Genomic DNA, 57,671 nt, shown 5'->3' with positions numbered 1-57,671 from the left:
CTCCCATATCGCCTAGTCTTGCTCGAGATTCCGCGCGTAATAAATAGATATCTGCCAACCGCCAAAATACACGATTTTGAAAACACCCCTGCACCAACCCTAATTTTGTCCCTGAAGTATAGTATTTGAATCGTCTATATTTATTAGAGAAGGCTAGTCCTTTCATTGAAGGAACATTTGAAAGAGAATCAAACTTATAAAACCAACTTTTCAATCTTAAATCCTCTGAAGAAAATAGTCGTTTCACCGAATCAGCTAAAAGTTTCAGATCTAAGTACTCAGGCGGAACCATATTCTTAAAATTAATTGGACAATCATTTTGACTATAAACATTCAAGCCGTGATATTCTCTCTGATTGTACTTTAAACTATAAATGTTCAACTCATCCCAATATTGCCTTAGTTCTGCTTCATAAATGCTTTCTGAGCTATTTCCAACTAATACTGATTCACACACCTGTTCAGGATTTGGGGCCAAATTATATTGCCCAGATTCAATAATTTGAGAACAAGCATCAGCCGATTTTTTCCATAAACTAAGCTCGTCGTAATTAGCGTCTTTTACCTGAGCTAAATATTTTGCGCCAGCTTTCCATGCAGTCAAATTTGCTAATAGTGCATTTGCAGCCCCTTTTGATGGTGTAAATTTATTCGCAGGAGGGTTTCCTTGTGCATCTTTTATATCACTATATTCAGGCAAAAGCTTTACTGCCTGCTCTGCCAGATCTATTGCATAGTCAGCCACTTCTGGCCACGGACTTTTGGCAACGGGCTCTAAAATCACATCATCTTTAATCAATATCACATCACCATAACGTCTAATTAGCCATAGATAAGCAAAGGCTTTATAAAAATTAGCGCGGCCACGATAGTAATCCTTTCTGGGTTCTGGCATATCAGTTTGATCCAAATAACGTAGAGGAATGTTGCTTTTATGAATAATCTGGTAAAATCCGAGCGAAGCCTTATCATTAGGGTAATGTGAACCTTTTAAAAAATCAAAAAGATTGATATAATTAGTACTATACCTATTATAAAAAGATTGAAAAAATGAATCATAATTGGTTAATAATAAATTCTCCACAAGTCTGACATTTAATTCTGCAGAATTCATTAAACTCTCAATATCTTTTTCAGTTCTTATCCCGTTTGAATAGGTAATTGAATTCTTAGGGTTTAAATCCAATGCTTTTTTACAAGAAATGGATGAAAAGACTATTATTAGTATTATAAAGTAAATAAGTTTCATGTTAAAAAATTAGATGGTTAAAACTTTAAGGTAACTCCAAATGTGAGCTTGCGAGCAAGAGGGTATGCAGTTCCATCATCTATCCCATTAGCTAAATCCACAACTTCTGGATCCATACCATTATAATTGGTTAAGGTGAATAGGTTTTCAGCGCTACCAAAGAAACGCAATTGCTGAATTCCTGCTTTCTTTAGCCATTCGTTCTTCCAATTATAACCAAATACCAATGACTTCAATTTTGTCCAGCTTACATTTTGTACATAATAATCTGAACCCAATGTAAATGACGGAAATTTCGCCCCATCGTAGAATTTATTTTCAGGATAACTAGCTTGGTCACCTGGGCCCTTCCACATCGAAACATTGCTTAGATCGATTAAAAGTGGATGAATAAATATTTTTTTTGACCCCGTAACCAAGGTGTTTCCTGGTTGTAGATTTAAAATATGTCGACCTATTTGAAAAGAAAAAAGAAAGTTAAGATCAAAATTTTTATACTTAAACTCACTACCAACACCCCCACTCATAATCGGCAAAGCAGATCCCGCATATGTATAATCTCCAGAACCTAAAAGACCATCTCCGTCTACATCTTTAACCTTCCAGTCTCCAGGTCTAGCATAATCTTTCAACCCACCTAAATAGTATTTTACTCCTTCAGAATTATAATAGTAGTCCAATTCATTTTGCGCTTGCACAATACCATTGGTTTGAACAGCTAAAATACCATTAAGGGGTTTACCCAGAATACGAGAAATTTTTCCAATGTTATAATTGGCTTCTGCATAATTACCGTAAGATTTAGCAAAACGATTCCAATTTCGAGCTGCATTTAAACTTATTTTCCAGTATAAATCATTTTTACGAAAGACTTCATATTTAACTAATAATTCCAGACCTTCATTGCTAATTGCTGCAGCATTTCTCCATTGAGAACCATATACATTATAGTAAGGGAGCGGTACTACATCCAATAACCGATCTGTAAACCGCGAGTAATAATCCGCTACAACACTTAAACGGGAATCAAAAAAATCGAGATCCAAACCAATGTCGTATTGGTCTGTTTGCTCCCACGTTAATTTCTCATTATACAATCCATCATGCCATTGTGGTTCTAAAGTCCCTTCGCCTTGAAAAGGATCTGATGGTTGTAAAATGCCCAATGCCAAATATGGTGAATAGAACTGAAGACCAGAACGTCCCCAGGAAAACCTAATCTTTCCAAAGTTCATGGGTTTCCAATTGATATCTTCCGAAAAATTATATCCCGCTCCTATAGAAGGAAATGTTCCCCATTTATTGTTATCACCAAAAACGGAACTACCATCTTTTCGGAAAGCCATTGAAAGTAAATAACGTTTTTTGTAATTATATTCCACACGTCCAAACCAGGATAATAAGGTTTTTTGAGACATATCCGACATATAGCGTTGCAAAGGGACTATGGTTTCTGAAGTTCCTAAAATATCTTTTGTGTATTGAGGTAAAAGCGTAGAAGCATACCAGATTAAATCGGAAGGTGTATTCATAGCAAATCCACCATTATAGTCATTTTGATCAAATTGAAAGGACTGGCCTGCTAGAATGGTAAAATTATGATCATCCCAATTTTTTCGATAAGTCAATAAGTTTTCATTCAAAATCATCAAATTAATTCCCTGTTCACCCATGGAGTTATTTCTACCCTTACCAGAAACATCCAAATAAGATGGCGTGAAAAAATTACGCCTTTCCAACGAATAATCTAATGCTCCTGATGAAGAGATTTCAAAATCTTTAAAGAATTTATAACTTAACTTCAAATTTGATCGGATGCGAAAGGACCTGTTTGTTTCCTCCGTACCTTCCAGTTTCTTTCTCACTTCTTCCCATACGGGAGAGTCTCCACTTGGATACAAGGAGCTTAACTGGAGTGGGTCTCCAGGTATGGTTTCAATTAACGGAGCAGATCTTAAACTACTAACCTGTGAAGGAGTACCTCTTTTTCGCGCACCAGTAGTAAAATTAATCCGTGCATCAACCAATGTATTTTTCACTGGTTTAACCTGCATATTAGTATTAAAGTCAATTCTATTATATCCAGTTCCCTTTAAAATACCATCTTCTTTGTAATAACCTAAACCAATGCCATAATTCATAGTTTCAGAACCTCCATAGGTTTGAAAATTTGCATTAGTTACTTTTGCTGTTTCAAAAAATAAAGGAAAAAAATTGGTGGAATTATTATAAAAATTGTTTAGACTATCCTGATAGATATTACCTTGATTAGCTGTGCTATTTGCACGAGGTACAAAATACCCATCCAAACTTCCACCTTTTTCATAAACTTCTTTCAAAGATTGAGGAATTTTATAGGAGTAAGAATCAAAATCAAAATAAGGCTCATAAGTATGCCTAATAGCTTGCATCCTATGCCATCTTTCTCCTCTTCCTGTTGTTATTGTTGGCAGCCTTGGTAATATACTAAGGCTTTGTGATGCATTGAACGCGAAAGTAGCTTTTTGCCCACTTTTACCTTTCTTTGTGGTAACCAGAATTACACCATTAGCGGCTCTAGAACCATAAATGGCCGCAGAAGAAGCATCTTTTAATACCTGAATACTTTCAATCATATCGGGATTTAAGTCAGATAGTAAATTGGTACCTGTAATGGGGGAAGTAAAGGTGTTCATAGGTACCCCATCAATTACCCAAAGTGGCGCAGAATAGCGACGTTCCTGTTCCACATCTAAAGAGTTATAGCCCCGAATGACAATGGCTGTCCCTCCGCTACCGGGTGAGCCCGACATATTGGTCACATCCATACCAGCAATCCTACCTTGCAAAAGGTTGGCTACACTAGACGAAGGAACATCTGCTATCTCTTTTGCGGTAACTACGGAGATCGAACCCGTTTGTTCACGTTTGGTTGTTGTACCATAAGCAACTACCACAACATCATCCAAATTATTTGTTCCATCTTTCAAAATAATATTGACCTTTGGCTTACCCTCTATATTAACTAATTGGGTTTGAAAACCAACAGAAGAAACCTGAATTTGCTTTTCATCCTCATTCACCGAAATGTTGAATAAGCCATTATTGTCAGTCATCGTAAAAGCAGTTGATCCCGGCACTTTAACAGTTGCCCTGGCTAAAGAATTGCCCTTTACATCAACAACTGCTCCTTTAACCAGTAATTTACTATCTTTATGAGTCTGATTATCTATGGCTTTAGCTTCTTCTTTAGAAACAATCAATACTGCTTTATTTTTTAGTGTATAAGTATATTTGGAGTTATTAAGTAGCTTTTTTAAAATATTTTCTAAACTTTCATTTTTAGCAACCAAAGTAATTGGCTGCAAATCTTTAGCCTGGAGTTCGCTATACACGAATTCTACACCCGTCTTTTTTCTCAATTCCTGGAAGAATACATCCAGGCTTACCTTATTAACATTTATTGTGATGCGCTTTTGAGCAAACATATTAATGGAGAAAGCCATTAATAGGAGGAGGCAAAAGCATGTTCTTAATTTTTGTTTCATGCATTCAATTTTTTGATTTGTTTACAAGTATTTTATTGATTAATCTCAATTTAAATGGAAGCAGAATTGCCAGGTCAATCTTTTGATACAGCTTATTTAAAGATTATTTAGTATGTAATTATACCCTAGGGAATGAACCACTCCATTATTAGGTTGTATATTTGGCGATGCCAATGGAATGAAGGTATTACCAGTCATAGAATAAAGGAACATCGAAACAGGACCTGCATCTGGGACCCCTGCAAAATCGCTATGTTCCAAATATGCGCGTATCTCAGCACCACCTTCTGTATGCATTGTCAGGTATTTGTTAGCCGGTTGCTCTGCGGCATAAATTAAATACTGCCGAGCCCGAAAGGGAACATCCTCTTTTAATATCTTTCTTTTCACTATGTGTTTAAGCAGAGTTTCTTTACAAAAGGTCACAGAAAGTTGATTTACGGAATCCATTTTATTAGCATATAAATATTGTAGAACGGTGTAACTGGTAAAACCTAAAAAAGTAATGTTCTTATGATCGCTTAATTTCCCCTCAAATAAATCAGTCAGGCCTGCTCGCTCAATCATTTGAACGGTAAGTTTCCAGTTATAATCATCCTGGCGAAGATATTGCATGATTGTTCCATCAAAGTGCGCCTTAGAAACACCTGTATCTATCACATTTTGTTTGGTACAAGCCACTAGCAAACTGACTAATAAAACACTAGTCAGTACAAATTTTATTAGTGATTTCATAAATTAGTTATTTTATAATTATTGTAAAGACATCCTGAATTTCCTTTTTCCAACCTTCGTTTGAGAAACCTAATGAAACGATATAATGACCAGTGGGAAGGCCGTGATCTGGAGGGACTTGTATGATTCCGCTACTTCCCCTTATAGAGATGAGGCTTTTTAATTTTTCAGCTTCGGGGGATTCCGGTTTGATATTTAAGACCTCAATTTTAATAGGTGCTGTACCTTTTAAACCTTGGATAGAAGTACCTACCCAGGGAATTTTATTTTTATTTCGCAAATAGTTTTCCTCGAATTGGAGACTAAATTCAGGAACTATTTGCTTTAAGGGATTGTTTGTACTTGCCAATTGTGCTGGAGTATAGCCGAGTCTTAAAAGTAAAGCATACGTTGGATTGGGTATTTTAACAGCTCCTGTATCCTTTAATACTGCAGGGATAATTAAGCTATCTGGAGTATAGCCTGCATATTCCGTCTGCAAAAAACCTACAGGTATCTTCCTACAGGACTGAAAGATCAGAAAGCCCAATACAAGTACTGGTAACAGTTTTTTCATGTTATTAATGTTTGGTTTAGAATTTGGTTAGTTGGTAGAGGATATTGTATTTGGTTATTTGTGTTCTTTGATATAGATTATTCCATTGTTATTTTCAATATTAAGTCCGGTGGTGGCTTCAAACCATTCCAACACTTCAGCTAGACTCCTTTCTGTAGTGATATAAGCGGAGAGTTTTTGCGATCTTAAGCTTTCCCGTTCATATTGGATCTGTCCTACACCGTAGTGGTTGGCCACGCTTTCCATAATCTCATCAAGTCGTACGGTTTTGAATGAAAAGTACCCGGTTTTCCAGGCCAAAGTTCCCAAGGAAGCCACTTCTTTAACTATACATTGGCCGGTATTCAGGTTTAACACAGCCAATTCCTGTGGTTTTATCATGGTTTCTTGAGCATGGTCGCTAGCTTTTATACCTATGCTCCCCTCCACCAGCATAGCTTTAACAATCCCAGAATGATAAGTATTCACATTAAATTCAGTTCCGTAGGCCTTTATCTGTACCTTATCGGAATGTACAATGAACGGATTGCGTCCTTTTGACACCTCAAAGTAAGCCTCACCTTTAAGATATACATCTCTTTTACCCCCTACAAATGGAACATGATACTTTAATTCTGACCCTCCGTTCATCGATACCCTGGTACTATCGTGCAATACAATTACATAATGTTTGTTCTCAGGGGTAATCAGTGTATGCAACTCAGAGGTAACCGCTTTTTCTTCTTCATGGTAAGTTAGTGTATTATCCGCTACTGTATTTTTTCCCAATAACAGATTTTTGCGCATCAGTTCTGGATCCTCCAAGTCAACAGCTGGACCATGTTCGGTAATCAACTGTACTGTTTCAACTTTTGGAACAGCAGAACCTGATTGATAGTTCAAAGCCATATACCCTAATCCGCCAATCACAATCAAAGCGCCAATAAAAGCAGCGGCCATTCCAACAAAAGAGAAGCGTTTTTTCGAAACAGATTCTAACACAGCCAATTTTGGGGAAGCCATTTGCACTGGAGCAGCATTTTTTGAAGCGTTGTAATCCTCTATATTATTAAGAAAACGACTCAATGCAGCATCCATATCTACCGGAACATGCTCATCTTCTTTATAAGGAAAGTTTTGCATCCGCTCATAATAATCTATATGATTTTGTGAATCCTGCAGCCAAATAGATAGCTGTAGTAATTCCTCCTGCGACAGTTCATCTCCCGTGCATCGTTTGAGTAATATTAATTCTATATGTATGTCTTCCTTTTTATCCATTTCTTTCAAGGCGTTTTTTCGCTTTGTTACAGGGAAGACACGCAACTTCTAAAATGGTTACAGTTTTTACGCTAAAGAATCTTCTTTAGTGCCGTTTCACGTACACAAGATGTCTATTTTCACAATATTATGTAAATCAATATGTTATAATAAATTAAGGGAGTTTGATATTATAAAGAATGACGCACTTTTAATATGCGATTTCTTGTGTTATTTTGGTAAACCTCCAAAAGCTAAACCCCTGCAATCTTGTGATTTGCAGGGGTTTAGTTCCTTTTGTTACTATTCTCTGTGATCCCGCTGGGATTCGAACCCAGGACCACTACATTAAAAGTGTAATGCTCTACCAGCTGAGCTACGGAATCATTTTCCTAAAAGTTTTTTTAAGAGCGGCAAATATAGTTTTCACAATACGATACCGCAAATTATAAAATCAATTGCCGTGTAGCCCACTGATTCTTAGCCTGAAAAAATTTATGACAGCACTTTCCAGTACAAGAAAAACCACTGATAAGAGAAATAGTGGTTGATTAAAGGCGATTTGTGTTGTACATTAGTAGAAACAAAGCGCAAAAATTTCTTCCAGGTTTTCTCAATCAAGCGCTGCAACAATCAAAAATTTAAGTGAGATTAATATAGATCAAGTTAGGGTCTGTTAGTACACTAATCCGCATATACTCCACATATAGTCCGCATATAATCCGCCTTTTGACATAAATATGCGGATTACATACGGACTATTGGCATCATAATTGTGCATTTATTAGCAAGTAGGTATAGGTAGCACCTATTTATTAACCAAATATTTACAAATCAGTATGGCCAGTTTAGATGGGAAATTTATCAAGGGCACCGCGGGCTCTGTTGTTTACAAAAAATACCGCAACAAACAAATTGTAACCTCAAAGCCAGAGTTTTCACCTGGCAGTCAGACCGAAGCAACAAAACTAGCTGCTGCCAGTTTCGGCTTAGCAGTAAAGCTGGCAAAGCACATTCGCCATAACCTCGATCCTGTTGTTACTGAATTCTTCGATGGCCCGATGGTCAATCGTTTTAATTCAGAACTAATATATGTATTAAACCAGGTTTTCGACCCCGAAACGGAAGTTTTTACTTTTAATACAGAAAGCTTTAGCCGCCTTGCAGGCTTCGAATTCAACATGGATTCTCCCGTTAGGGACAACTTTTTTGTGCAACCTGAAGCAACAGTTAGCAGCACAACTTTAAAAATAGAAATTCCTGAAATCCATCAACCCCACGAACTGAAATTTCCAAAGGATGGACGCAAATGCGTGCTTGGTTTGGCCGTAGGCATGTACGATCTGAAACACGGAAGGATGACATTAAGCCCCATACAATCAACGACTATAGACTGGACATACGATCCTATGGTTGTTCCGCCTAAAACGTTCGAATTTGAAATTGAACCGGGCTGTTTATGTATCCCTGTAATTTCCATGCAGTTTGTCAGAACCACTTTCGCTGGTACTATAGTGGTAAATAACAAGTCATTTAATCCGGTGGCTATACTCAGGGCTTTTATCGCTGCAGGAGAGCCTGAAAAAAGCAGAACAAAAAGCTGGCAGAGCATGGATTTTAAGACGGGTGAATAGGATCATACTTTTTGCATAGGCCGATATCTGGCCCGCTATTCAGGGTTATCATCGTCTGAGGCTCTTCTTTAATCTCTGCTGCCAAATGTGAGAAATAGGTTAAATAAATAACGAGCCCCAATTTTGTCTTTAAGATTTTTAGCGCTCGATGCAGGTTCGTTTTAACTGAGTTTTCAGGCATATCAAGCAAATCTGAAATCTCTTTACGGCTCAACCCCTGCCTCCTACTCAGTTCGAGCACAATGCGCATGTTTTCTGGTAGCGCTGCAATTTCCCTTTCTATCAGCGCGGAAAGATCATTATAGCGAACAAGATGATCTGTATTGTCTTGTACCTGGTTAAGGTATTCCTGAAAATGCTCCGTATAGCGTTGTACAATTTTTTTGTGCTTATAATAATCTAAAATCCTGTTTTTTATAACGGTGAAAAGAAATGCAATTAGTTCTCCTGGGATGTTAACAGTTAACCGTTTTTCCCATATATCTGCAAAAGCATCATAAATCAGGTCCTTAGATTCCTCTTTGTCATTCAATCTTCTTAGGGTAAAGGAAAATAACAATGTATAGTAGCGGTTCCATATTTCGGTAAATGCGGCGGCTTCATTTGCTTTTAACAGGGACACCAATTCTGCGTCCGGGAGCGTCTTATAATCCTTCATTTTTACTTAAGATTATTTCTTTACTGGTTAAGATAATAATTCTATTTCTAATGGCGTAAGCAATATTTAGTTTCCCGGTGAATTCTTCCAGTACTGCCCTGATATCTGCATTTTTAAATTTTACATTGACCACCCTATTCACATCAACCTCTCTTTCATTCCAGATTATATTGAAACCCGCTTGCTTTTTTATTTCTTTAAACACCTGTAGCAATTCCACCTGCCTTTTTTCATAATTTATTTTTTTATCGGGTTTGGTCGGATTAGCCTGTAATACTAACCAAAGAGGGATGATAGCCCCCATTTTCATTGCCACACTTCTTTTATATAGATCTGTTCGTATTGACATTATACATGTCATTACGATTAATTTCTACCGATGGAGGCAATGAGTTTAAAATAAATTGCATTCAGTAAAAATTGTAAAAGTGCGTTCACATATTCTGGCTATAAGTATGGAACTTTACTAATGGTTCGTAGAAAATTGTATTCAGCAAAAATCGCCTAACCGTGTTCAGCTATTTTCAATTTAAGTGTGGAACTTTATAAAAACTAACAAAGAAATTATTCAGAAATTTAACCCAATCGGTGATATGGACATTTTTATCTGTTAAAAAAGGCTTCCTATGCGTTCTCTAATTAAATCTACATTACCAATCAAAATTATTCAATCTAAAAGGAGGCCTATTCTGGCTGCATGCCATTACATGGCGAATTTGCAATCAGGTGGAATTTATATTGATCCGCATTGCTGGATTTTAAATCTAAAATCAATTATTCTATGAATAGCCCTAAAGAAATCTTTTTTGTACTACCCAAAGGCTCTGATTCGTTAGCAGACTTATACGCCTGCTTTGACGCAAAGGATAAAATCGAAGCTTTCGTTAGTCGGTTTAAAAGCTCTTTAGCCAACTACCAAATTATTCAATTGGAGATAAACCCCTCTTATCAAAGCAATAAATACCAGAACCCCTATTATGTGGCTATCGGAAAATATAACCTGACGCCTTACGAGAATTACATTGCCGACATGATTGAGGAAGCTAATGAGGCCCTGAACGAAAAGTTTGAGATTGTCTTTTATCCAGGTTTTGGTATAGAAGACGGCCGGTTTTACATGCACGTATTTGCTGATGATGAAAAAGCTGCATTAGAAAAAGTAATTGCCGCAAGAGATGCGGCGATTTTGAAAGGAGAATGGCAAAATGCCTGGGATAGGCACCAGCTGACCTCATAAACCCTTATTAGCTCTTAATCCCTCAGTACTATGACAAATTTTAAAAATGAATTAAATGGAGAAAGATTAGAACGGATCATTAGAAAAGAGATCATGCCTAAGCTGGAAGCTCACGGAGGTGAACAATCCGAAGAATTTATAACCAGGTTTATTAAGCGTAGTAAATTGCGGCCTTTTGCCAAAGATCAATACCTGGAAGAAAGCAGGGATTTTGCTGATGGTAAACTTTTTTATTTGATTAGTGGCATCGCCCGTACCGTATATTATCCGACGGCAAATGATAAACCCGTGATTCCTCGAATATGGAAAAAAGGGGAAGTCATATTTGATGTGAACAGCTTTAAAAATGAAACGGAGCGCATAGAAAGCATTCAGATGTTAGAGGAAGGTGAAGCAATAACCATTAGTTATGACAGTATAAAGGAACTTTTAAAAGATTTTCCAAACATGGTCAGTTTTCTGTTGTGCCTTCAAGCAGAACGCGAAAACTATTCACGGTATTACCAGCGTTTGCTAAAACTTGCTGCTGAAGAAAGCGTTGCCATGTACCTACAAGACAATCCGGGAATTGAGCATAGAATTAATAAGGATATCATTGCCTTATACCTGGGTATATCCAGAAGTAAGTTTAGCAGTGCTTACACATTATATAAACAAAAGCTTCAACTATTCTTTATCTAAATAAACAGCCAATGATTGCACTGAAAATTAAATAGTTAACTACAAAGTTTAGTAACTTTACATGAAGGTTCAATTATTTACACCGTACTTAACAGAACTCAATATTATGAACGACGTTGATTTATTACTACACGATCTTAATAATATGTTTCCCGTTTCTGCTGAATTCGGGAATGATCTGCAGCCCATGATGCTGAAGAAAGTTAAACGTCACCATTATGCTTTTTTGAAGCCCGGCCAGGTGGCAGTAAAGGCCTGGCAATTGCTTACTGGTTTTATTGTGACCATACGAAAAGACCAGGCTGGAAAAGAAATAGTTGAACGGATTTATTTTCCCAGACAAATTGTAACCGATCTGGCCAGCTTTTTTCAGGAAGAGCCGGTGCGCTTAACTTACCTGGCTGTTGGCGAGGTTTCAGTACTGGAAATAAAGAAACAAGACGTGCTGAAACTGGGTAAATATGCTGAAACCGATAAGCTGATACAACATATATTGTTCATTGAAAAGAAATTTAGTGAGGCAACCGCTAATATGCTCAGGATGCCGGTAACCGAAAGTGTAAAAGAATTTTTAGACCTGTACGAGGTTGAAGGCCTACCCTATTGTTATTGTGCTTCGCTGCTGAATATATCTGAAGAAAAGTACAAAGAAATTAAGTGGCTGCTGCAGCGCAAGGGTGCTGTTGAGTTAAAAGACCCGCACCAGTTTGACAAACTGGAGGAACTGGAAAACACCCAATATACCGCCCATAAAGTAAAGGCCTATTTAATTAAGAACTTCGCCAGCAAAGATGTAGGCGATACCGGACAGATTGCCGCACGGTTTAATATCACCGAGAAAACCTTGACCAGGTTATTTAAAAAAGCATTTGGCGTTAGTGTTGTGCGCTTCATCGAAAAGCGAAGAATGGAAAAGGCCAGGGAACTGTTGAACGACCCTGAGGCACAAGTAGGAAAAGTAGCCGATGCGGTAGGCTATAAAACCATTCATCACTTTAGCAGGGTTTATAAGAACTACTTTGGCCTCCCACCTAAAGCCGGCAAGAAGCAAATGAAATAAGATATACGAGTTAGGCTATTTATTATCTTTTAAATATATTTTTTCGTTTAAACTGAACTTTTTTCAAATTCCTTTTGGCTTATATGCTGATAAATAACTACAATTGCCAGATAGAGTGGAGATTGAGAGGAGATTAACTTATTATTAAACACTAAAAAATTGAAATTATACGCTCAACAAACTGTTGCGGAAGCAATATCGGTAATGAACAGCAAGGGCCTGGAGGCTATGTCTGTTTATGACAAGGGTGTTGTTATTGGGAAACTGACCTACCAGGAATTGAGGGAGTTTATTGACCATGAGGAAAAACCGGGCTCTATTGCCGGACATAAGCTTCATTTTGATCTGGTCACCGTATTGCCTATCATATGGCACTTACGGATCACAAAGTACCAGCAGGAACAAAAGATCATAGCAAGAAAAAAATGGATCAACTGGTTCAGCGCTGCAGCCATCGTTACGTTGGTGATGCTAGGTTTAGCCTTGCTCTTTTTTGATCCATTATCCTCGCAATCAGAATATCAGGATTTTAGTGCTGCAGTAACAGATTCCAGCCGGGTAATACTGACTTTGGAAAACGGTGAGGGCCTTGCATTAAATGCTGCCGAAACTGGCCTGGTTATTAAAAGCAATGGGCTTTACTACAGCAGCGGAGCAGTGGTTGCTACCCCTTCGGGCAGTGGGATCTATTGTATTAGTGTACCTAAAAATGGTGTATACCAGGTTACCCTTGCTGATTCGACCAGGATCTGGTTAAACGCTTCCAGCTGCCTGCAGTCCCATCAACGTTTGCTAAAAACACTGCCCGAAAAGTATCTTTAACCGGTGAAGGTTATTTTGAAGTGGCTAAACTTTATCATAAAACCCAACGTGTACCTTTTATAGTGCTTACCAAAGGCCAGGAAGTGGATGTTTTGGGTACACATTTTAATGTGCGTGCCTACCCAAATGAAAAAGCTATTAAAACTACGCTACTGGAAGGTAGTGTTAGGGTGATACCTGCAGGACCACCAGCTACCGGCCCAGACCCTACCCTGGTAGATCCGCTGTATGTAATGAAAACCAAGACCAAAGCTGGGATTATTCTTAAACCCAATCAGCAAGCTGTTTTGGAGGCACAGCAGGTTAGTATTAAAACCGTTAACGCCATGGAAAGCATTGCCTGGACCAAAGACGATTTCACCTTCAGGAACACCCCGCTTAAAGATGTATTGGGCGTAGTGGCTGGCTGGCACAATTTGAAAGTGGTATATGATAACAGTGCGCTGGGTAATATACTGCTTGGTGGCGAACTCCAGAAAAGTGAATCGATGGCTAATATATTGACTAGTTTGGAACTGACTGCAAATGTACGGTTCAAAGTAAAAGGCAAACAAGTCACTGTATATAACCGCCGACTTATCAGCTATAAGTAGCAGCTAATTTTTTATGGGGCCGTTCTATTTGTTTAGGTGTATTGCCATGGTACTTTTTAAAGGCTTTGCTAAAGTAATGCGGATCTGTATAGCCACTCAATCTGGCAATTTCATAAACAGGCTTACTTGTGGTTGAAAGCTGGTTGAATGCAAATTTCATCCTTACGCTGATCACCTGTTCATGAATGGGTATCCCGAATGCCGTTTTGGCCAGCCGTGCAAGGGTTCTTTCGGATACGCAAAATAAACTGGCCATCCCGGTTAAATCATTTACCAGCGCGGTAGCGAAGTTCACAGTTATAAAATCTTTTAGTGCGTCAATTTTCTGTTTACGGTGGTCTGGTTCCGGACCATTGGCAAGCCCATTAAAATATTGCTGAATACACTCATTAATGAAAATATAACCTTGTGCATCCGTATTTAAATTATCAATACGCCTGCCTATCTTTTTTAACTGCTTAAACAGTTTGCTGGCTATATGGCAAGGCGGCAAAGTTCTGGCCTGGTCGGCATTTTTACAATAATGGGCAGTAAGCTCTGCCAATTCTGGCAGATGCCTGCTTTGATGAAACAGCCAATCGGGCCTTAGCGTTAATAGCAGCTGCTGATGTTTACCCACGTCCATGTTTTTATAATAGTTGCCTACAGGGCGGTAACAAAGGTAGCAGCAATTGGTTTGCAGGTTTGCGCAGAACAAAAAAGCAGGTTCAATAACAGAAAAATTTATCTGGCATTGCTTGCTCGCTTCATATTCAAACATTTCCAGATGGGCCAGGAAATGGCTGGCCGACTGTGCCACTACACACCCATCGTCCATTTTATATCGTTGAACCTCGGCCATGCGTAAGGGCATACTACTGGATTTAGAGAGCTTACTGTTAGACCTGGCTTGGGATGATATCGTAGCCAAATGAAGTTTGATTTTTGAATACATCGATTACTTTTTATATGAATGATACACTATTACGAACAGCAAATGATTTCAGGAGTAATGATGTATTTAAATGTGTTTATTTTTTTTGTACAGAGGTGCAGGAATGGCACTGTTGTTTAAAAATATTTGTCTAAAAGTGGACATTGGTTTGTCCAGAACTAGACATGCGTTTGTCCAATTCTGGACATCAGATCAGTTTAAGGCCGCTTAAATTTGATTCAACAAACAACAACAATAAAAAATGACAAGCTTAAAAAAATAGAAAAACAAAATTAACCTCTTATGAAAGTGAACACCCCTATACATTTAGTGAAGCCGAAAAACTACGATTCTTTTGATGAGGTTTATGCAGTTTTTGATTCGAAAGAAAAGGCAGCAAAATTTGTAGAGAAGTTTAAAAGCAGACCAGACCTGGAGATTATAGATGGCGTATTAAATCCGGACTTTAACCTGGAACAAAAAGCAGAACCTTATTACATCTCGCTGGCGCGGACAGGCAGTATGCCCAAAGACATTTTTATGTGCGACTACAACCGCAACTTAGAAGCCAGGCAGGAAGAATACAACATCTGCTTTTATGGGGGAACCGAAATACATCAGGGGCTTTTCATTACAAAAATATTTGCACTGAATGAAAAAGATGCGTTGCGAAAGGCGCTGCTGATCAGGAATAGTGCGATTAAAAACGGAGAGTGGGATTTGGCCTGGGAAAGACATAAAATACAGCAAACACGTTTGAACTTAAGAGGCAGATAGCCTTTAAAGCTTGAACATCCATCATATGTTATATTATATTGTTTTTAGATCGAGAAACAGGCCCGGGGGCCAATTTTGCGAGAGTTGGTCCGGGTCTTTTCTAAAAAGTAAAAGAAAATGAGCAATACTACAACATACAAATTAAACTCTGGAAACGAGCCAAGCAACATAAGTCCTCATATTAAGCCGATGCTTTTTTCATTTATGAATTATTAAGTTGAAAACAGGCCAGGCTGGTGGCGTGAACCAATACTGGTCTGTTTTTTTAAAACTTTTTACAACAAAACAATTGATGTATCAGAAATAGTAATGAGAATGGAAACAACAATGAATAAACACTCAAAAGGATGGTTTTCTGATAGAACCAGAAAGATTACAGTTGATGTAATTTGTTACTTGTTTGTGTTGTTGTTCTTGTATGCTGCAACAAGTAAACTTATGGAATACGACAAGTTTCAATTGCAGATGGGAAAATCACCTATTATCACCGATTATGCCTCAATATTGGTGTGGCTGGTACCAGGATTGGAGATTGCTATTTCTATTACACTGTTGTTAGAAAGAACTCGATTGGCTGGGCTATATGCCGCTTTTACTTTGATGGCTTTATTTACATTTTACATCTATGCCATTTTAAGTTACAGTGATAGTATACCATGTTCTTGTGGAGGCGTGCTACAGAAGATGACCTGGGATCAGCACCTTGTATTCAATATTATTTTTGTGGTGCTGGGGATTATTGGGATCCTATTACAAGGAAAAATTAATGAAAAAAAGATAGTTCATTGAACTATACAAGATATTCTTTTGCGCAATTGAATCAGGGGATGCTGAAAACCTGCAACCAATAGAGTAAGCACTTAATCATAAAAATAAATAAACATGAAAAAATTATTTTTTGCCGCCCTTGTAGCTACAGTAGCTGTAGGCGCTGCCTTTGCTCAAGATGCAATCGGTGTTCAAGACAACATTTACTACAACTGTACTGAAGGTACTGAAAAATTATGTTCAGAAATCCCTCAAGCTCTTGTTGAACTTCAAGAGGTAGGATTCCCTCAAGTAGATCCTGCTACACACTACGGAACTACTTTGTTAAAATACGACGAACTGTAGGCAAATTTTATGAACGAAGCTATCCCGGGGGGATAGCTTCTTATTTTATGATATGAAAAAAACATACGTTATTGTTGCGATTTTGCTTTCCTCATTTGGAGGATTCTACTTACTCACGTCTATTACCCAGACTAAATCGCCTACAGGTTTTAAAAGGGAATTCGTAGATTCAGAAATCAAATTATCAAATAGTTATGAATTTCAAAACCGCGCCTTTGATTTCCTCTGGAAATCAGGGAACGACATATGGTTTCTGAATTATAGATCGCCATTAAAACCACTAAAAACCAACTCTGCTTTAACTGAGCCTAAAGAAGTTACGCTGGAGATTCCAAATGGTTTTGATACAACTGTGCGAACAATGAATTTCGATAGATTGGATTCAACTATCTTTGTAACCAATGCAAAAAGTGATATTATGCTTTCTACCCCAAAGCATTCGACTAACTATAAAGTGCCATCTCTACTTTTTGATATCATAAAGGGAATATCGCCCACATCTGTGGTTGTCAGAGGGTTTAATTTTTCAAGCGGCCAGGCAGAAGCAGAGCTTGCTAAAATAAAGCTTTCAAAATTACCTGAAACTGTAAAACGTTTCAAAATACCAAAACAATCAGATGGTTTTTACAGCACTGACGGCAAACTTCATTATGACGTTAAGAGTGCAAAATTGTTTTACATGTTTTTTTACAGGGGTGAATTTTTATGTCTTGATACGAATTTAAATCTGCTATACAAGGCTAACACCATTGACACGGTAAGAACCGCAAAAGTAACGTTTGGACCTTATACACAACGAATGGTTAATGGCAAGTCCGTAAAAAGCCGAAAACTGCTAAAACGTTTAGAAAACGTTAACCGTTCAATTACGGTTGAAGGTGACTATATTTATATTCACTCCTATTTAAAAGCAGATAATGAGACTAAAGAAATGACACAAAAAAATGAGCCTATCGATATCTATTCAATTAAAGATGGAAAATATGTTCATAGCATTTATCTTCCCAGATATTTTGGAAAAAGGCTTCGTAATTTCAGGGTCGACAAAAATAAGATTGTTGCGATTTATGAAAACCGTGTAAATATCTTTGATCTGAAAACCAATTGAATTAAAGGAGGTTTATAAGCTTAATCCTCTATATAATGCTGTTACTTTGAAACTTCATTTTTTTTCAGCTCATCGTTAATCATTGTCAACAATTCTTTCGATTTAAAATTATTAGCATCAATCTTTGTTACAATTTTCCCTACTTTATCTACCAAAAGAATAAATGGGGCGCCTATTACATTGTAATGCCTCATAAATGGATGTAGAGAACTTCCTAAAGGTAAATTTGAGACATTCAGATATTCCATTGACGTATATTTATTGCTTTTAACGCCTTGTTCCCATTTTTCTTTAGTTTTTCCATCAAATACGGAGAGCATAACAAAATCCTTTTTATCCTTTAGATCAGTCCATAATTCGTTTTTAAATTTATGATGGAATCCTGCGCACACTGTACATCCAATTCCCCACATATCTAACAGAAAGACCTTTCCCTTTAATAAAGAGAAGTTGAATGTTTTACCGTTTAAATCAATAAAATCAGCATCAAACAACCTACTGCCCCGCTTAAATGTTAGTTTTTTTTCTATTACATCTTTCCCTTCCTTACTAACCAGGATACCACTTGCATCTTTCAATAATGAGTCGTAAACAGTATTTACATTTGAGAGGCCTGATAAACCATAAGCACCAGCAAATAATTGCATTATCATTCGTTCTTTCATTTGGCCCGAATAGCTACTTTTTAATAAATCGTAATAGTTTTTTAAGCTTAAGGATTTGTCTTCGCTATTGATCAATTGTTTTCTTTTTAAGCTTAGCGCAGAAAAATGAAAAAAATTAGGACAGAAAAGAGCAACCGTATCAGGTTTTGTAACCCGATACGGATTTTTGTTGTAGTATTCCCTAACAAATTGTTTAATATTGTTCTTCTTAGCGAGACTATAAAACGTCATTACCCTCTCTTCCTTTAGCGACTCGTAATCGCAAAATTGATAGCTAATAATTTTCTTCATTTCTTGGCTAACATTTTTAGCACCATTAATATTGCTTAGCTTTTCGTTTGAGTAAAATCTGGTTAATTCCGAAAGTTTTTCAAATTTCGTTGCGATAACTGCCTCTGTGCTATCTTCTTTATTTATTAACAAATAAATTGTTTGAAGATAACGGGCAAAATCTTTATTCAAATTTTCAATCAAATTATATTTAGCTGATCCTGCTCCTGTAAACACGAGTGAGTCTTTTTTTGTCATAAAAATCCCTGACTTGATTTGGTTATCATAAATATCCACGTGAATATTGTCATTGGGTTCAACATAAAAAGTGCCCAAACTTGAAACTTGTTTTTTAGTCCCCGATAATTGAACAACTTGAAGCATATATAACATTGGTCTTTTAATTAATGGAAATTCAAAGTGAAAACTGCGGTTACTATCTATAGTTACTTTGTAATCAACCGTTTGATCCCATAAATTATTCGTAGGCATGGTCCACAACATAATCGTTGCAGGCAAATTCTTTTTGTAGGATTTGAAGCAACCTGAAAGCACAGGATTTTTTTGCTGTGCAAAACCTGAAAAAGCGCAAACAAAGATTAGGAGAATGAATTTGAAGAATATTTTCATAATGATATGATTTATGATGCCTATAGTAAATTAAAAGCGGCATCTGTTAAAAATGAAAAGGAGACCTAATAGCCTAAATTTTGGCCTACATTTGGATTTCTACTCGTTTCGTTGTAAGGAATTGGATATAAAACATCCGTTGATTGCCATTTAGGTTTAATTTGTTTCAATACATTATCAGCTTGCCCTGTTCTTTTCAAATCGATCCAACGATGTCCCCACTCAGAAAAAAGTTCGATTCTTCGTTCTTTTTGAATAGCCAATAGCAAGTTATCCCGCGATATATCAGGATTTGAAAAACCTATAGTTTTAAATGGATTGGTAGCATTTGCTCCAGTATTATTAGAAACAGCACCTGCACGGATTCGGATTGCATCAATATCCTTTATCGCGTTTGGCAAGTTTTCTTGCATTGCCCTAGCTTCGGCCCTGATCAGATATTGTTCAGCTAGCCGTAAGACCATAGAATATTCATTTACGGGCGTGGCTGCTCTAAGTTTATATTTGTTGGGATAGTAATATGTTGGCCCTGAAGGCGGAACATAAGTACCAACCCAGGAATTTCTTCTTTTATCTCCAGATTCGAATGCTGTAGTTACAAAACTGGTTGCCAAAGAAACATTGTTCGGTGCGCTGATTATTATAAAGAAGACTCCTTCAGCAGTGTTACCACTACTTGCAGTGGGGAATAGCTGCCAAATTGCCTCCTGGCTGTTCTTTAAAAATACGTTATCCAGGGACGTCAAGCTATAAATACTGCTTTTATCGATAACTAATGTGGCATATTTTTCTGCGTTAGCCCAATCCTTAGTGTATAAATATGTTCTTGCCAATAAAGCCTGTACAGCTGCAAGATTGGGTCTTACTCTTTCTGTTGTATAATACTTATCCGTTAAAAGTTCTTCTGCTTCTTTTAGATCTTTTACTATTTGCGAATAGACTTCAGTTGTAGAAGCTCTTCCAGAAGTCCTATTTATTTTATAGTCTGTACTGAGTTGTAGTGGCACAGGACCGAAAAGATTAACTAAATAAAGGTAATTGAAAGCTCTAACGAACAAAGCTTCTCCTTTTAACTGATTGACGGCTGCTGTAGTTAAACCTTTTGAACCAGCTAAACCTTCGATGATGGAATTTGCGCTATAAATAGAATTGTACCGTCCACTGTAATTGCTATTATTGAATGTATTAATTGGCGTAATCTCATTTTCGTAAAACTCCGTCAGATTTTGGTTGTAATTTAAAAACTCGTCGGCAGTTAGACCGCAAATTGAGCTGATACTGGAAAGGCCAAGACCAGTTGCCATTACGCTATACATCCCCGCTACTGCCGAAGATGCCAGTTCGTCATTTGTAAAAATACTCTCTGAAGTAAGGTTTTCTTTAGGGACATCTATTTCCAAGAATTTTTCACAAGAATCAAGCAAAATCACTAATGAAAGGAGCCCTAAAGTGCTCAGAATTTTCATTCTAATTAAGGAGGGTTTTATATTATATAATTTCATGACACCATTTTTAAAGTGATACATTTAGACCAATCGACAATGTTCTAAGAGGCGGTAGGAGTAACATGCTTTGTGTCTCCGGATCTAACCCTACATAATTAGTCCAGGTTAGAATATTCTGTCCTTGCAGGCCAACTTTAGCATTTTGAATTTTGAGTGACTTAAGGAGGGTTTTAGGTAAATTATAATACAATGAGATATTCTTTAACCTGATAAAAGAAGCATCACTAATAGATGCCCCTCCAGTTGCCCTGGCACGCGAATAGTTTAAAACTGTGGCAGAGGCATTTCCTGCTTTTGAAATATTTGTTTCATCCCCAGGGTTTCTCCAACGTTCAACAACCGCCTCCGGTTGATTTGTAGTTGGTCCAGAAAAATCCCACCTACCAGGATTGAACGCCCCCATATAATTACCAGACGCATTTTGTTTGGTAAATCCAATTAAAAAATCAAAATCGAATTGTTTAATTCTAATACTATTAGATACACCTCCATAAAAATATTGACCGGTAAATTTTTGCTTATATCGATCTAAATCATTTAATATGCCATTTCCATCAAGATCCTCGATGTCATATAATCCAGTTTGGGGATCTATGCCTCTCACATTATATATTCTTTCTATAGATAGTGGCTGCCCAACAATATAAGTGTAAGCATCGGCGGAACTTTCTATGCCTGGATAGGCAATTAACTTATTTCTCGGTATAGTTACATTTACGCCCAAATTCCACTGTAAGTCATTTTTATTCAAAATTTTGAAATCAGAAGTAAATTCTAACCCAGTATTTTGTACAGTGGCGTTTCTATTGGCAGTTATGGAAGTTTTTCCAGTACTTGGTGGCAATGGATCGCCTATTAACTGGTTGGATGATCGATTCCGATACCATGATAACTCAAAGTTTATGTTATTATTTAAAAAACCTAGTTGCAAGGCAGCCTCCAATTTTCTATTATTTTCCCAGGCGAAATCAGAATTGCCAACACTACCGCCTGCAGGTTGCACAGTTGGTACACCTTGGTAAGTACCGGAGAGCGAGTTCCACAATTGGAGATATCCGTAATTCCCAATTTGATCATTACCTGTTATGCCATAGCTCGACCTTATTTTCCCAAAGCTCAAAAAAGGAATACTTTCTTTAATCCACTTTTCATCACCAAATATCCAAGCTGCCCCAACTGCTCCAAAATTGGCAAACTGTTTACCTTTACCAAACCTGCTTGACCCATCCCTTCTAGCTGTAATATTTAAAAAATACTTATTGTTTAACTCATAATTTAAGCGGGAAAATAATGCACTATACCTGTACTCGCCCGAAGCGGCGTCAACGGTTGTAATTGTACCTGCTGCCGCAATATTATCCAGCTGGGCATCGCTATTGAATCCCGTACCTCTTATCGAACGCAGTTCAGAAGTATTTCCCTGAAAGGTCATTCCTACCAGCGCTTTTAGATTGCCTGGCCCTAACTTAACGTCATAGTTAATTTGCGGTTCGGCCATCAAGGTACTATTACTATTGTTATTAAAGTTAGCAGCTCGATTTGCAGCGGTAGAGGTCAATGCAGGAGATCTTGAAGTTAAAGGTGTTTTACTAAATTCTGTTCCTTTAGTTGCCGAATAACCAATTGAAGCTTTTATAAAAAGACGCTTAAGAAGCTTATAACTCACTACAACATTGGCATTTAAGTTATCCGTCCCTTTTGTATTTGACCTAAGCAAATTCGACATTGGATTCGTATAAACAGTATTATTACTCCAATTAAGCATACCATTCTCATCGTAAAGGTCGGGGGCATTTGGCGCCAGCAAAATGTTACTTGTTAAATCTGAGGTCAGCAAATTATATTGAGCATTGCTGTAGGTAGCTATAAAATTTAAATTAAATCTGCTTTCGGTTGATCCAAAATTTAGATTCGCATTCATCCCCCCCCGTTTAAAACCAAAATCACCAGGAAAGACTGTCCCTTCCTGGTAATAGTTCCCACCAATTAGGCAAGTTAATGTACTGGAACCTCCACTAACATTTGAAGATACCATAGTAGTATTAGCAGTACCTCCAATTAATTCTTTCTGCCAATCGGTATATTTATTTACATCCCAGGTGCCATTTACATCATAATCTCTTACTCCAGGTGTTAATCCATCGTTTTTAAATGACTCATTTCGCATTTCAATATATTGCTCGGTGTTCATAAGTTTCAACCGTCGATCAACTTTGCTATACCCCTGTGAAACATTGGCGGCAAATCTTGTTTTTCCTGCAACACCTTTTTTAGTTTTAATCAGTATAACACCATTTGCACCGCGCGATCCATAAATAGCAGTTGCATCCGCATCTTTTAAAACCTCTATACTTTCCAAATCATTAGGATTAATTAATCCCAACGGGCTGGCCCCAGAACCTCCGAGAATAGCCGGTGTCAAACTGGATGTAATACTTGTTGACGGATATATAACTCCATCAACAATATATAATGGATCATTTCCAATATTAGCATTTATGCTACTACGGCCTCTGATTTGCACTTTAACCCCCCCCCCTGGGGTACCGGTCTGTTGCGTAATCTGCAACCCCGGCACCCTATTCTGCAGTGCCATTAATGCATTATTAACGGGATTCTTTTCTATCACATCAAAAGCTATTCGAGATATATTTCCAGTACGTTCTCTTTCTTTTACTGTATAATATCCCGCATTGATTTCAACCTCTTTAAGCCTATCTTCGCTCATTACTAACTTAACTTCGCTCATTTTTTCGGTAACGATAATTTCCTGCTGCTCGTAACCGAGAAAAGAAATCACCAATACAGCCTTATTGTCAACATTGCGCAGGAGGAATTCTCCATTTGAATTGGTTGAAGTGGATATTTGTGTTCCTTTTATCCTGATAACCGCACCAACAAGTGGTTCATTTCTTTCGTCTACAACACGCCCCCGAACATCAATTAAGGTAAAATAGCCAATAAGCTTGTCAAGAAAGGGACGCTCTTTAGGTTTGATGCTGATGGTTTTATTTTCAATCTTAAACGACAGATTGTGCTCAGTTAAGCACTGTTTTAAAACGTCTTCAAGTGGCGTTTTCTTAAAGTTTGCATCCACTACCAGTGAAACATCTACTGTTGAATTCCAGAGAACGGTATACCCGGTTTGTTTCTTTATTTCTCTAAACAGTTGTGAAAGTGGAGCTCCTTTTTTTACATAGCTGAACTTTTGCGCAAAGGATGATGCGCTCACTTGCAATATACTGGCAATTAGAATGACGGTGGTTAGTCGCATGACAAGCAGTATCTTATAGACATACCTCTTTAGTATATCAGGTTTGATGATATAATTTTTGTACATTTGTTTAAACTGTTAGTTGATAGTTACGAGATTATCATGAGGCAGATACCGGCCAGTTGTGTTGCGATCACTCCTGGCCTTTTTTCTTTTACACTTGCAGCTTTAAGTAGATCGAACTTTTACCAGAGTAGTTTTCATTTTTAGTTTAGTTTTAATTAGTTGATACAATTAGGTTATTTATTTTTTACACATTATTATCCATGTCCGAAAAATAGCTTTCAGAAAAAATCAATTAAAGTTGAGAGGATTAATTTTGCTGTATTAGGCCCCTATTGCCTATTTGGTAACTATCACCTTCCTTCCTATTACCTTAAACTTTAAATCACTCGCTCCTTCCAGCGCGCTCAGCACTTTAGATATTTTATCGTACCTTGACACACCCCCACCGAACATTTCCTTACGCGCTTCATTATGCTCATATACCACCTCTACATTATACCAGCGTGCTACTTTTCTCATAATGCTTTCTAAATTATCGTCTTTAAACATAAACTCTCCTTTCATCCAGGCTACTGCCAATTCCGTATCTACCTTTTTTACCCTAATTATAGAGCCATCATTAACTGCTTGGTCATCAGGCTTAAGCATAGTCTGTTCTGCTTGCAAAAGCGGCGCTGTAATACCCACAGAGCCTTCCAACAAAGTTGTCTTCGTCTCTTTTTCATCTGGATAGGCATTGATATTAAAATGCGTACCTAGTACCATTACTTCTTGTGAGGCCGTTTTTACAATAAAAGGTTGTTTCCTTGCCCTCTTCTTCATGCCAAGCAAAGTTTTCACCTGCGCTACTTCAAAATAGGCCTCACCACTCAATAGAACCCTTCTTTCAGCAAGCCCTTCAAAGGTTGAAGGAAACTTAAGCATAGAGCCTGCATTAAGCCAAACGTTAGTGCCATCTGGCAATGCTATATGATACTGGCCGCCAAGGGGTGTTCTTAAAGTATTTAAATGATCAGCATCATTCTTTTTAGGAACACCAACGCTAACCAGCGCTGAAAGTGAATCTCTTGGAGTTAAAGGAGTTAATTTAACATCTTTTGATTTGAACTGGTATAATAACTGTCCATCGGATTGTTTAACTACTCTTACTCCCCCATCAACGGCCAATTCCCCGTTCTTCGCCTCACTTAAATCTATTGTTGTTCCGTTAGGTAATGTAAGTATGGCTTTATTTGTTCCAGGTTTAATGTCATTGGTGTAGTTTTCTACAGGCTGCTCAGTGGAATTAAATAGCAGCACAGCTGCACCAATTATAATAGCCACTGCGGCAGCAATACCTGCTGCAAGAAAAGGCCATTTTTTAGGTTCTGTTCTTTTTGAAATAAGGCTGGCAGCCTGAAGATCATCCAGTTCTGCCTCCATGCCCGAAATGTCAATAGAATTATCATCGTAATGCATTAAATAGTCAATAATAGATTCTTCCTCTGGTGTACACTTACCAGAATGAAATTTATCTAAAAGCTTATCGTCTATCTTTTGCATAATCTGTTATCTGAATATTATACGGCTTAATGTTAAGGTTGTTTTCAAAAAAAGTGAAATAATTGTTAAGTTTCTATCCAAGTTTACCTCTAAGTATCTTTAATGCACGACTTAAATTGGTTCTAACGGTATTTTCAGGCAACCCCAGGTATTCAGAGATCTGTTTTCTGCTCATTGCATCCTTTCTGCTAAGTTCGAAGACAATTCTCATTTTTACTGGAAGTGCCTTGATCTCAACTTCTATTAATGCGGCAAGGTTCCTATGTCTTACCAAGTGGTCCGTCTGTGTGCTTTCGTAACTGTTTAACCTGCTGCGCAGGATATCCAAATGTTTCTCAGACACTAGCTTTTGCCGGTATAAATCAGTAACTCTATTTTTAGCGACAACAACCAAAAAAGCTTCCAAAGCGCCTGGTATTTTAATTCTAAGACGTTTTTCCCATAAATCTGCAAAAATATCGTTAATTATATCTTTTGACTGTTCTATATCACCTAGCCGTCTGTAAGTAAAAGAGAATAAAAAGGTTTTATAGCGATCAAATATTTCAGAAAAGGCAAGGCTATCTGATTCTCGTAAAAGTTCTATCAATTGCGAATCAGAAAGATTTTTATATGCCTCTTTTTGTCTCATGTCCCAACCTAAAATATTGCGTTAAATCCCATTACAATATGATAATTTTTCGTTTTCTAAATTTTGTTCACTTTATTCATTCCCTACGCAAAGGGCCCATTCGTTAGTATAAAAGCCATAAGGCTTCGACAACGCATCATCTTCCTGATCATAGCAATAACATCCGCATTAAAAAATTGGTGGATTGGAGCGTTAGACAAAACAGAATTATTAGCTATCCCCCTCATTGTAGCTTAAGTTTTTTGTCTATTGTAGTATAAACTTACAGAAAATGTTTTTGTTTGAAATAAAAAAAGTGACATAGATCATATTTATTTTTTATCGTGACTTTCACTGCTATTGGACAGGTTTTTTATTCGAAACTTTCATTTTACGACTGGCAATGTGATATTCATACGGTAAAATTCGCTTATTAGTTTTGTCTAAAATGGACATTTTATCGATGAGTTGACGATCCATTCCAACCAGAGCCGTATTGTTATACAACAACTCTATCAATTGCTCATAAAACACCAGGACTTTTAAACGCTGGCTTGCATCAAGCTTTTCTATATCCAATTCATATAGACTTTCAAGGTATCGGTCGACATATTGCTTACAGATGTCAAGCGATGTGACAATTGTTTTAGATTTACACATTTTTTCATTTTTATTTGTTGCAAACTGAAAAATGAGTCTCGGAGAGATTTAAGGTTAGCGGGAGCATCCTCACTAAGCATAGCTTTAAAACGAAGATGCGCCATAGCGGGCTCTAAATACCGTACTTCAACGCTTTCTGACGGCCGCGGGAACGGATTTACAATAGAGCCCATAACGCTATAGCGCACCTTCAAAAGTACAACAATATTTGTTATGGGCATTAATCTATTGTCTCTTCCCGTGTTTGTCAGAAATTTAGAAGTCGAGACTCTTCAATACCTCATTTAAGAAGTAAATTATAATGTTTTAATGTTGTTTATTTCATTGGCTATTTGTTTTACTATATGGTCGATTACCTAATAATCAAATATATAAACAACAACTTAAACAACCAAATATTTCTCATAAATTAATTACATGTATTTTATTCTTAAATTTTGGAGTTTTTAACAAAATTTTGATGATACAAGAAAGAGCAGGATTGAATTATATTTGCAGCATGAGCTTACCCATGCGCATCACCTTTGAGGGGAGGGATTATACTTACACTGTTTTAACCAGATCAATTTCGAAAGATACCAAGGCTATACGGATTAGCCTGGAAGGCCAGGAATATGAACTTGGCCCAAATATAAAAGGTGAATGGGATGCCTCCGATATTACAATTAATGATAAACCTGGGCTGCTGAAAGCAATAGCAAGAATTTTGAGGCTAAGGTACAGGTTATACTAGCGTTACCCGGTTTTAAGAAATGTGGATTTGTTTTCGGCAATACGTACACTGAGTTTTCTATCACCTATAGATCTCCCATTTAATGCTTCAATAACCCTATCGGCAGCGATCTGGTTTTGAAGGATAACAAAACCATACCCTCTACTTTTTGAACCATCTTTAACGATAGTTAAATCGGATACCAATGCATGCTGGCTAAACACCTCCAACAGTTCAATTTCGGTTATATGTAGCGGAAAATTGGCTACAAACAGCTTTATACTCATTCAATTATCTTGTTTGACATCGCGGCAAATATATTATTTTCACCTTATTACGTGGTAAACAATAGTTAACGCTAAGTATCAAAATTGCATTCAGCAAAAAAGTACCAATTGCGTTCAGCTAAAATCAAATATTTTTCAAAACTTAGCTTTAACTAACTATAAACACTTAATGATCAAACAAGTATTGTCTCGGGAAGAAGTAAGCCTGCTCGAAACAGGCTACTTCAATTCATTGCCGCTTCACAAATGCCAGATAAACCGGGATTGGAAACTCACGAAAAAAGCATGTGTAGTTTTAAGCCGGAAATTAGCGAACGGAAATATCTGTGCTGCTTTTTACATCATCGATTTATATTGTACAGGTGTAAAACAAGTAGGCTTTATGCCAGACCTCGCTCCCACCGACCTGTTCAAAAAAGTATTGGTCATTTTTAATCAAAGTGCCTACAGGATGATTGATTGTGAATATAGTTTAGCCTATCAGTTAATTGAAGATGCACTCGATTACGCAAAGGGCAACGGCATAGCCCCTGACGACAACTTCAGCCATATAAAGCATATGCTTGATGCCGAACCGCCCAAACCAGCTGCAAAACACCCAATAGAATTCGGTAAAAATGGCAAGCCTTTCCTGTGCTTATCAGACGATGATGATAAACTAAGTTACTATTTAACCCAGTTAGAAAAACACCTGGGCGAAGGAAAGTACAATTATAAAAGTTCATTATACATGTCGGAAAGCGAAGATTTGAGTCACTATCTCAATCGTTGGACAGCAGCAGACTGGAACGACTTTATTGACGAGTTTGACCTGGAAGACCATATAGATGATTATCCGGTAATGGACTACATGTTCAAGAAAATATTCGATGGATATGAGGATAGTGAAGGACTTAAACTAAAGCTGGATAATTTTATTGCAACATGCCGGGTAGGTTTTGGACAATCCTATGAACGCACGTTCTCCGACCTGCCGGGCGAATTGGATGCATTGGAGTCGTTAATCATGTATAGCCAATCGGCTGGAAAGGCAGAATGTGAGAAAATGCTCAAGCAAACACTTGGATATATTGAAAAATGGCCTCATAATATTGAATTCAGAAATTTTCAGATCATATTGGAAGCATCATTGGGTGTCGGGGATGCAACAGCCCGCCTAAAGCAGATGACAGTTGATTTTCCTGAGTATTTACCGGCCAGGGTTAACTATGCAAGGGCTTTGACCCTTGCAGGTGACTTCGATGAAGCTAGAAAAATTTGCGGGTATAAGGAAACTCTGGATGAGATCTGCCCAACAAGAACAGAATTCAGTGAGCGTGAGTTTTTGCCTTTTGTACACTTTATGGCTTATGGCTATGCTCAGGAAAGGAAAATATATCATGCATACCTGTATGTTTCTATGCTGGCCAAGGTTGATCCGGAAATAGCAGAAATGGGCTATGATGATCAGTTATTGGCTTATACAAACGGATCTGCTATTGCGTTGCTCTTAGACTATATTGATGCTGCTAAACATAATCCAGACACAAAGGCAGTCGTGCTTGCACTTTTGGGATAAGTTATTAACCGGCTGCCTTTTTACGATAAATAGCCGGGGTACAGCCTGCATAACGTTTAAAATATTTTCCGAATAAGGAAGGATCGCTAAAATTCAGTTCAGCGGCAATCTGCGCTATGGTTAGCGAAGTTTGTTTTAGCCTCACCTTGGCTTCCAGGACCAACACTTCATGAATCCAGTTTCCGGCAGTCTTGCCTGTATATTCTTTTACAGTCTGGCTCAGGTGTTTTGCACTAACATTTAAAAGATCTGCATAAGCATTCACCGAACGCAGTTCAAAATGCCTTTCCATCAGTAACATTTTAAAACGGGATACCATTTTTACCGGTCTGGCCACTTCTGTTTCTTCATCAGGACAGTATTCATCGTAGATATCCGCAATCCTGTTCAATAAAATATGAATATAACCCCTTATGATTACATGCTTACGCTGTGTCTGGCCTTCAATTGTGTTTTTAATATCCTGTAGCAAATCTGCAATTAAATTACAGTCTGGTCCGCGCAGCTGGATAACTTTAGGTGCTTTGGCCTGGAAAAACCTGAATTGTTTAAAAGCTGAAAAGCCTGTTCCCCCGCTCAGGAAAAAAGCTTCTGTAAACAATAAGGTTTCTTCCATATAATCTACCGAAAAGCCCTTCCATGTGCGGATAACTTCTGGCGACATTACAATAAGTGAGCCGGGTAAAAGCTGGTAATGTTCCAGATCTGCTATGAGTTTAACACTCCCTTTCAAGCATACTGCAATTCCGAAGTACGATGCACGTCGGGGAATGTCATCCAGTTCTGCCACAGAAGAAAAAGAGGTGACACTATAATCTATCCCATGTCCCGGATCCGGAGCAGCCAATTTTACGGCTTCCGGCAAACTCAATTCAGCAATAGCTGGTTTTAACGGCCTCGGCATGCTAGTATTTAATTAATACAACAAAATTAATAATATATTCAAAAATCCGTGCTTTCGACCAGAATTCCAGATATATGGCTCTTTTATTGCAATATCCTAAACCCGATTTTTGCTGATGAATAAAAAATAATTTTTATGGTCAAACGGGAAATCAAGTGTCCGCATTGCTGCCAATGGACAGTATGGCAGGAGCAGTTACAGGATCGCTGCAAGCATTGCAATGGATTGCTAGAACAGGAAAAAATCAACAAAATTGAAGCTCTGGCATCACAAAGGAAGCTGAAAGAAGAAATTGAACAGGCCAGGATAGCACAACAAAATCCTTTTTTCAGAAAAGTAAAGCAATATACTGCTACCATTTTCATCGGCTTTATCCTGGTGCTTACCGCAGTCATTGTCCTGGCTGCCGGCTGATGAAATGGCTATGGGTATTTCTGACCATTTACCTCAGCATCTATCTTGTAAAAACCACTGGGTATATTTTCCCTCCGCCCATACAATATTACCTGGCTGATCTGCTTGCTGTTCCGGTAGTTGCCGGACTGTCTATGTGCTTTATGAGGTACTTAACGCAAAACAAAAACTGTATACTAAAAAGCTGGCAGGTTATTTTTATTCTGATTTTATTTAGCATCTCATTTGAGTGCTTGTTGCCGCTTTTTATGAAAAGATATACCGGAGATGTGGTAGATGTATTGTTGTACTGCATGGGTAGTTTGTTTTTCTGGAAAGTAATGAATAAACCACCGGGGTAGAAAGTTTTTCCGTCCTGATAGCAATTTACTAAATTGCAAGGCCTTTTAACGCATCGGCACATCAAGAACCCGGCAGCGCAATATGAAAAAAATACTCCTTTTTATCTTACTGTTCATTTCAATAACCGGTTTTGCCCAGCAAAAATATACGGACATACAAAACAAAGTGAAAGCGGCGGTACATACCTATTCAGCTAATGACACCAATTATAAGTTTCTGACAAAAATGCTTGCCAGCTTTGAAAAAGCTAAAAAAATAGGTCTTTCCAATTTCTCAAAAGATCATGTGGGGATAGCGATAGTACTTTCAGAAGAGAACCCTGAGCTTCTTATTTATCCTGCAAAATATACTTTCAATAACGATAAGATCAACATTTCGGCTATCCGGTCAAAATCAACCGGGGGCTTAACTGAAAACATGAAAGCCTACGTTCAGAAGTACCTCTATAAAATAGAGGAAACGGGCAGCACAAAATTTTTCAGATCGCTGGTCTTAAACAGGCCCGTAACAGAGGGGACATCTACACAGAATGCGAATGAATTTATTGTTGATGAACCAAATTCCTTATCCTTTGTGCGCGGAGATGAAGACTGGATGCATATCGTTAGCATCGACAGGCAGTACAAGACGCTTGACAGGCCCCGGATCATTCTATATACTTTTAAGCTCAGCCTTGGTGGAAAGGACATTTTTAATACGGAGAACACTATTGATGATATAGAACAGAGGCGAACCACCAGGCTCGACAATGAGCGCGCCGATAAAGAAAAGTATCCGCTATTTCATGATTTCAGAACAGATGACATCCGCAGGTTACTGCAGGAACTGGTACTGAAGGAACCTTTTAAATCGAACTTGGACCTAAAAAAACATATAGAAAAACTAGACACCAGGATTACCCGCTTTAACCTTGGGGATTATACGGCCCAGTTTAATTATTTTTTAAGCTTAGACTTTTCTGCGCTCAGAAAAAAAGAACCCTTTGAAATAAACGAATTCCTGAATATACAGCATTTATCGGCACATGCCCTGGCCGATTATTACCTGTCGCAGGCCAATTACAGCCAGGCCATTGATTTTTATAAAAAAGCTGCATTCGATTTTCCCTATGAAGTATCGAGCGGGACAGACTTTATAAAAGATATGGAACGCATCATTTATGACCTTTCAAAAACCTGCTACAAAGCTGGCAGAAAGGATGAGGCCTATGGCTATTTACTGGGATTGATCATCGACAGTCAGAGAAATGAAGCATTGGCCACCAAAGACCTGAAAGCCTATCTGTTACAGGAAAAAGAGGATCTTAAGCAGTTTAAAGGGGATCTGGACAAGGCGATGAAAACCATAAAAACAGACAGGAAGAACCACAGCTGTACGCTTGTATTCAGAAATAAAACCGTATTCTTTTATCCCCTTATGGAGCAAACTGCAGCAACGTACCAGCAGCAAATAAAAAAGACTGATTTTTATAACTTTTTAAGCCAATAGATTTAACCACCAATTCAGTTGGTGGCGAAAATCGCTTTCCTTCCAAGCAAAATAATATAAAAAAAGCAAGGAATTATGTAAAGCGATATATGCACCATTATGCCATATTTACCACTTGTTAAAAGTAAATTACAAACAAGCAGATCCGGATGAAATTAGCCATCAAAAATATGGTATGCAACAGGTGTATTTTAGTAGTGGGACAAGTGCTTGAAAAGATGAATCTAATCCCTGATCAAATACAGGTAGGAGAAGTTGAGTTGACAACAGACCTCTCTGATATACAACTCAGTTCTTTACGTCTCCAATTAGCCAATGAAGGTTTTGAATTGCTGGATGATCGTAAAACCATGATCGTTGAAAAAGTAAAAAACATCATTATTGAGACGATTCACGGTACAGACAAAGTAAATATTAGTGTTAACTTTTCACATCTCATCCAGCAAAAACTACTTATTGAATACAATTATATCAGTTCTTTTTTTTCAAATACAGAAGGCATTACTATTGAACAATATATCATCCTGCAGAGAATTGAGCGAGCTAAGGAACTTTTGGTTTACGACGAACTTTCACTTGGTGAAATTTCGCATAAATTGGGATACAAAAGCCTTCAACATCTATCCTCCCAGTTTAAAAAAATCACAGGTTTAACACCTACGCAATTCAAAAATATAAAAGAAAACAGGCGCAAGCCATTAGACCAGTTGTAAATTCTGTAAATGTTTCGCCTAATAGTATAACAGTCTTTCCTGCACCCTATTCTATTTTTGAATATATTTTTTGTGATGAAAAGGAACCATAAATTACTTGTTAAAGGGATGGTCTGTAACCGGTGTATTACCGTGTTGAGTGATGAACTGTCTAAACTGGGTTTAGATATTTCGAGTATCAATTTAGGAGAGGTCATATTAAAAGAGAGCAATAAAACTCCTTTTGACGAAAAGACCTTAAAAATAGTTCTTCAAAAGAATGGATTCGACCTGTTGTATGACAAAAATGAACAGCTGATCAGCCAGATCAAACTTGCAGTTGAACGCGGTATCAATGAACAATCTGAAACAGGAAGTCCGGTTAAATTTTCAAAACTAATTAGCGAAGAATTACACAGAGACTACAATTCGCTAAGTGCCATATTTTCGCTTACACAAGGCAACACACTTGAAAAATACATCATCTTAAGGAAAATTGAGAAGGTAAAAGGACTGTTGGTTTATACGGATCAGTCATTAACCAATATAGCAAATATTATGGGCTATAGCAGTGTAGCCTATCTTTCACGACAATTAAAGCAATACACAGGATTCGACTTCGCATATTACAAAAGAATAAGACGGGACAAGCTTGCTGTTATACAAAGAAGCCTTAAACACAGAAACCAATAACACGAATTTTCCCGATTTCCTTACACCCGGCCAAAAACCGGGTGTTTTTTGTTAAAACAGACCTCATAAATTCTATAACTCTTACCTGCAATAGTATAAAGCTTAAAACGAGCCTTAAACTAATTTTACATAGATAAAAACAACTATTTGTTCCACGATTATTTATCCTGTCATGTTAAAAAATACAAATAAACTAAATGCTGTTTTCCTTCAGGTAATCTGCGGTATATTACTGATTTCCTGTAGCAATAATAAAGCAAAAACGGAAAAGCAAACCGCAGCCCCGACAGCTGGCGTCAGCAAATTACCTGTTGACGCAATTGTCGTAAATGAGGAACCACTGGATCAGGAAGAAATGATTGTCGGTACCATGGCGCCTTACCGGGAAGTTGCCATCGTTAGCGAAATCTCGCAGAAAATTGTTCAGGTTGCTTTTCAGGACGGAGAATTTGTCGAAAAGGGACAATTGCTTTATAAACTAGATGATGCTGACCTGAATGCCAGGTTAAAGGGTTTGAATTCTGAGTTGAAACTGGCTCGTCTGAATGAACAAAGGATAGGCAATCTGCTAAAAACCGAGACTGTAAATCAGCAACAATACGACGAAACAGCTGTAAAACTGCATTCGCTGGAGGCTCAACGGGAACTGCTCCAGGTAGAATTGAATAAGACTGCAATAAAGGCTCCTTTTTCAGGAAGGATTGGTATTTCGAATGTAAATCCTGGCGCTTTTGTATCACCAGCTATGGAACTGGTGAGTTTGCAGGACCAGGGCAACATTAAAATAAATTTTGATGTATCGGAAAAATACCTGCCTCTCGTTAAAACCGGAGGCAAGATTAATTTTACCACTACCCTTTCCGATCAGGAATATACAGCCGTAGTTAAAGCGACCGAACCGGGACTTAACGCACAAAACAGGGCGTTGAAGATACAGGCGGTAACTGATAACCCCGGGGGAAAGTTCCGGTCGGGTTTATCTGTGAAGATTCACTTCCCTACATCGAAAAAAAATGCGAAAGCGATTTACCTGCCAACCGAAGCGCTCATCCCCAGCGGAGAGGGATATAGTGTTTTTGTTTTAAAAAATGGCCTGGCTAAATCAATGCCTGTTCATATCGGCAACCGAACTGAATCCGCAGCCATTATTATCTCCGGTTTACACAATGGCGACAGTGTCATTGTGTCTAATCTTCTTCGCCTTGGCGACGGTATGCCGGTTCAGTCCGCTGTTTCCAAATAATCTGTTTCAAATCTACAATCATGAGTTTATCATCATTAAGTATAAAAAAGCCGGTCCTTGCCGGTGTGTTTTCTGCCTTTATCGTTATTATGGGTATTGTTGGCTGGAAATATCTGGGGGTTAGGGAATATCCCCTGACGGAACCTCCGGTGATTTCGGTGGTTACCTATTATCCTGGCGCCAGCCCTGATGTAATTGCTTCCAAAATTACCAGGCCTATGGAAGAATCTATTGCCGAATCCAATGGCGTCAGAACAATTTCTTCTGAATCCAGGGAACAGGTAAGTATAATTTCTGTAGAGTTTAACCGGGATGTGGATCTGGAGGATGCCTTAAACGATGTTCGTGATAAGGTGGCTAAATCCAGAAAACAACTTCCTGCGGATGTGGACCCGCCTGTTGTTGAGAAAGCATCTTCACCGGACAATCTGGTTGCCTTTTTAGAGGTAGAAAGTGATACCAAGGACATCAGAGAAGTAAGCCATCTCGCCGCTACAGTAATCAAAGACCGGATGCAGTCCATTCCGGGTGTAAATAGTGTTGCTGTGGTTGGTGAACATAAATATGCCATGCGGTTACGATTTGATCCTACCAAGCTGGCAGCATACATGCTTACCCCTGAAGACATCCGGCAGGCATTATTAAGAGAAAATCTTGATCTGCCTTCGGGAAGAATAGAGGGAGTTAACAACGAGCTAAGTGTTCGTACCCTCGGCCGCTTAACTACAGTAACCGATTTTAATGAAATGATCATTAAGCGTGAGGGCAACACAGTGGTGCGGTTAAAAGATATCGGATCTGCGAAATTGGGAGAAGAAAACGAGCGGACAGCGATTATAAATGAAACCGGCAATTTAAACCGAATTGGAGTGGGTATTGCTGTCCAGATCCAACGGGGTGCCAATGCCATTAAGGTGGTGGATGAATTTCATAGGAGATTAGCGCAATTGCGCAAGGAAATCCCCAGAGAATACCGGCTGATTATCGGTTTCGATTTCACCAGTCCGGTACGAAAATCTATTAAGGAAGTAGAAGAAACGCTTTTTATAGCCTTTGGCTTGGTAGTGCTGATTATCTTTCTTTTCCTCCGCGACTGGCGGTCAACCATTATACCTGTACTGGCCATTCCCGTCTCAATCCTGTCAGCATTTTTCATTATGTATGTAGCTGGCTTTTCTATTAATGTACTGACACTATTAGGCCTGGTGCTTGCTATAGGTTTAGTGGTTGATGATGCAATAGTAGTGTTGGAAAATATCTATAAAAAAATAGAAGAAGGCATGTCGCCAATTCAGGCTGCGTTCAAAGGTTCCAGGGAAATCTATTTCGCTGTCATCTCTACTACCATTACCCTGGCCGCCGTTTTTATGCCCATTATTTTTATGGGTGGCATCAGTGGTCAGCTGTTTAAAGAATTTGCCATTGTCGTATCTGGGTCGGTACTGGTATCTGCTTTTGTCGCATTAACGCTGTCGCCTATGCTTAGCGCCCTGTTGTTAAAAAAGAGCGATAAGCCAAACTGGTTATACCGAAACACAGAGCCATTTTTTATCCGTTTAAATAATGGATATGCGAATCTGTTAACCTCCTTTATGAAACGTCGTTGGTTAGCTCCCCTATTTTTAATAGGCACAGCCAGCCTCATTTATTTTGTAGGAAAAAAATTACCCTCCGAGCTGGCGCCGATAGAAGACCGGTCTAACATGAGTTTGATTGCAATAGCCCCGGAGGGCGTCTCTTTTGAATATATGCAAAAACGAATGACCGAAGTAGGCAAATATGTTAACGACTCTACTGGCAGCAGACTTTATCAAACCTATTCTATGGTGGGTATTTCCTTTATTCCGGCACCCGCGCCGGTTAATATTGCTGTTCAGAGCATCTACCTAAACGATCCCGAGAAAGGTAAAGCCACTGCCCTGGATTTATACAATCAATACGGAATGGCATCGGCCAGGTTCAAGGGCTTCCTTTTATTTCCTTACCTGCCCCCTACAATCGGAACACGTTACGGTGGCGGTATGCCTGTACAGTATGTGCTGCAGGCGCCAACCCTCGATAGTCTTAAACAAGTGCTTCCGAAATTTCTGACTGCCGCACGACAGAGTAAAAAACTGATGTTTGTAGATGCTGATCTGAAAATCAATAAACCTGAACTAAAAATAAATATAGACAGGCAAAAAGCAGCGTTAATGGGTATTTCTATACAGGAAGTATCCCGGGCTTTACAGCTCTCGTTCTCTGGCCAGCGTTATGGTTATTTTCTACGGGCAGACAGGCAATACGAGGTGATCGGTCAGGTAGATCGTAAATACCGGAATGATATCAGTGACCTTCGTTCTATTTATGTTCGTTCGGCAGCCAACCAGATGATCTCTTTGGATAACCTGGTGAGCATTGAAGAAGGGATTAGTCCGGCTGCGATTTATCGCTATGACCAATATACTTCGGCCTCCATTTCTGCAGGACTGGCGCCGGGCGTAAGTCTGGCTGAGGGCATTGAAGAAATGGCACGCATCAAAAAAGAAGTATTGAATGAAAACTTTAAAACAAGTTTAGCCGGTCAATCCAGAGATTACGAAGAAAGTCAGGGCAATATCGCTTCTACATTGATCCTGGCCTTGTTACTGGTATATATGATCATGGCTGCACAATTTGAAAGCCTCCGTGATCCGCTCATCATTATGCTCACTGTACCAATGGCTGTAACTGGTGCAATTCTTAGCCTGTACTGGTTTAACCAGAGTTTAAACGTTTTCAGTCAGATTGGAATCATTACCCTGGTAGGACTAATCACCAAAAATGGTATCCTGATCGTAGAATTTGCCAATCACTTGAAGGATCAAGGACTTTCGAGCTATGATGCCGCTATACAATCAGCGATACAACGCTTCCGGCCAATTCTCATGACCTCACTGGCCATGATATTCGGAGCATTGCCAATTGCCATGACCGTTAACAGCCGTCAATCGCTTGGAATTGTCATCGCAGGAGGATTGACCTTTGCGGGCATACTCACCCTCTTTATTATCCCCGCAGTTTATTCTTACCTGTCAGGTACCAGGCGTAAGGAATTGATGGAAGAAGAAAATGAAGAAACGGAATCAGCTATTGCTGACCCATTAAAACAAAGATAATGAAAACGAAATTTTTAAATATACTACTGGCTTTGCTCCCCTTGTTTTCAGGTAAAACGCTATATGCACAGGAGAAAACGTTAACGCTTGCGGAGGCCCTGGCACTGGCCGCAAAGGGCAATAAGGAACTTCAGATACAGACACTGGAAGAAATTCGCTATAAAGAGATTACCAGGGAAACACAAAGTCGTTTGCTGCCCAATATTTCGGCAAATGCCGTTTATTCCCGTTACTTTGACCGTCAGGTCATCTTTCTCCCGGGCTCCTTTGCCGGCACCGATAAGCCTGTACAGGATGTTGCGGTGGGAGGAAAAAACACCTTCAATAGCTTTTTTTCGCTCACACAACCCTTGCTTATGGAAAGTGCGCGCCGCCAGAAACAAGCAGCAATGATCAATGAAAAAATTCAGAAAGAGAAAACAACTGATCTGCAGAGCCAACTGGCATTTCAGGTCTCAGCCGGTTATTTTAATTTGCTGTTGATGAGTAGTCAACTCCGTTTACAACAACAAAGCTTGTGGAGGAATACCCGGGCTCTGGAAGATACAAAAGCTTTGTTTGCGCAAGGACGAGGCTTGAAAGTAGACACCTTAAGGAGTTATATTGCGGTTGAGAATTTAAAATCGTCCATATCCTATTTGCGCAACAACATCGAGGTAAACGGCATTCAGTTAAAAAAATTGATTGGTTTAAATGAGGACGTGGAAATAAAACCGACTGACAGCCTGAATATCGGGTCTGAGCAGGCAGAATTTCACATGCTGGATCATGTTTTAAAGACCGCCGAACTGAATCGTCACGACATCAGATTACAAAAGTTATCAGTTGAACAGGAACAAAAACAATTGTCTGTCAACAAGTCGCAGCGTTTACCTCAGGTTTCAATTATAGGGCAATACCAGTTGCAGGCACAGGCAGATAACCTGAGTTTAGGTAACTATGCCTGGCCACGCACTTCATTTGTGGGATTGCAGCTTACAGTTCCGGTTTTCAACGGAAACCGGACCAATGCTCAGATCAACCAGGCCAGGATAAAAGTAAGGCAGGAAAAAATCAGACTGGATGATCTGCGGGAGGAAATGAATGCTGAATTGGCTGCCATTATCAGCAGATGGAAAGAAGCTAACGCACAAGTAATTGTCCAAAAAACAACAGTAGAAGCTACGGAGTTAAATTACAGGATGATGAACGACCGTTATAAGAATGGATTAAGTTCGAGGTTAGAATTAGCAGATGCTGAACTGTCATTGACGCAAAGTAAGATCAATTATTTACAGTCAATCTATAATCTCAAGGTATTACATGTTCAGTTACAACGATCCCTGGGCTTGTTAAAATTATAGATAAAACTCTATAACATATTCCGGTAATAGTATAAAATCCGGCAATCAGTGTTGTCTAATTTTGGGTATAAATAATAAAAAATATGTCTAAAGATACAACACAACAAATAGTACAAGCGCTGCCCTACGCTAAGCGATGGGCAGCGCTTTCTTTGCTATGTATGGCCCAGTTCATAGTAATCATGGATACATCGATCATAGGAGTTGCATTGCCTGCCATTAAAACCGATCTGGGTTATTCGCAAACAGGCCTTCAGTGGATATTTAATGCTTATGTAATCGTTTTTGGTGGCTTTCTACTTTTAGGTGGCCGCCTGTCTGACCTGTTTGGTTCACGCAAAATTTTCATGTGGGGCTTTGCCATTTTAAGCGGTTCTTCTCTTTTGGCTGGCATGGCCTGGTCGGAAACAGCCTTAAATACCGGCAGGGCACTGCAAGGTCTGGGTTCTGCATTCATAGCGCCAGCAGCCCTGACACTGGTCTTAACTAAATTTACTGATCCTAAAGAGCTGAGTAAGGCCCTTGGCTTCTGGGGGGCTGCAGCTGCAGCCGGAGGATCGGCCGGTGTATTCTTCGGCGGCGCCATTACCCAATGGCTTTCGTGGCAATGGGTTTTCCTGATCAATATACCTTTAGGTTTGGTTGTTCTTGTTTTGAGTCCTAACTTATTGCTGAAAGGAACTACACAAAAAGGAAAGGTAGACCTTCTCGGTGCTATCCTGGCTACGGCTGCAATTATGCTAACGGTTTATGCCATTGTATCAGCCGAAGGCTTAGGCTGGGATTCAATTCAAACCCTCGGACTTCTGGGCACAGCGATAGCGCTGTTTATTGTTTTCCTCATCGTGCAGAAAAATAACAGGGAGCCGCTTGTACCCTTATCCATTTTCAGGGTGCCAAACCTTTCGGCAGGGAACCTGGTAATGGCTCTGATGGCGGGCGCATGGATCCCTTTATGGTTTTTTCTTAACCTCTATTTACAGCAGGTATTAAATTATTCGGCTTTTAATAGCGGCCTTGCACTACTACCAATGACTTTTGCCATCATGATACTGATGATGGGAGTTACCGGAAAACTGGTGGCAAAATTTGGTTTTAAAGCACCGCTGATCGCTGGGTTTATAGCACTTACGGCTTCACTCGTACTTTTCAGTAATGTTCCGGTAGACGGGTCTTTTATCGTCAACGTATTACCCGCATCATTGTTAGGTGCAATTGGTATGTCGCTGGCTTATATTCCCGGAACTATAGCTTCCATGTCGGGTGCTAAACCACAGGAAACCGGACTCGCTTCCGGCCTGGTGAATACCAGTTATCAGATTGGCTCAGCGCTAGGCCTGGCGATTATAGTTGCCATCGTGGCGGCAAAGGCTGATGTATTGAAAACCCAAAGTGTAACGGATCTGAAAATACTAAACGAAAGTTTCCGAACCGCATTCAAATCTGCAGCTGTGGTAAGTGGTGTTGCTGCATTGGTTGCTATTTTCGCCATCAAAACCTTCAGGTAACCGGACCATGAAAAATCGCAAATTTATCTGGCTAACACATGAGTTGATCTGGGAGACAAACGATACAGTGACCATTGTGTTTAATACGAACGGATCAACATTTAAATATTTGCCAGGCCAATTCGTTAATGTGTACCTGGTTATAAATGGTGAAACATTAAGCCGTTCTTATTCTTTATCTTCTTCACCCGACACAGACCCCTATCCAGCCATTACCGTAAAACGGATAAAGGCAGGATTGGTAAGTAATCATCTGGTTAATTGTGCTGAGCAAATCTCTGAATGGGAAGTAGAAGGACCTTTCGGTTCATTTGTTCCGGTGCAAAGTAGCTATCAAAGTAATCATGTTATACTATTGTCTGGAGGAAGCGGAATAAGTCCACTGCTGTCTATTGCTAAATCATTGTTAGCCAGATCAAATGATGTTCGACTTACTTTAGTATATTCAAACCGCAATTGGTATGATGTGATCTTCGCTGATGCGATCGAAGTGCTGGCCTTGCGATATCCGGAACGGATGACCCTATACCATGCACTATCCGGGCATAGCGAAAACAACCTGCCTTTTGCAGGCATCTTAATAAAGGAAAGATTGAGCAGATTGGTTGTCAAGAAGCTATTGAAGCAAGCGGCTGCTGAAAAGCTTTCAGCAGCCCAGTTTTTTATTTGCGGCCCCAATGGGTTAATGAAAATGTATCAGGAAGTACTAGAGTCTTTAAAGGTTCCTGAAACGGGAATTTTCATGGAACAATTTACCGCTCATAATGAACCTGGTGAACAGAAAAACCTACCTGAAACCCCACATGAAGTTCTGGTGCATTTCTACGAGCAAACCCATTTAATTATAGTGCCCCCGGAAACGAGTTTATTGAGTGCAGCACTCAAAGAAGGTATTTCTTTCGGGCACTCCTGCAAATCAGGAACCTGTGGTTCCTGTATCGCCATATTAACCTCAGGCAAGGTTAATATGGTTAAGAATTATGCTTTAACGGCAGATGAAGTGGCTAAAGGTATGATCTTACTGTGCCAGAGCTATCCTTTAAGTGAGGATGTAACCATTGAGTTTGACTGAAATTTTATAAAAAAATGCAGCAATAGTATAATACCGCTACCCACTACATACAATAGCTTTGTATTACAAAAATCATTAATTATGAAACTACTCGGTTTAGACATCAGCAATCTGAAGGACGGTTATTGCATTTCGACAGTAACACTTTTCCTGTTAAATACTCCGGGAACATACCTGATCGCTGTATTACCCGGCATTATGGTAGTTTCTTATGAACCATTGTTAACGTCTGCCGAAAAAATAATCAGATCTGTAACTGGTTTGGGATATAAGATTAAAAAAATAGTTCAGCGAAATTCATTAACACAAATATTAACTTCAATGAAAACCTTAAAATTTAAAACGAACATCAAATGTGCCGGATGCCTGGCAAAAGTTGCCCCTAATCTGAATGAGGCTGCGGGAGAAGACAATTGGGAGGTGGACATTCATACCCCTGGAAAAATATTAACCGTTATGGCTGATGATTTGGATGAAAGCACTGTCATCTTTGCCATCAATGAAGCCGGCTTTATCGCAGAAAGTGTAAATTGATCCTGCCGCGGATTGGCTATTCTAGGTTAGAATATTTTACTAATATTTTTAGCAAAATTTATAATTTATACCTATATTTGCTATAGATTATAAATACCGTGGAACAGCTGGCAGATAAAAACAGGATCATTCAAAAGTTGCAACAGGACATCCTCCTGTTGCAGGGATTAGCAAAATGCCCCGGCAGCCAGCATCAGGATATGGGCCTGGGGCCAATACAAAATGCTTTTCCCGGCCAGGTATTCCCTACCGCAGCAGTACATGAATTTATAAGTGACAATGGACCCGATTGTGCTGCTACCAATGGCTTTATTTCGGGCTTATTGGGTAAACTGATGGGCAGTAACGGCACCTGTGTCTGGATCAGTACCAACCGCAGCATATTCCCTTCTGGACTGCCTGCCTTTGACATCAGGCCTGAACGGATCATCTTTATTGACCTCAACAGGCAAAAAGATGCCTTATGGGCCATTGAGGAGGCCCTGAAATGCAAGGCCCTGACAGCGGTTGTAGGCGAAATTAAAGAACTGAGCTTTACCGAATCCCGAAGGTTGCAGCTTGCCGTAGAAAAAAGTAAGGTGACAGGTTTTATCCATCGCCACCAGGCCACAGCAGCAAATACGGTTGCCTGTACCAGCCGCTGGAAAATCAGCCCGCTGCCCAGCATTTTGCCAGAGGGTATGCCCGGCGTTGGCATCCCCAGCTGGAATGTTGAGCTTCTTAAAGTAAGGAATGGGCAGCCCGGCAAATGGCAGATAGAATGGTTTGAATACAGTTTCAGGCATCAGCACGTGAAGGAGCAGGTGCTACCGGAAATCCAGAAACGACAAGCCGGATAATATGCCCCGTTATGTTTCCATATGGTTCCCCGATCTTATTTCAGACTGGTTCATACGCCGCAGGCCTGAACTTAAAGCTACTGCTTTTGTTATAGCAGCTCCCGAAAGGGGCCGTGTGGTGGTAAAAGCAGCCAGCAGGCCTGCACAGGCTCAGGGTATACATGCCGGTATGGTAGTGGCAGACTGCCGCGCCGTATTACCTACATTGGAGGTAATTGACGACATACCGGGAACAGCGGAAAAGCTATTAAAGGCCCTGGCAGAGTGGTGCCTGCGTTACAGCCCCATTGCAGCGGCTGATTTGCCGAAGGGCCTGATAGTAGACAGCAGTGGTTGTACACACCTATGGGGCGGAGAACAGGCTTATCTGGCAGACATACTGGGCAAACTGGAGGCTTTCGGCTATCATGTACGGGCAGCTATGGCCGACACCATTGGTGCTGCCTGGGCTGTTGCCCGATTCGGAAAACTCAAAGCCATTATTGAACCTGGCCATCAATCAGCTGCTTTACTTCCTTTGCCCCCGGCCGCCCTTCGGCTCGATCCGCTGATTACAGCACGACTGGAAAAACTGGGTTTATATACCATCGGCAGTTTCATTAAAATGCCCCGACCTGCCCTGCGCAGGCGTTTTGGCATGCCATTGCTCAGCAGACTGGAACAAGCCCTGGGGCAGCATCCTGAAGTGATAGACCCCATAAAACCAATAGTACCCTACCAGGAACGCCTGCCTGTTCTTGAGCCCATAAAAACAGCAACCGCAATAACAATTGCGCTTAAACAGCTGCTGGATTTGCTTTGCTGCAGGCTTACCAAAGAAGGCATGGGCCTGCGTAACTGTACCTTTAAAGCCTATCGTATAGATGGCAATATCCAGCAAATTCAGATAGGGACAAACCGTGCAGCTAACCATGCAGCGCACCTGTTTAAGTTGTTTGAAATTAAAATTGCCACATTGGAGCCGGCACTCGGCTTTGAGCTTTTTATGGTAGAAGCTGCTAAAGTAGAGGCCATGTCTGCAGCGCAGGATGCCTTATGGAATACCCTTAACCAGAACAATGCCGAAGTAGCGGAGTTGCTGGACAGGCTGGCCGGTAAGGTGGGCATTCATAGCATCCGCCGCTATTTGCCGCAGGAACATCACTGGCCGGAACGCTCAGTAAAACCTGCGGCCGACTTTGATGAAAAGCCTGCTACAAACTGGCCTGAAAATTTGCCAAGACCTGTCCATTTACTGGCAAAGCCTGAAACCATTGAAGTTACTGTACCGCTGCCCGATTATCCGCCTATCCTGTTCCGGTATAAGGGTAAGGTTTTCAGTATAAGCAAAGCTGATGGCCCGGAAAGAATAGAACAGGAATGGTGGATTGAGGACGGTCTGTACAGGGATTACTATTGCGTAGAAGATGATACAGGTGGCCGTTACTGGCTTTTCCGCCTGGGCCATTACAACGACAACACTCCTGAATGGTTTATACATGGTTTTTTTGCTTAAAACACTGAGCATATGCATTACACGGAATTACAGGTAACCACAAACTTCAGCTTCCTCAGGGGTGGTTCACATCCTGAAGAGTTGGTTAAGCAGGCCGCAGAACTGGGGCATACCGAAATTGCCATAACCGACAGAAATACACTTGCAGGTATTGTAAGGGCATATGTAGCCGCAAAAAATAAGAATATCCGCATTATCCCGGCCTGCCATCTTGAATTGCTGGATGGGCCTCCCCTGCTGGCTTATCCGACAGACCGGGCCGCTTATGCAAGACTTTCAACACTGCTGTCTGAAGGTAACCTGCGTACCGAAAAAGGGCAATGCCATCTGTATAAGGCCGATGTATACCGTTATGCCGAAGGCATGAAGTTTATAGCCATAGCCCCCATTAACCTCAACAGTGATTTTGATTTTGATCTTGAATTTAAACGGGCACTTAAAGCATACCGCTGGGCATTAGGTACCGACCTGTACCTGGCAGCAAGCCGCTCTTACCAGGCCAATGATGGCAAACGGCTGTTCCGGCTTTCACAATTGTCTGATGAACTGGGTATTCCATTGGTTGCTGTCAATGATGTGCATTACCACATTCCCCAGCGCAGGGAATTACAGGACATCCTGACCTGTATCCGTGAAAAGTGTACCATTTACAATGCGGGTTTCCGCCTGCACCAGAATGCGGAACGGCACCTGAAACCCATAGCAGAGATGCACCGTCTGTTCAGCCAGTACCCCCAGGCCCTTGAGCATACACAGGAGATTGCCGCAGCATGCCAGTTCTCGTTAGACAGCCTTGAATATGTTTATCCAGAAGAGCTTACAACCGAAGGGCGCAACCCCCAGCAGGAACTTGTACACCTTACCTGGCAAGGTGCAAAAGAAAAGTTTGGCGATAAAATCCCCTCAGAAATAGGCGAAACCATTCGATATGAACTGGACTTTATGGAGCGCAAAAACTATGCGGCTTACTTCCTTACGGTCTACGATTTTGTGCGTTTTGCCAGGAGCCAGAACATTTTATGCCAGGGACGGGGTTCTGCGGCCAATTCGGTAGTTTGTTATTGTTTGGGTATCACCTCTGTAGATCCCTCCAAGTTTAAAGTACTGTTTGCCCGGTTCATGAGCGATGCCAGAGATGAACCACCTGATATTGATGTAGATTTTGAGCACGAACGCCGCGAAGAAGTGATGCAATACATCTATTCCAAATACGGGCGCGACCGCTCGGCTATTGTGGCCACAGTTACCCAGGTGCATTACAGGGGCGCCGTACGTGATGTGGCCAAGGTAATGGGCTTATCTGTTGACACCATTAACCGCCTGGCCAGTTCTGCATGGGAATTTACGGATGAATGGCACAATGGCAGGACAGTTTCGAGTGAAGGTTTTGATGCCAATGACCCGCACCTGAAAAAAGTGCTGGAGCTCACACAGCAATACATCGGCTTTCCGCGTCAGCTGGGCCAGCATACCGGGGGATTTGTAATGACCAGGGGAAAAATAACCGACCTCTGTCCTATTTTGAATGCCCGTATGGAAAACCGGACCTGCCTGGAATGGAACAAGGATGATATTGAGGCCCTTGGTTTTCTTAAGGTAGATGTACTGGCCCTGGGTATGCTCACCTGCATCCGCAAGGCATTTGACCTGGCTAAACAGCATTATGGTTTAGACCTTACACTGGCCAATGTACCGCAGGATGACCCTAAGGTATATGAAATGATCAGCCATGCCGATACTTTGGGCGTATTCCAGATCGAAAGCCGTGCACAGATGTCTATGCTGCCCCGCTTGCGGCCCCAATGCTTTTATGACCTGGTTATTGAAGTGGCCATTGTAAGGCCGGGGCCTATCCAGGGAGATATGGTACACCCCTATTTGCGCAGGCGCAATGGCGAGGAGCCTATTGAATATCCATCAAAAGAACTGGAAGCAATACTCGGACGGACTTTAGGCGTACCCCTGTTTCAGGAGCAGGCCATGGAAATTGCCATTGTTGCTGCAGGCTTTACCCCGGCAGAGGCAGATGGCCTGCGCCGCAGCATGGCCACATTTAAGTCCCATGGTAAGGTAAGCGAATGGCGCAATAAGCTGGTGAGCGGAATGGTGGCCAAAGGCTATAAAGAAGAATTTGCCCAGCGGGTTTTTAAACAGCTGGAAGGTTTCGGGAGTTATGGTTTCCCTGAAAGCCATGCCGCCAGTTTTGCCTTACTGGTTTATATCTCCTCCTGGATCAAATGCCATTATCCCGATGTATTTGCAACAGCTTTGCTGAACAGTATGCCCATGGGTTTTTACCAGCCTGCGCAAATTGTGATTGACGCCCAAAAACATGGCGTGGAAGTACTGCCTGTAGATATCAATCATTCTACCTGGGATAACCTGCTTGAACAGCAAACAGGCGAATATCACCCATTGAGGCTGGGTTTCCGCCAGGTTAAAGGCCTGAACGAGGAAGATATGCAGGTTCTGGTTGCTGCAAGGCGGGTTCCTTTTACCAGTATCCATGCCCTGCTGAATGCTGGTATTTCGCTGGCAGCACTGGAAAGGCTTGCAGATGCAGATGCGTTTCGCTCTATAGGGCTGGACAGGCGCCAGGCACTTTGGGAGGTAGCAGCCCTTAGCGATAGCCCTGTCGGTATGTTTGAAGGACAAAGTCTGGAAAGCATGCCTGAAAAAGAAATCCAGTTGCCCTTAATGCGTTTATCTGAGCATGTGATACAGGATTACAGTACAACCACGCTTTCCCTGAAAGCACATCCGGTAAGTTTTGTGCGCGAAAAGCTGGATTTGCTTAAAGTACTGCCCATTAAAGCGCTCGACCAGCAGGCTGATGGGAACTTCGTAAAAGTATCCGGACTGGTACTGGTACGACAAAGACCAGGTACCGCCACTGGTGTATGTTTTATTACCATCGAAGATGAAACCGGCTTTGCCAACCTGGTCGTCTTTAAAAAGTGGTTCGACAAGTATCGTAAAGAGATTTTAAGGGCGAAGCTTTTAATGGTGACAGGAAAACTGCAGCGGGAAGGCGAAGTGACACATGTTGTTGTGACCAGCTGCAGCGACCTCTCTACATACCTGAACAAGCTTACCGCAATTGAAAACGATGGCAACGGAATATTTCATGAGGGCCGGAATTTTAAATAGCCTAAGCCTGCCCTGATAGATGCTCCAGAGCGTGCCCTTTATGCAAATTACCGACTTAGGAATAATTTACTTAAATTACATTACCAAATATTAATCTGAACGAATGAAAAATTTTGACTGGACACGTTTTACAAAAAGAATAGCTGTTAAAGCACCGCTAAGTGCAATTTATGCCGCCTGGACTACACCAGAAGAACTGGAAAAATGGTTTTTAGAAGAAGTAAAATTCTACGATCTGGATAAAAACCGGACTACAAACCAACAAACCGCCGAAACCGGTTTTACCTACAAATGGAAATGGCATATCTATGATGACCTGATGAAAGGAAGGATACTGGAAGCAAATGGAAAAGACCTGTTCCGGTTTACTTTTGAAGGGGAATGTATTGTAGAAGTAAAATTAAAAACAGAGCGCGAGTATACCATTGTAGAGCTTACCCATAAAAACATTCCTACGGATGATGAATCCAAACAGTACATAAGATTGGGCTGCGCCTCTGGCTGGACGTTTTATCTGATCAACCTAAAATCTGTTTATGAGGGTGGTCTGGATCTGAGAAACAAGGACGAAAATCTGGAAATCATGATCAACAACTAGGTAAACAGATAATAATCTATCTTTAAATCAGCATACTAAATAATTTATGAATTAATAATTTGCAGAATAAATGACGTAATCCTATATTTGCACCACTTTAACGGAAACGATAAAGTAAAGAGTTCAAATAGAACGATGATTCCGTAGCTCAGCTGGTAGAGCATTACACTTTTAATGTAGTGGTCCTGGGTTCGAATCCCAGCGGGATCACCAGAAAACAAAAAAGCCTTGCAATTTTAGAACTGCAAGGCTTTTTTATGTATTAATTTATCAATCTCACTGCTTTTTCGGCAAAATGTTGTTCGAGATAAGATTTTACCTCAGCTCTTTTTACGGGATCATCAATAAAATCATAAAGAGGAACTAAACGATCGCCAAAAACACCAATAAACCGTGCCCTATCTTCTGTAGTGGTTAAACGCCAATTTGTGATATTTAGCATTAATCTATTATTTATATTTTCAGTTTGCAATTTGCTCACATCCCCTCCAACAGAACTATAATAGATCTGGGCTGAAGAATTTGCATTTAAGTTGCGTAAATTCACCTCATCCAGATAACCAGTCGATAAGCCAAATGTTCGTTTTAGCGCATAGCGTAATCCTTCCATAATGATGTCTTCTCTGTTGGTCTCTGGAGCTTCTGCCTGATAGACAACATCAAATTTTGCCCCTATTTCTATCCCGGTTAGCACATGTGTACCATACTTCTGAACGAGCTCACTGCTACTTAATAGTTTAATATCGTTCTTAAAATCAGCTGTTATAAAGTTATTTACAGATTGTTCATAATAAAATGCATATCGTTTCCTAACCATGTAATTGGAGTAGTACCCGTAAATATACTTTTTATCAGTGACGACTGTTCCAGGGAATATCTTTCCGATCGTATTTCCAAAAAGCTTCAAACCTCTGGTTTCCTTGTTTGAATTGGAAAATTTCTCTGAGAGTTCTACCGCATTTTTAGCTTGAATGGTTTTCCATGATCCTTCAGTACTTCTAATTACGTTAACTTTATTGGATCCACTGGCAGCATAAGCTAAAACATCGACTACGCTAGCCCTTACAGATGCTTCATCATTGAACTTATCTGTAGCATCGTATCCAAATCCTAAAAAATTATAGGTTTCAGGTCGTTCATATAAAGGCTTACTTTCTTGTGTTGCTCCCTTAACCACCAGTTCAATATCCCTGGGTAGTTTCTCCGGCTCATCGGGATTTGTAATTTCATCAGTTCTTTTCTTACAGGAGACCAGCATGGCAAAAACTGCCATGAATAAGATTGTTTTTTTCATTTGATTTATATTTGTGTGTGGTGATTTTTTGTCAAATTTTATGCCGTTTTAATCACAAAAAGCGCTCTGAAAAAATGGTACAATAATATTTTCTTTACAATTGCTGCAACTCTCTTTTTATTAAATCAGCTGAAATATTCAACGCTTTGATTCTTAGCAACAACAACGTTTGCTGTGCTGAGTTATCTTTCAGTTTTGGTAGAGCCTTTTCGCATTTGCTGATGGTCGAATCAATAGATCTAAGTGCTTCTTCCAACTCCTCCTTGGTGTATTCTGTCATTATTTGACAAGCTGTCTAATCGCATATATGATAAAATTTGGTATTGTTCCGATAAGTTCTAAAGCCGCGGCGAACAATGGCAGGATCAAATATGCCCAAACTGGATATTTAAATTTTGTAGCGGTATTTTTGATCAGACTTTGTATCGCCGGTAACACTTTATCTCTGTAATACCACAGGATCAAAAAAGTCAACACCAGATAAAACGACAACCTGGTTGTAAACTGGGTATACAATCCCATAAATGTCATGTCCCAAATCAATATATTTAACCAGATAGGAATGGCCACAAATGCACCCAGGATAACTGTACGGTTATATAAAATAAGCATGGCCGTCAAAATCTGGGAAACTCCTACGAATGATTTAAATGGCTCATGAGCGGCTAAATACCAGGATACCTTAAACAAACCAACATCCTTTAACGGAAGTTGCATGGTCTCATTTGAGACCCCAAATTGATTACCTGTTAATTTAGCAAAACCATAGCTTAAAAGAATAAAGGCAAGCAATACCCTTGCACTAAGTATAAAATAATCCCAGAATTGCGCTTTAGTTGGCACCATCATTCTACTCTTAGATATTTTTCGGTTATGGTACGGTCTACCCCTGCTGCCTCTACCTTTTCTATTCCGGTTTGGATCAGGGTATCGTTGTTGATACTTACCTTAAAATTAAAAGTCTTCCCTTCCCAGTTTTTATCCTTATAGAAGTCCAAAAACTCCGTATACTCATCTCCTTTCAATTTATATCTGCCCCCACCTCCGTCAAAATGATTGCTGCTGTCCCTGGCTGTTTCCAGCTCATGGTTTAAGAAAGCAAAATGAGTATCGTTGATGATCTTTATCATGCGCTTACCTTTGGTATAGTCTGTTTCGGTACGCTGTCCGTTTTCAACCGTAGTGGCAGACAGCAGTTGCCAGGTACCCTTAAGCTGTACCGCGGCATCTTCATTTTTGGCAGAATTGCAGGATAAAAAAGAGGCAGCACAGAGTAAAGAAAGTAGAATTTTAGTATTCATAACTATATTTTTAAGCGTTTAGGTTTTGCAATTTATCATTTATCAGGCATAAAATTGAATCAATATAACAAATAAGGCTGCATGTTTACTGACCAGTCTTTAAGCACAACACAGTGCTTTGCTACCGAAACAAAATCGGGTAAGGCTGTATCAAAAAGCCGTTCTGTATTCCATATGCCGGATAAAAGATCAAGATGTTTTTTACCAGAGGGATTTACATGTGTAGGATAGGCAGCCCATTGAAAATCTTTCGGGTGAAGCTCCATTATAATCCTGATCAGCAGCCATCCGGTAATTACTGGAAGAAAGGACGAAATATCGGCAACATGCAGCATAACACCACCACACCGTTGCCCTGCATACTTGCCTTCTGTTGGTGTAAAAACAACCGGACGTGCATATACATCCGTTGAAATGGCCGGTATCATGGTATTGAATAATACTGCAGTTTCATTGGCCAATAACCATGGCGCCCCGGCCATGCGAAAAGGACTGGCTGTACCCCTACCTTCACTGCAATTGGTAGCCTCAAGAAAACAAAGTCCTGGATAGAGCAATGCCGACTCAAAAGCGGGTATAGCTGGTGACAGCGGCACAAAGGAAGCACTCCAATCAGAATGGTACCTATTTCGATGCCAGTTCATGCAGGGTATCACCTCCAGCTTACAATTGATGTCCCTTGAGTTGTTGAAGTAAAGAGCAAGTTCTCCCAGTGTACAACTGTGTTTTACCGGTATTGACCAGCGGCCAATAAAACTATTGCATTGCTGTTCATCCAAAAGTGGGCCTTCTGCCAACCTTAGATTGCCCGACAAAGGATTGGGCCTGTCTGCTACGATAAAGAGGATGTTTAAAGCAGCGCAGGCTTCCAGTACATAAGACATCGTCCATAAATAGGTATAAAACCTACTGCCTACATCGGGAATATCAAATAATACCAGGTCAATATCTGCAAGATCCGACCGGGAAGGCTCCAGTTTATTGCCATATAAACTGATTACCGGCAATCTGGTCAGGGTATCTATTGAATTATCCATAGCATGGCCGTCGGCTCCTGTTGTATCGAGGCCATGTTCTGGCGAGAACAATTTCACAATATTAAACCCTTGTTGTAACAGGGCCAGGCGCGACGGAACAAATTGATGGGTTGTAGCCGCATGATTGGTAACTAAAGCGATACGCTTGTTTTTCCAGATTGGCTGCCCGGCCAAAAGAACATCAATACCAAACCGTACATTATTCATCATACCATCTGCCGCTTTATGTGCTTCGCATTCCTGACGCTATATTAAGTTTTTTTTATAAGAAATTAGCCTGCTGTAATTGTTATGTGCGCTTTTTATTAGCTTTACTAACGATTAAATAAAAAAAGCCATTTGGCATATGGACAAGGACCTGAAATATAAAATTGTTCAACCCGATGCGCCGCTTGCAGACTTTGTAGATAGTTTTTGGTTTGTACATAACCAATCCGATAAAAGCAAAGAAACGACAGGCTTACCAGACGGGCGTGTAGACTTGTTCCTATTTCAATCGGCCAGTGAGCCTTTCCGTATCGTACTGCTTGGCCTGGGTACACGGCAACATGAGCCGGCCTTCATACCCGCCAAAGGTTTGATATTTGCCATCAGTTTTAAATTGCTTGCTATGGAATACATTTTTCATGACACAATTTCGGACATAGTGAACAACGGAAAATTTCTGCCTGATGATTTTTGGGGGTTTTCAGCCAATGACATAAATGACTTTGAACATTTTGTAAAAAAGGCAACGCAAAAAATCCAATCCCTCTTGCCCAAAAAAATTGATGAGCGCAAACGAAAGGTGTTTGAATTGATTTATGCTGCAAGGGGTGGGATTACAGTAAATGAACTCTCAGAACGTGTGTTTTGGAGCAGTCGCCAGATCAACCGCTATTTTAATCAGCAATTCGGCATTTCACTGAAAGCCTATTGCAATGTTTTAAGGTTCAGGGCTTCCCTTGACCATATTGCACAGGGAAAACTTTATCCTGAAGAAAATTTTTCCGACCAAAACCATTTCATTAAAGAAATAAAGAAGTTTTCGGGCGTAGTGCCTAAAGAACTATTCAAAAATAAAAACGACCGATTTATACTATTATCTACATTACCAAAGAAATAGTTTTGCCTCATAAAACAATTTTTGGAATAATGCTGATAGAAAATAAAACAGTTGCCATTGTTGGTGGAGGAATGGGCGGATTGACCTTAGCCCGTTTATTGCAAATGAAAAACGTGAATGTAAAAGTTTACGAAAGGGACCTTAACCGTAATGTACGTGTTCAGGGCTCTACACTAGACCTGCACGAAGGATCTGGCCTGGAAGCCATAAAGCGGGCAGGTTTAGCAGAGGAGTTTTATTTACACCATCGCCCGGTTGCCAGCAAGATGCGCATTGTAGATCAAACCCTCAAAATCAGATTTGATGACCATGACAGCGAAACAATCTTTGCCGAAAACCGTCCTGAAATTGATCGGGGTCCCCTGCGTGATATTTTGCTAAACTCCCTAAAAGCAGGTACCGTTGTATGGGACAGCCATTTTGCTGCTATGGAAAGAAAAAATAATGGCTGGCTTTTACATTTTAAAAACGGCACCAATGCTTATGCCGATCTGGTTATTGCAGCAGATGGGGCGAACTCGAAAATCCGCCCCTATTTAAGTGCAACGGCTCCTGTTTATGCTGGTGTGACTTTGCTAGAAGGGAATATCTACAATGCAGAAAAAAATGCACCTAAGCTATCCGGGTTTACTAAGGGAGGAAAAGTTATGGCATTTGGCAACGAACAGTTTATTGGGTATGGCACAAAAGGCGATGGATCATTGATGTTTGTTGCAAGTTTTAAAACACCTGAGAACCCGGCTATACAAAACAGTATTGATTTTAAAGACAAAGCCCAGGTTTTCGCCTGGTTCAAAGAAACGTTTTCTGGCTGGAGTGAGGAATGGCATGAGTTTTTTACCAATGATGATGTCCATTTTATTCCGCGGCCACAGTATTATTTTCCGCTGAATCAAAACTGGGAAACACAGGAAAATCTGACCATGATTGGTGATGCTGCACACTGTATGCCACCATTTGCCGGTGAAGGTGCAAATGTGGCTATGCAGGACGCCTTTGAATTGACAGCATGCTTGACCGACAATAAATTCCCAACAATCAGGGCGGCCATCTCGCATTTTGAAAAACAAATGGTTAAAAGGGCAGCGGCAGCAACGCAGGATACTTTAGAAAATACAGAACGTATGCACTCAAAGACGGCATTGGAACAAATGCTGGCATTTTTCAGTGGGGAAAGCTCATTCGCATCATAAATAATATTCAGGTAACATATAATTGAACCCGGAGCGCTTTATTAGTTAAAATTTCCTAATTTAAGCACATGCTATCTAAAAAAGACATTTTCGGTTTCACGCCAGATCAGCAGTACAGTACTGCTGTGGCTTATTTTTCTATGGAATTTGCGGTTCATCAGGCCTTAAAAACTTACAGCGGCGGACTGGGTTTTCTGGCGGGATCACATTTAAGGAGTGCCTACCAGCTGAAACAGAACCTGGTGGGTATCGGTATGCTCTGGAAATATGGTTATTACGACCAGACCAGGGATAAGGACCAGCTGATGAAACCTGCCTATACGGAGAAACAATATGCTTACCTTACAGATACAGGTATATCGTTCACGGTTCCTGTACATGATTCGCCGGTGCATGTAAAGGCTTTCCTGCTTAAACCTGAAACCTTTGGTACCGCCCCTTTATTTCTTTTAAGTACCGATGTTCCTGAAAATGACTACTTGTCGCGTACCATTACGCATCGTTTATATGATCCTTACGAAACTACGCGCATTGCCCAATCCATTGTGCTTGGAACGGGCGGTGCAATGCTGCTGGATATTTTGAACCTTACGCCTGATGTGTACCATATGAACGAGGGGCACGCTGTATCGTTAAACTTTTACCTGTATGCCAAACACAAAAGCCTGGAGGAAGTAAAGAAACGGGTAGTTTTTACTACGCACACACCAGAAATGGCAGGGAATGAAGAACACAAATATAGCCTGCTCAAAGAAATGTCGTTCTTTTACCATCTGCAGGAGCATGAGGTAAAATCGGTGCTGGGCATGGATGGCGATCAGTTTAGCTATACCCTTGCTGCATTAAAATTCTCCAGAAAGGCAAATGGGGTATCTAAACTGCATGGAAAGGTAGCCAGGGATATGTGGGGCCACTATACCGGCATTTGCGAAATTACTTCCATTACCAATGCCCAGAACCAGACGTACTGGGAAGATCCGGTTATTGGAAACGCAATAAAGCTCAGTGATGACAAAGGCATTGCAGCGCGAAAAAAGGAAATGAAGGCTGAGCTCTTTAAAGTAGTGGCCGATCAGTGTGGTAAGCTTTTTAATCCGGATGTAATTACCATAGTATGGGCCAGAAGATTTGCGGGATATAAGCGGGCCGACCTGGTGATGCAGGACTGGAACCGTTTTTTAAGCCTGGTTAAAAATGAATCCCTTCCGGTACAATTCATTTGGGCAGGAAAGCCCTATCCGGAGGATTTCGGTGCAATTGGCCTGTTTAATCAGATCATTTCACGTGTTTTGCCTTTAAAGAACTGCGCTGTACTTACGGGCTATGAACTGGAACTTTCGGCCCTGCTGAAAAAAGGATCGGACGTATGGCTAAACAATCCAAGGATGTACCGTGAGGCATCCGGCACCAGTGGTATGACCGCAGCAATGAACGGCAGCATTAATCTTTCACTACCCGATGGCTGGATACCTGAGTTTGCAGTAGATAAAGTGAACAGCTTTCTGATTCAGCCTGCGCCCGATGGATCTTCAGATCAGGAACAGGACAGGGGCGAAAACATCAGCCTGATGGATACACTGGAACAAACCGTATTGCCGCTGTATTACAACAGTCCTGAAAAATGGCTGACTATAGTTAAAACAGCTGCCAGAGATGTAACACCTGCTTTTGAAGCGGGCAGAATGGCTGCCGAATACTATACGAAATTATACAGCGAACAACAGGCAGCCCTTTAACCGGCTGTCTGCTTTAGTGAGATCAGCTGCACTTCTTTTTCCTTGCCCCTTAGTTTGATGGCGCCCAGCAGCTGTGTGGCAAAGCTGCCCAGCTGAAGTATAGCGGCAAGGTCTGACGACACGATTACTTCTGCATTAAATTCCCTGCACAGGCCTGAAATCCTTGAGGTCGTGTTCAGGACATCTCCGGAGTAGGTAATGTCTCTTTTGATGATGCCTACTTCGCCCGCCACTACCCTTCCACAATGAATACCGGCCTTGAAGGTTGGCAATAGTCCATGTTGCTCCAGGTATCGCTCTTTCTTTTCTTCCAGATGACTCTTAATGTCAAAAAAACATCGGATACAGCGGTTATCTGCTATACCATCCTTGTATTTCCAGGCTACAACGACTTCGTCGCCCACATATTGATAGATCTCACCTTTATTGTCGAGTATGGGATTGGTTACATCGGTAAAAATATCTTTAAGCAGTGCATGGTATTTTTTATCGCCGAGTTTTTCGGCGGTAGTGGTTGAGGAGTTCAGATCGAAAAACATAAAGATCCGCAATTCTTCCTGTGGAGTATTGTATTTTCCACGCACAATGTTCCAGAACACCCCGGGTCCGAATTTACTGTTGATCTGCAGGAGCAATTGGGTGATGGCAACAACCACAGCCCAGACCAGTCCGCTTTTGAAAAGCCTTGCGGTATCGGCATAACCAATACTTCTCAAAATAACATTGATGAGCAGGATGATCAGGATAAAAAACGAGGTTACTGTGATCACCGTATAACCATAGGACTTATCCTGATACTTTACATTGATAAAAAATATAAGCAGGCTTCCGCCCAGCAAAGCGCCAATTAAGCCAGAACCCATATTTACCGCAACAGAAAAGAGAAAAGAATAAGCAGGATCGGCACCCATTGAAGTGTGTGTATGCAGGAC

52 protein-coding genes and 2 tRNA genes (2 of these 54 running past the window's edge) are annotated in these 57,671 nt (G+C 40.2%); 31 read left to right on the top strand and 23 right to left on the bottom strand.

Translation table 11 applies throughout. From position 1 onward, the window contains the following. From ABIE26_RS05925 to ABIE26_RS05900, 6 genes are all read right to left on the bottom strand, one after another. A protein-coding gene (locus ABIE26_RS05925) for a RagB/SusD family nutrient uptake outer membrane protein (RefSeq protein WP_310138970.1) crosses the window boundary here: on the bottom strand, positions 1–1,249 show its 5' portion. Its footprint begins 314 nt before the window's first position; 1,249 of the gene's 1,563 nt are visible here — the first part of the coding sequence; its start codon is at positions 1,247–1,249; the stop codon falls past the left edge of the window. Positions 1,250–1,266: 17 nt separating this feature from the next. Continuing rightward, entirely contained in the window at positions 1,267–4,776 is a 3,510-nt protein-coding gene (locus ABIE26_RS05920) for a SusC/RagA family TonB-linked outer membrane protein (protein WP_310138972.1), read from the bottom strand. 96 nt (positions 4,777–4,872) lie between these two features. After that, positions 4,873–5,511 (bottom strand): hypothetical protein, encoded by a 639-nt coding sequence (locus ABIE26_RS05915; protein WP_310138973.1) that lies wholly within the window; start codon positions 5,509–5,511, stop codon positions 4,873–4,875. A 7-nt stretch (positions 5,512–5,518) separates the two neighbouring features. Next, positions 5,519–6,067 carry a hypothetical protein gene (locus ABIE26_RS05910; protein WP_310138974.1) on the bottom strand — a complete coding sequence of 183 codons (549 nt, stop codon included), beginning with the start codon at positions 6,065–6,067 and terminating at the stop codon, positions 5,519–5,521. A gap of 54 nt (positions 6,068–6,121) precedes the next feature. Further along, positions 6,122–7,327, bottom strand: a complete 1,206-nt coding sequence (locus ABIE26_RS05905; RefSeq protein WP_310138975.1) for a FecR family protein — start codon at positions 7,325–7,327, stop codon at positions 6,122–6,124. Between the two features lie 292 nt (positions 7,328–7,619). Then, a tRNA-Lys gene (locus ABIE26_RS05900) sits at positions 7,620–7,692 on the bottom strand. A 453-nt stretch (positions 7,693–8,145) separates the two neighbouring features. Between ABIE26_RS05900 and ABIE26_RS05895 the strand changes: the two genes are divergently transcribed. Then, entirely contained in the window at positions 8,146–8,940 is a 795-nt protein-coding gene (locus ABIE26_RS05895; RefSeq protein WP_310138978.1) for a hypothetical protein, read from the top strand. Here the strand turns inward: ABIE26_RS05895 and ABIE26_RS05890 are convergent. Together ABIE26_RS05890 and ABIE26_RS05885 are read right to left on the bottom strand one after the other, a co-directional pair. After that, positions 8,924–9,598 (bottom strand): RNA polymerase sigma factor, encoded by a 675-nt coding sequence (locus ABIE26_RS05890; protein ID WP_310138982.1) that lies wholly within the window; start codon positions 9,596–9,598, stop codon positions 8,924–8,926. The genes ABIE26_RS05895 and ABIE26_RS05890 overlap by 17 nt on opposite strands. Beyond that, positions 9,585–9,908 carry an STN domain-containing protein gene (locus tag ABIE26_RS05885; protein WP_310138985.1) on the bottom strand — a complete coding sequence of 108 codons (324 nt, stop codon included), beginning with the start codon at positions 9,906–9,908 and terminating at the stop codon, positions 9,585–9,587. The genes ABIE26_RS05890 and ABIE26_RS05885 overlap by 14 nt, the downstream gene beginning before the upstream one ends. Before the next feature lie 471 nt (positions 9,909–10,379). Here ABIE26_RS05885 and ABIE26_RS05880 point away from each other — a divergent pair, with 471 nt between their 5' ends. From ABIE26_RS05880 to ABIE26_RS05860, 5 genes are all read left to right on the top strand, one after another. Further along, entirely contained in the window at positions 10,380–10,835 is a 456-nt protein-coding gene (locus ABIE26_RS05880; RefSeq protein WP_310138987.1) for a hypothetical protein, read from the top strand. A 30-nt stretch (positions 10,836–10,865) separates the two neighbouring features. Continuing rightward, the gene (locus ABIE26_RS05875) at positions 10,866–11,516 is read left to right on the top strand and encodes a Crp/Fnr family transcriptional regulator (protein WP_310138990.1); all 651 of its coding nucleotides are present in this window, start codon (positions 10,866–10,868) and stop codon (positions 11,514–11,516) included. Positions 11,517–11,622: 106 nt separating this feature from the next. Beyond that, on the top strand, positions 11,623–12,576 hold the full coding sequence (locus ABIE26_RS05870; protein ID WP_354375201.1) for a helix-turn-helix domain-containing protein: 954 nt from the start codon (positions 11,623–11,625) through the stop codon (positions 12,574–12,576). A gap of 159 nt (positions 12,577–12,735) precedes the next feature. Continuing rightward, a complete protein-coding gene (locus ABIE26_RS05865) occupies positions 12,736–13,398 on the top strand; it encodes a hypothetical protein (protein ID WP_310138996.1) in 663 nt (220 codons plus the stop codon). Positions 13,399–13,418: 20 nt separating this feature from the next. Further along, the gene (locus tag ABIE26_RS05860) at positions 13,419–13,991 is read left to right on the top strand and encodes a FecR family protein (RefSeq protein ID WP_310138998.1); all 573 of its coding nucleotides are present in this window, start codon (positions 13,419–13,421) and stop codon (positions 13,989–13,991) included. On the opposite strand, the gene ABIE26_RS05855 is transcribed toward ABIE26_RS05860, so the two are convergent. Continuing rightward, positions 13,978–14,844 (bottom strand): helix-turn-helix transcriptional regulator, encoded by an 867-nt coding sequence (locus ABIE26_RS05855; RefSeq protein WP_310139000.1) that lies wholly within the window; start codon positions 14,842–14,844, stop codon positions 13,978–13,980. The genes ABIE26_RS05860 and ABIE26_RS05855 overlap by 14 nt on opposite strands. Before the next feature lie 363 nt (positions 14,845–15,207). On the opposite strand from ABIE26_RS05855, the gene ABIE26_RS05850 reads away from it, so the two are divergent. The 4 genes from ABIE26_RS05850 (at position 15,208) to ABIE26_RS05835 (ending at position 17,902) form a co-directional block, all read left to right on the top strand. Next, positions 15,208–15,681: a hypothetical protein gene (locus ABIE26_RS05850; RefSeq protein ID WP_310139002.1), complete on the top strand. Its 474-nt coding sequence runs from the start codon at positions 15,208–15,210 to the stop codon at positions 15,679–15,681. A 315-nt stretch (positions 15,682–15,996) separates the two neighbouring features. Beyond that, on the top strand, positions 15,997–16,470 hold the full coding sequence (locus tag ABIE26_RS05845) for a MauE/DoxX family redox-associated membrane protein (RefSeq protein WP_310139003.1): 474 nt from the start codon (positions 15,997–15,999) through the stop codon (positions 16,468–16,470). A gap of 93 nt (positions 16,471–16,563) precedes the next feature. Continuing rightward, a complete protein-coding gene (locus ABIE26_RS05840) occupies positions 16,564–16,794 on the top strand; it encodes a hypothetical protein (protein WP_310139006.1) in 231 nt (76 codons plus the stop codon). A 52-nt stretch (positions 16,795–16,846) separates the two neighbouring features. Next, the gene (locus ABIE26_RS05835) at positions 16,847–17,902 is read left to right on the top strand and encodes a hypothetical protein (RefSeq protein WP_310139008.1); all 1,056 of its coding nucleotides are present in this window, start codon (positions 16,847–16,849) and stop codon (positions 17,900–17,902) included. Positions 17,903–17,943: 41 nt separating this feature from the next. On the opposite strand, the gene ABIE26_RS05830 is transcribed toward ABIE26_RS05835, so the two are convergent. From ABIE26_RS05830 to ABIE26_RS05805, 6 genes are all read right to left on the bottom strand, one after another. Beyond that, positions 17,944–19,467, bottom strand: coding sequence for a TlpA family protein disulfide reductase (locus ABIE26_RS05830; protein ID WP_310139011.1), 1,524 nt, complete (start codon positions 19,465–19,467; stop codon positions 17,944–17,946). Positions 19,468–19,532: 65 nt separating this feature from the next. Then, positions 19,533–20,969, bottom strand: coding sequence for a RagB/SusD family nutrient uptake outer membrane protein (locus ABIE26_RS05825; protein WP_310139014.1), 1,437 nt, complete (start codon positions 20,967–20,969; stop codon positions 19,533–19,535). 10 nt (positions 20,970–20,979) lie between these two features. Then, entirely contained in the window at positions 20,980–24,246 is a 3,267-nt protein-coding gene (locus tag ABIE26_RS05820; RefSeq protein ID WP_310139016.1) for a SusC/RagA family TonB-linked outer membrane protein, read from the bottom strand. Positions 24,247–24,588: 342 nt separating this feature from the next. After that, positions 24,589–25,794: a FecR family protein gene (locus ABIE26_RS05815; protein WP_310139018.1), complete on the bottom strand. Its 1,206-nt coding sequence runs from the start codon at positions 25,792–25,794 to the stop codon at positions 24,589–24,591. A gap of 73 nt (positions 25,795–25,867) precedes the next feature. Then, positions 25,868–26,425: an RNA polymerase sigma factor gene (locus tag ABIE26_RS05810; RefSeq protein ID WP_310139020.1), complete on the bottom strand. Its 558-nt coding sequence runs from the start codon at positions 26,423–26,425 to the stop codon at positions 25,868–25,870. Between the two features lie 336 nt (positions 26,426–26,761). After that, on the bottom strand, positions 26,762–27,064 hold the full coding sequence (locus ABIE26_RS05805; protein ID WP_310139022.1) for a hypothetical protein: 303 nt from the start codon (positions 27,062–27,064) through the stop codon (positions 26,762–26,764). Positions 27,065–27,524: 460 nt separating this feature from the next. Here ABIE26_RS05805 and ABIE26_RS05800 point away from each other — a divergent pair, with 460 nt between their 5' ends. Next, positions 27,525–27,797, top strand: a complete 273-nt coding sequence (locus ABIE26_RS05800; protein ID WP_310139024.1) for a hypothetical protein — start codon at positions 27,525–27,527, stop codon at positions 27,795–27,797. Positions 27,798–27,799: 2 nt separating this feature from the next. Here ABIE26_RS05800 and ABIE26_RS05795 read toward each other — a convergent pair whose 3' ends face one another. Then, entirely contained in the window at positions 27,800–28,063 is a 264-nt protein-coding gene (locus ABIE26_RS05795; protein WP_310139026.1) for an RNA recognition motif domain-containing protein, read from the bottom strand. 169 nt (positions 28,064–28,232) lie between these two features. Between ABIE26_RS05795 and ABIE26_RS05790 the strand changes: the two genes are divergently transcribed. Continuing rightward, complete coding sequence (locus ABIE26_RS05790; RefSeq protein WP_310139028.1) at positions 28,233–29,621, top strand: tetratricopeptide repeat protein; 1,389 nt, start codon at positions 28,233–28,235, stop codon at positions 29,619–29,621. A gap of 4 nt (positions 29,622–29,625) precedes the next feature. On the opposite strand, the gene ABIE26_RS05785 is transcribed toward ABIE26_RS05790, so the two are convergent. Beyond that, positions 29,626–30,525: a helix-turn-helix domain-containing protein gene (locus tag ABIE26_RS05785; protein WP_310139031.1), complete on the bottom strand. Its 900-nt coding sequence runs from the start codon at positions 30,523–30,525 to the stop codon at positions 29,626–29,628. A gap of 135 nt (positions 30,526–30,660) precedes the next feature. Between ABIE26_RS05785 and ABIE26_RS05780 the strand changes: the two genes are divergently transcribed. From ABIE26_RS05780 to ABIE26_RS05705, 16 genes are all read left to right on the top strand, one after another. Then, on the top strand, positions 30,661–30,939 hold the full coding sequence (locus ABIE26_RS05780; RefSeq protein ID WP_310139034.1) for a hypothetical protein: 279 nt from the start codon (positions 30,661–30,663) through the stop codon (positions 30,937–30,939). Beyond that, on the top strand, positions 30,939–31,280 hold the full coding sequence (locus tag ABIE26_RS05775) for a hypothetical protein (RefSeq protein ID WP_310139038.1): 342 nt from the start codon (positions 30,939–30,941) through the stop codon (positions 31,278–31,280). The genes ABIE26_RS05780 and ABIE26_RS05775 overlap by 1 nt, the downstream gene beginning before the upstream one ends. An 82-nt stretch (positions 31,281–31,362) precedes the next feature. Next, the gene (locus ABIE26_RS05770; RefSeq protein ID WP_310139040.1) at positions 31,363–32,769 is read left to right on the top strand and encodes a hypothetical protein; all 1,407 of its coding nucleotides are present in this window, start codon (positions 31,363–31,365) and stop codon (positions 32,767–32,769) included. A gap of 149 nt (positions 32,770–32,918) precedes the next feature. Next, complete coding sequence (locus tag ABIE26_RS05765) at positions 32,919–33,482, top strand: helix-turn-helix domain-containing protein (protein ID WP_310139042.1); 564 nt, start codon at positions 32,919–32,921, stop codon at positions 33,480–33,482. Between the two features lie 75 nt (positions 33,483–33,557). Further along, positions 33,558–34,154, top strand: a complete 597-nt coding sequence (locus ABIE26_RS05760; RefSeq protein WP_310139045.1) for a helix-turn-helix domain-containing protein — start codon at positions 33,558–33,560, stop codon at positions 34,152–34,154. Between the two features lie 172 nt (positions 34,155–34,326). Next, positions 34,327–35,397, top strand: a complete 1,071-nt coding sequence (locus tag ABIE26_RS05755) for an efflux RND transporter periplasmic adaptor subunit (protein WP_310139048.1) — start codon at positions 34,327–34,329, stop codon at positions 35,395–35,397. 20 nt (positions 35,398–35,417) lie between these two features. After that, positions 35,418–38,534 (top strand): efflux RND transporter permease subunit, encoded by a 3,117-nt coding sequence (locus tag ABIE26_RS05750; RefSeq protein WP_310139051.1) that lies wholly within the window; start codon positions 35,418–35,420, stop codon positions 38,532–38,534. Continuing rightward, entirely contained in the window at positions 38,534–39,877 is a 1,344-nt protein-coding gene (locus tag ABIE26_RS05745) for a TolC family protein (protein ID WP_310139052.1), read from the top strand. Before ABIE26_RS05750 ends, ABIE26_RS05745 begins: the two co-directional genes overlap by 1 nt. An 83-nt stretch (positions 39,878–39,960) precedes the next feature. Further along, the gene (locus tag ABIE26_RS05740) at positions 39,961–41,385 is read left to right on the top strand and encodes an MFS transporter (protein ID WP_310139053.1); all 1,425 of its coding nucleotides are present in this window, start codon (positions 39,961–39,963) and stop codon (positions 41,383–41,385) included. Positions 41,386–41,392: 7 nt separating this feature from the next. Beyond that, a complete protein-coding gene (locus ABIE26_RS05735) occupies positions 41,393–42,457 on the top strand; it encodes a flavin reductase family protein (protein WP_310139056.1) in 1,065 nt (354 codons plus the stop codon). Between the two features lie 81 nt (positions 42,458–42,538). Next, positions 42,539–42,991 (top strand): hypothetical protein, encoded by a 453-nt coding sequence (locus ABIE26_RS05730; RefSeq protein ID WP_310139061.1) that lies wholly within the window; start codon positions 42,539–42,541, stop codon positions 42,989–42,991. A gap of 98 nt (positions 42,992–43,089) precedes the next feature. Further along, complete coding sequence (locus tag ABIE26_RS05725) at positions 43,090–43,830, top strand: ImuA family protein (protein WP_310139063.1); 741 nt, start codon at positions 43,090–43,092, stop codon at positions 43,828–43,830. A gap of 1 nt (position 43,831) precedes the next feature. Then, entirely contained in the window at positions 43,832–45,325 is a 1,494-nt protein-coding gene (locus tag ABIE26_RS05720) for a Y-family DNA polymerase (RefSeq protein WP_310139065.1), read from the top strand. A 12-nt stretch (positions 45,326–45,337) separates the two neighbouring features. Next, positions 45,338–48,475 (top strand): error-prone DNA polymerase, encoded by a 3,138-nt coding sequence (locus ABIE26_RS05715; protein WP_310139068.1) that lies wholly within the window; start codon positions 45,338–45,340, stop codon positions 48,473–48,475. A gap of 103 nt (positions 48,476–48,578) precedes the next feature. Continuing rightward, positions 48,579–49,073: an SRPBCC family protein gene (locus tag ABIE26_RS05710; protein WP_310139072.1), complete on the top strand. Its 495-nt coding sequence runs from the start codon at positions 48,579–48,581 to the stop codon at positions 49,071–49,073. Positions 49,074–49,210: 137 nt separating this feature from the next. Further along, positions 49,211–49,286, top strand: a tRNA-Lys gene (locus ABIE26_RS05705). Between the two features lie 49 nt (positions 49,287–49,335). Here the strand turns inward: ABIE26_RS05705 and ABIE26_RS05700 are convergent. The 5 genes from ABIE26_RS05700 to ABIE26_RS05680 form a co-directional block, all read right to left on the bottom strand. Next, complete coding sequence (locus ABIE26_RS05700; protein ID WP_310139074.1) at positions 49,336–50,367, bottom strand: MAC/perforin domain-containing protein; 1,032 nt, start codon at positions 50,365–50,367, stop codon at positions 49,336–49,338. A 94-nt stretch (positions 50,368–50,461) separates the two neighbouring features. Then, a complete protein-coding gene (locus tag ABIE26_RS05695) occupies positions 50,462–50,647 on the bottom strand; it encodes a hypothetical protein (protein WP_310139076.1) in 186 nt (61 codons plus the stop codon). After that, complete coding sequence (locus tag ABIE26_RS05690; protein ID WP_310139079.1) at positions 50,647–51,216, bottom strand: hypothetical protein; 570 nt, start codon at positions 51,214–51,216, stop codon at positions 50,647–50,649. Before ABIE26_RS05690 ends, ABIE26_RS05695 begins: the two co-directional genes overlap by 1 nt. Continuing rightward, complete coding sequence (locus ABIE26_RS05685) at positions 51,213–51,668, bottom strand: hypothetical protein (RefSeq protein ID WP_310139082.1); 456 nt, start codon at positions 51,666–51,668, stop codon at positions 51,213–51,215. Before ABIE26_RS05685 ends, ABIE26_RS05690 begins: the two co-directional genes overlap by 4 nt. 59 nt (positions 51,669–51,727) lie before the next feature. Beyond that, a complete protein-coding gene (locus ABIE26_RS05680) occupies positions 51,728–52,915 on the bottom strand; it encodes an exo-beta-N-acetylmuramidase NamZ family protein (RefSeq protein ID WP_310139084.1) in 1,188 nt (395 codons plus the stop codon). A 136-nt stretch (positions 52,916–53,051) separates the two neighbouring features. On the opposite strand from ABIE26_RS05680, the gene ABIE26_RS05675 reads away from it, so the two are divergent. The 3 genes from ABIE26_RS05675 to glgP all read left to right on the top strand — a co-directional run bounded on the left by ABIE26_RS05675 (position 53,052) and on the right by glgP (position 56,739). Further along, on the top strand, positions 53,052–53,810 hold the full coding sequence (locus ABIE26_RS05675) for a helix-turn-helix domain-containing protein (RefSeq protein WP_310139087.1): 759 nt from the start codon (positions 53,052–53,054) through the stop codon (positions 53,808–53,810). 29 nt (positions 53,811–53,839) lie between these two features. Then, positions 53,840–55,003: an FAD-dependent oxidoreductase gene (locus tag ABIE26_RS05670; protein WP_310139090.1), complete on the top strand. Its 1,164-nt coding sequence runs from the start codon at positions 53,840–53,842 to the stop codon at positions 55,001–55,003. Positions 55,004–55,071: 68 nt separating this feature from the next. Continuing rightward, complete coding sequence (glgP, locus tag ABIE26_RS05665) at positions 55,072–56,739, top strand: alpha-glucan family phosphorylase (protein ID WP_310139092.1); 1,668 nt, start codon at positions 55,072–55,074, stop codon at positions 56,737–56,739. Here the strand turns inward: glgP and ABIE26_RS05660 are convergent. Then, a protein-coding gene (locus ABIE26_RS05660) for an adenylate/guanylate cyclase domain-containing protein (protein ID WP_310139095.1) crosses the window boundary here: on the bottom strand, positions 56,736–57,671 show its 3' portion. It continues 96 nt past the right edge of the window; the window shows 936 of its 1,032 coding nt (coding positions 97–1,032); its start codon lies beyond the right edge, outside the window; its stop codon occupies positions 56,736–56,738. The two genes, glgP and ABIE26_RS05660, sit on opposite strands and share 4 nt — an antisense overlap.

Origin of the sequence: Pedobacter africanus (assembly GCF_040548825.1) — a bacterium.
GTDB lineage: Bacteria > Bacteroidota > Bacteroidia > Sphingobacteriales > Sphingobacteriaceae > Pedobacter > Pedobacter africanus_A.
This window is presented reverse-complemented; position numbering and strand designations above follow the sequence as displayed.

What these genes read in the sequence shown, in the direction of transcription:
- ABIE26_RS05695 (WP_310139076.1), bottom strand. Translation starts at nt 50,647, where the DNA reads ATGACAGAATACACCAAGGAGGAGTTGGAAGAAGCACTTAGATCTATT.
- ABIE26_RS05905 (WP_310138975.1), bottom strand. Translation starts at nt 7,327, where the DNA reads ATGGATAAAAAGGAAGACATACATATAGAATTAATATTACTCAAACGA.
- ABIE26_RS05690 (WP_310139079.1), bottom strand. Translation starts at nt 51,216, where the DNA reads ATGATGGTGCCAACTAAAGCGCAATTCTGGGATTATTTTATACTTAGT.
- ABIE26_RS05810 (WP_310139020.1), bottom strand. Translation starts at nt 26,425, where the DNA reads ATGAGACAAAAAGAGGCATATAAAAATCTTTCTGATTCGCAATTGATA.
- ABIE26_RS05775 (WP_310139038.1), top strand. Translation starts at nt 30,939, where the DNA reads ATGAAATGGCTATGGGTATTTCTGACCATTTACCTCAGCATCTATCTT.
- ABIE26_RS05800 (WP_310139024.1), top strand. Translation starts at nt 27,525, where the DNA reads ATGATACAAGAAAGAGCAGGATTGAATTATATTTGCAGCATGAGCTTA.
- ABIE26_RS05740 (WP_310139053.1), top strand. Translation starts at nt 39,961, where the DNA reads ATGTCTAAAGATACAACACAACAAATAGTACAAGCGCTGCCCTACGCT.
- ABIE26_RS05910 (WP_310138974.1), bottom strand. Translation starts at nt 6,067, where the DNA reads ATGAAAAAACTGTTACCAGTACTTGTATTGGGCTTTCTGATCTTTCAG.
- ABIE26_RS05815 (WP_310139018.1), bottom strand. Translation starts at nt 25,794, where the DNA reads ATGCAAAAGATAGACGATAAGCTTTTAGATAAATTTCATTCTGGTAAG.
- ABIE26_RS05890 (WP_310138982.1), bottom strand. Translation starts at nt 9,598, where the DNA reads ATGAAGGATTATAAGACGCTCCCGGACGCAGAATTGGTGTCCCTGTTA.
- ABIE26_RS05765 (WP_310139042.1), top strand. Translation starts at nt 32,919, where the DNA reads ATGAAATTAGCCATCAAAAATATGGTATGCAACAGGTGTATTTTAGTA.
- ABIE26_RS05720 (WP_310139065.1), top strand. Translation starts at nt 43,832, where the DNA reads ATGCCCCGTTATGTTTCCATATGGTTCCCCGATCTTATTTCAGACTGG.
- ABIE26_RS05825 (WP_310139014.1), bottom strand. Translation starts at nt 20,969, where the DNA reads ATGAAATTATATAATATAAAACCCTCCTTAATTAGAATGAAAATTCTG.
- ABIE26_RS05790 (WP_310139028.1), top strand. Translation starts at nt 28,233, where the DNA reads ATGATCAAACAAGTATTGTCTCGGGAAGAAGTAAGCCTGCTCGAAACA.
- ABIE26_RS05885 (WP_310138985.1), bottom strand. Translation starts at nt 9,908, where the DNA reads ATGAAAATGGGGGCTATCATCCCTCTTTGGTTAGTATTACAGGCTAAT.
- ABIE26_RS05715 (WP_310139068.1), top strand. Translation starts at nt 45,338, where the DNA reads ATGCATTACACGGAATTACAGGTAACCACAAACTTCAGCTTCCTCAGG.
- ABIE26_RS05850 (WP_310139002.1), top strand. Translation starts at nt 15,208, where the DNA reads ATGAAAGTGAACACCCCTATACATTTAGTGAAGCCGAAAAACTACGAT.
- ABIE26_RS05710 (WP_310139072.1), top strand. Translation starts at nt 48,579, where the DNA reads ATGAAAAATTTTGACTGGACACGTTTTACAAAAAGAATAGCTGTTAAA.
- ABIE26_RS05760 (WP_310139045.1), top strand. Translation starts at nt 33,558, where the DNA reads ATGAAAAGGAACCATAAATTACTTGTTAAAGGGATGGTCTGTAACCGG.
- ABIE26_RS05820 (WP_310139016.1), bottom strand. Translation starts at nt 24,246, where the DNA reads ATGCGACTAACCACCGTCATTCTAATTGCCAGTATATTGCAAGTGAGC.
- ABIE26_RS05670 (WP_310139090.1), top strand. Translation starts at nt 53,840, where the DNA reads ATGCTGATAGAAAATAAAACAGTTGCCATTGTTGGTGGAGGAATGGGC.
- ABIE26_RS05795 (WP_310139026.1), bottom strand. Translation starts at nt 28,063, where the DNA reads ATGAGTATAAAGCTGTTTGTAGCCAATTTTCCGCTACATATAACCGAA.
- ABIE26_RS05920 (WP_310138972.1), bottom strand. Translation starts at nt 4,776, where the DNA reads ATGAAACAAAAATTAAGAACATGCTTTTGCCTCCTCCTATTAATGGCT.
- ABIE26_RS05730 (WP_310139061.1), top strand. Translation starts at nt 42,539, where the DNA reads ATGAAACTACTCGGTTTAGACATCAGCAATCTGAAGGACGGTTATTGC.
- ABIE26_RS05770 (WP_310139040.1), top strand. Translation starts at nt 31,363, where the DNA reads ATGAAAAAAATACTCCTTTTTATCTTACTGTTCATTTCAATAACCGGT.
- ABIE26_RS05685 (WP_310139082.1), bottom strand. Translation starts at nt 51,668, where the DNA reads ATGAATACTAAAATTCTACTTTCTTTACTCTGTGCTGCCTCTTTTTTA.
- ABIE26_RS05915 (WP_310138973.1), bottom strand. Translation starts at nt 5,511, where the DNA reads ATGAAATCACTAATAAAATTTGTACTGACTAGTGTTTTATTAGTCAGT.
- ABIE26_RS05745 (WP_310139052.1), top strand. Translation starts at nt 38,534, where the DNA reads ATGAAAACGAAATTTTTAAATATACTACTGGCTTTGCTCCCCTTGTTT.
- ABIE26_RS05755 (WP_310139048.1), top strand. Translation starts at nt 34,327, where the DNA reads ATGTTAAAAAATACAAATAAACTAAATGCTGTTTTCCTTCAGGTAATC.
- ABIE26_RS05870 (WP_354375201.1), top strand. Translation starts at nt 11,623, where the DNA reads ATGAACGACGTTGATTTATTACTACACGATCTTAATAATATGTTTCCC.
- ABIE26_RS05830 (WP_310139011.1), bottom strand. Translation starts at nt 19,467, where the DNA reads ATGAAAATATTCTTCAAATTCATTCTCCTAATCTTTGTTTGCGCTTTT.
- glgP (WP_310139092.1), top strand. Translation starts at nt 55,072, where the DNA reads ATGCTATCTAAAAAAGACATTTTCGGTTTCACGCCAGATCAGCAGTAC.
- ABIE26_RS05780 (WP_310139034.1), top strand. Translation starts at nt 30,661, where the DNA reads ATGGTCAAACGGGAAATCAAGTGTCCGCATTGCTGCCAATGGACAGTA.
- ABIE26_RS05835 (WP_310139008.1), top strand. Translation starts at nt 16,847, where the DNA reads ATGAAAAAAACATACGTTATTGTTGCGATTTTGCTTTCCTCATTTGGA.
- ABIE26_RS05875 (WP_310138990.1), top strand. Translation starts at nt 10,866, where the DNA reads ATGACAAATTTTAAAAATGAATTAAATGGAGAAAGATTAGAACGGATC.
- ABIE26_RS05845 (WP_310139003.1), top strand. Translation starts at nt 15,997, where the DNA reads ATGGAAACAACAATGAATAAACACTCAAAAGGATGGTTTTCTGATAGA.
- ABIE26_RS05680 (WP_310139084.1), bottom strand. Translation starts at nt 52,915, where the DNA reads ATGATGAATAATGTACGGTTTGGTATTGATGTTCTTTTGGCCGGGCAG.
- ABIE26_RS05700 (WP_310139074.1), bottom strand. Translation starts at nt 50,367, where the DNA reads ATGAAAAAAACAATCTTATTCATGGCAGTTTTTGCCATGCTGGTCTCC.
- ABIE26_RS05855 (WP_310139000.1), bottom strand. Translation starts at nt 14,844, where the DNA reads ATGCCCTTACGCATGGCCGAGGTTCAACGATATAAAATGGACGATGGG.
- ABIE26_RS05785 (WP_310139031.1), bottom strand. Translation starts at nt 30,525, where the DNA reads ATGCCGAGGCCGTTAAAACCAGCTATTGCTGAATTGAGTTTGCCGGAA.
- ABIE26_RS05895 (WP_310138978.1), top strand. Translation starts at nt 8,146, where the DNA reads ATGGCCAGTTTAGATGGGAAATTTATCAAGGGCACCGCGGGCTCTGTT.
- ABIE26_RS05805 (WP_310139022.1), bottom strand. Translation starts at nt 27,064, where the DNA reads ATGTGTAAATCTAAAACAATTGTCACATCGCTTGACATCTGTAAGCAA.
- ABIE26_RS05880 (WP_310138987.1), top strand. Translation starts at nt 10,380, where the DNA reads ATGAATAGCCCTAAAGAAATCTTTTTTGTACTACCCAAAGGCTCTGAT.
- ABIE26_RS05840 (WP_310139006.1), top strand. Translation starts at nt 16,564, where the DNA reads ATGAAAAAATTATTTTTTGCCGCCCTTGTAGCTACAGTAGCTGTAGGC.
- ABIE26_RS05750 (WP_310139051.1), top strand. Translation starts at nt 35,418, where the DNA reads ATGAGTTTATCATCATTAAGTATAAAAAAGCCGGTCCTTGCCGGTGTG.
- ABIE26_RS05675 (WP_310139087.1), top strand. Translation starts at nt 53,052, where the DNA reads ATGGACAAGGACCTGAAATATAAAATTGTTCAACCCGATGCGCCGCTT.
- ABIE26_RS05735 (WP_310139056.1), top strand. Translation starts at nt 41,393, where the DNA reads ATGAAAAATCGCAAATTTATCTGGCTAACACATGAGTTGATCTGGGAG.